General features: G+C 71.0%; 53 protein-coding genes and 4 pseudogenes (2 of these 57 running past the window's edge). 39 read left to right on the top strand and 18 right to left on the bottom strand.

Features of this window, described 5'->3' with window-relative positions; genetic code table 11:
• Together ACWCPF_RS20995 and ACWCPF_RS20990 are read left to right on the top strand one after the other, a co-directional pair.
• Positions 1–176: the 3' portion of a hypothetical protein gene (locus ACWCPF_RS20995; protein WP_451046552.1), read on the top strand. 154 nt of this gene lie to the left of the window's left edge; only the last 176 of its 330 coding nucleotides appear in the window; its start codon lies off the left edge, out of view; its stop codon occupies positions 174–176.
• A gap of 92 nt (positions 177–268) precedes the next feature.
• Positions 269–1,375, top strand: a complete 1,107-nt coding sequence (locus tag ACWCPF_RS20990; RefSeq protein ID WP_451046551.1) for an amidohydrolase family protein — start codon at positions 269–271, stop codon at positions 1,373–1,375.
• A gap of 101 nt (positions 1,376–1,476) precedes the next feature.
• Here ACWCPF_RS20990 and ACWCPF_RS20985 read toward each other — a convergent pair whose 3' ends face one another.
• The 4 genes from ACWCPF_RS20985 to ACWCPF_RS20970 all read right to left on the bottom strand — a co-directional run bounded on the left by ACWCPF_RS20985 (position 1,477) and on the right by ACWCPF_RS20970 (position 5,120).
• Positions 1,477–2,487, bottom strand: coding sequence for a COX15/CtaA family protein (locus tag ACWCPF_RS20985; protein ID WP_451046550.1), 1,011 nt, complete (start codon positions 2,485–2,487; stop codon positions 1,477–1,479).
• A 54-nt stretch (positions 2,488–2,541) separates the two neighbouring features.
• Positions 2,542–3,258: an ABC transporter permease gene (locus tag ACWCPF_RS20980; RefSeq protein WP_451046577.1), complete on the bottom strand. Its 717-nt coding sequence runs from the start codon at positions 3,256–3,258 to the stop codon at positions 2,542–2,544.
• Positions 3,259–3,308: 50 nt separating this feature from the next.
• Positions 3,309–4,232, bottom strand: a complete 924-nt coding sequence (locus ACWCPF_RS20975) for an ABC transporter ATP-binding protein (protein WP_451046549.1) — start codon at positions 4,230–4,232, stop codon at positions 3,309–3,311.
• Positions 4,233–4,319: 87 nt separating this feature from the next.
• Positions 4,320–5,120, bottom strand: coding sequence for an aminoglycoside N(3)-acetyltransferase (locus ACWCPF_RS20970; protein WP_451046548.1), 801 nt, complete (start codon positions 5,118–5,120; stop codon positions 4,320–4,322).
• Positions 5,121–5,304: 184 nt separating this feature from the next.
• On the opposite strand from ACWCPF_RS20970, the gene ACWCPF_RS20965 reads away from it, so the two are divergent.
• From ACWCPF_RS20965 to ACWCPF_RS20930, 8 genes are read left to right on the top strand one after another with little or no spacing between them, the layout of a single operon-like run.
• The gene (locus ACWCPF_RS20965) at positions 5,305–6,048 is read left to right on the top strand and encodes a helix-turn-helix transcriptional regulator (RefSeq protein WP_451046547.1); all 744 of its coding nucleotides are present in this window, start codon (positions 5,305–5,307) and stop codon (positions 6,046–6,048) included.
• Positions 6,045–7,469, top strand: coding sequence for a Fe-S cluster assembly protein SufB (sufB, locus tag ACWCPF_RS20960; protein ID WP_351918920.1), 1,425 nt, complete (start codon positions 6,045–6,047; stop codon positions 7,467–7,469). The genes ACWCPF_RS20965 and sufB overlap by 4 nt, the downstream gene beginning before the upstream one ends.
• 56 nt (positions 7,470–7,525) lie before the next feature.
• A complete protein-coding gene (gene sufD, locus ACWCPF_RS20955) occupies positions 7,526–8,710 on the top strand; it encodes a Fe-S cluster assembly protein SufD (protein WP_451046546.1) in 1,185 nt (394 codons plus the stop codon).
• Positions 8,710–9,042 carry a non-heme iron oxygenase ferredoxin subunit gene (locus ACWCPF_RS20950; protein WP_451046545.1) on the top strand — a complete coding sequence of 111 codons (333 nt, stop codon included), beginning with the start codon at positions 8,710–8,712 and terminating at the stop codon, positions 9,040–9,042. Before sufD ends, ACWCPF_RS20950 begins: the two co-directional genes overlap by 1 nt.
• 7 nt (positions 9,043–9,049) lie before the next feature.
• A complete protein-coding gene (gene sufC / locus ACWCPF_RS20945) occupies positions 9,050–9,814 on the top strand; it encodes a Fe-S cluster assembly ATPase SufC (protein WP_451046544.1) in 765 nt (254 codons plus the stop codon).
• Positions 9,811–11,067, top strand: a complete 1,257-nt coding sequence (locus tag ACWCPF_RS20940; RefSeq protein ID WP_351918926.1) for a cysteine desulfurase — start codon at positions 9,811–9,813, stop codon at positions 11,065–11,067. Before sufC ends, ACWCPF_RS20940 begins: the two co-directional genes overlap by 4 nt.
• A gap of 18 nt (positions 11,068–11,085) precedes the next feature.
• Positions 11,086–11,553 (top strand): Fe-S cluster assembly sulfur transfer protein SufU, encoded by a 468-nt coding sequence (gene sufU, locus ACWCPF_RS20935; RefSeq protein WP_451046543.1) that lies wholly within the window; start codon positions 11,086–11,088, stop codon positions 11,551–11,553.
• A complete protein-coding gene (locus ACWCPF_RS20930) occupies positions 11,550–11,882 on the top strand; it encodes a metal-sulfur cluster assembly factor (protein ID WP_451046542.1) in 333 nt (110 codons plus the stop codon). The genes sufU and ACWCPF_RS20930 overlap by 4 nt, the downstream gene beginning before the upstream one ends.
• Before the next feature lie 86 nt (positions 11,883–11,968).
• On the opposite strand, the gene ACWCPF_RS20925 is transcribed toward ACWCPF_RS20930, so the two are convergent.
• Complete coding sequence (locus ACWCPF_RS20925; protein ID WP_451046541.1) at positions 11,969–12,706, bottom strand: AbfB domain-containing protein; 738 nt, start codon at positions 12,704–12,706, stop codon at positions 11,969–11,971.
• A gap of 375 nt (positions 12,707–13,081) precedes the next feature.
• Here ACWCPF_RS20925 and ACWCPF_RS20920 point away from each other — a divergent pair, with 375 nt between their 5' ends.
• From ACWCPF_RS20920 to dapD, 3 genes are all read left to right on the top strand, one after another.
• A complete protein-coding gene (locus ACWCPF_RS20920) occupies positions 13,082–13,402 on the top strand; it encodes a DMT family transporter (RefSeq protein ID WP_451046540.1) in 321 nt (106 codons plus the stop codon).
• Positions 13,402–13,938: a TetR/AcrR family transcriptional regulator gene (locus ACWCPF_RS20915; RefSeq protein ID WP_451046539.1), complete on the top strand. Its 537-nt coding sequence runs from the start codon at positions 13,402–13,404 to the stop codon at positions 13,936–13,938. Before ACWCPF_RS20920 ends, ACWCPF_RS20915 begins: the two co-directional genes overlap by 1 nt.
• A gap of 124 nt (positions 13,939–14,062) precedes the next feature.
• Positions 14,063–15,052 carry a 2,3,4,5-tetrahydropyridine-2,6-dicarboxylate N-succinyltransferase gene (gene dapD, locus ACWCPF_RS20910; RefSeq protein ID WP_451046538.1) on the top strand — a complete coding sequence of 330 codons (990 nt, stop codon included), beginning with the start codon at positions 14,063–14,065 and terminating at the stop codon, positions 15,050–15,052.
• 76 nt (positions 15,053–15,128) lie between these two features.
• Here dapD and ACWCPF_RS20905 read toward each other — a convergent pair whose 3' ends face one another.
• The gene (locus tag ACWCPF_RS20905; RefSeq protein WP_451046537.1) at positions 15,129–15,632 is read right to left on the bottom strand and encodes a hypothetical protein; all 504 of its coding nucleotides are present in this window, start codon (positions 15,630–15,632) and stop codon (positions 15,129–15,131) included.
• Between the two features lie 152 nt (positions 15,633–15,784).
• Here ACWCPF_RS20905 and ACWCPF_RS20900 point away from each other — a divergent pair, with 152 nt between their 5' ends.
• On the top strand, positions 15,785–16,342 hold the full coding sequence (locus tag ACWCPF_RS20900) for a SigE family RNA polymerase sigma factor (protein ID WP_451046536.1): 558 nt from the start codon (positions 15,785–15,787) through the stop codon (positions 16,340–16,342).
• Entirely contained in the window at positions 16,339–17,556 is a 1,218-nt protein-coding gene (locus tag ACWCPF_RS20895) for a WD40 repeat domain-containing protein (protein ID WP_451046535.1), read from the top strand. The genes ACWCPF_RS20900 and ACWCPF_RS20895 overlap by 4 nt, the downstream gene beginning before the upstream one ends.
• A 53-nt stretch (positions 17,557–17,609) precedes the next feature.
• Here ACWCPF_RS20895 and dapA read toward each other — a convergent pair whose 3' ends face one another.
• Complete coding sequence (gene dapA / locus ACWCPF_RS20890) at positions 17,610–18,500, bottom strand: 4-hydroxy-tetrahydrodipicolinate synthase (RefSeq protein ID WP_451046534.1); 891 nt, start codon at positions 18,498–18,500, stop codon at positions 17,610–17,612.
• A 143-nt stretch (positions 18,501–18,643) separates the two neighbouring features.
• Here dapA and ACWCPF_RS20885 point away from each other — a divergent pair, with 143 nt between their 5' ends.
• Positions 18,644–19,240: an ArsR/SmtB family transcription factor gene (locus ACWCPF_RS20885; protein ID WP_451046533.1), complete on the top strand. Its 597-nt coding sequence runs from the start codon at positions 18,644–18,646 to the stop codon at positions 19,238–19,240.
• A 12-nt stretch (positions 19,241–19,252) separates the two neighbouring features.
• A complete protein-coding gene (locus tag ACWCPF_RS20880) occupies positions 19,253–19,987 on the top strand; it encodes an SRPBCC family protein (RefSeq protein ID WP_451046532.1) in 735 nt (244 codons plus the stop codon).
• 34 nt (positions 19,988–20,021) lie between these two features.
• Here ACWCPF_RS20880 and ACWCPF_RS20875 read toward each other — a convergent pair whose 3' ends face one another.
• On the bottom strand, positions 20,022–21,848 hold the full coding sequence (locus ACWCPF_RS20875; protein ID WP_451046531.1) for an endonuclease/exonuclease/phosphatase family protein: 1,827 nt from the start codon (positions 21,846–21,848) through the stop codon (positions 20,022–20,024).
• A gap of 386 nt (positions 21,849–22,234) precedes the next feature.
• Here ACWCPF_RS20875 and ACWCPF_RS20870 point away from each other — a divergent pair, with 386 nt between their 5' ends.
• The 3 genes from ACWCPF_RS20870 to ACWCPF_RS20860 all read left to right on the top strand — a co-directional run bounded on the left by ACWCPF_RS20870 (position 22,235) and on the right by ACWCPF_RS20860 (position 27,377).
• Positions 22,235–23,671 (top strand): hypothetical protein, encoded by a 1,437-nt coding sequence (locus ACWCPF_RS20870; RefSeq protein WP_451046530.1) that lies wholly within the window; start codon positions 22,235–22,237, stop codon positions 23,669–23,671.
• A 151-nt stretch (positions 23,672–23,822) separates the two neighbouring features.
• Positions 23,823–25,283, top strand: a complete 1,461-nt coding sequence (locus ACWCPF_RS20865) for an alkaline phosphatase PhoX (protein ID WP_451046529.1) — start codon at positions 23,823–23,825, stop codon at positions 25,281–25,283.
• A gap of 510 nt (positions 25,284–25,793) precedes the next feature.
• On the top strand, positions 25,794–27,377 hold the full coding sequence (locus ACWCPF_RS20860) for a TROVE domain-containing protein (RefSeq protein WP_451046528.1): 1,584 nt from the start codon (positions 25,794–25,796) through the stop codon (positions 27,375–27,377).
• 15 nt (positions 27,378–27,392) lie between these two features.
• Here the strand turns inward: ACWCPF_RS20860 and ACWCPF_RS20855 are convergent, their stop codons facing one another.
• Both ACWCPF_RS20855 and ACWCPF_RS20850 read right to left on the bottom strand, forming a co-directional pair.
• Positions 27,393–27,764 (bottom strand): YybH family protein, encoded by a 372-nt coding sequence (locus ACWCPF_RS20855; RefSeq protein ID WP_451046527.1) that lies wholly within the window; start codon positions 27,762–27,764, stop codon positions 27,393–27,395.
• 61 nt (positions 27,765–27,825) lie between these two features.
• A pseudogene (locus ACWCPF_RS20850) lies at positions 27,826–28,238 on the bottom strand (SDR family NAD(P)-dependent oxidoreductase); the annotation flags it as partial.
• Between the two features lie 95 nt (positions 28,239–28,333).
• Here ACWCPF_RS20850 and ACWCPF_RS20845 point away from each other — a divergent pair.
• The 6 genes and pseudogenes from ACWCPF_RS20845 to ACWCPF_RS20820 all read left to right on the top strand — a co-directional run bounded on the left by ACWCPF_RS20845 (position 28,334) and on the right by ACWCPF_RS20820 (position 33,414).
• Positions 28,334–29,044, top strand: a complete 711-nt coding sequence (locus ACWCPF_RS20845; RefSeq protein WP_451046526.1) for a GntR family transcriptional regulator — start codon at positions 28,334–28,336, stop codon at positions 29,042–29,044.
• 15 nt (positions 29,045–29,059) lie between these two features.
• Positions 29,060–30,085, top strand: a complete 1,026-nt coding sequence (locus tag ACWCPF_RS20840) for a 1-aminocyclopropane-1-carboxylate deaminase (protein ID WP_451046525.1) — start codon at positions 29,060–29,062, stop codon at positions 30,083–30,085.
• A 253-nt stretch (positions 30,086–30,338) separates the two neighbouring features.
• A pseudogene (locus ACWCPF_RS20835) lies at positions 30,339–30,758 on the top strand (LacI family DNA-binding transcriptional regulator); the annotation flags it as partial.
• A 178-nt stretch (positions 30,759–30,936) separates the two neighbouring features.
• A pseudogene (locus ACWCPF_RS20830) lies at positions 30,937–32,179 on the top strand (RNA-guided endonuclease InsQ/TnpB family protein).
• A gap of 95 nt (positions 32,180–32,274) precedes the next feature.
• Positions 32,275–32,694: pseudogene (locus ACWCPF_RS20825) on the top strand (carbohydrate ABC transporter permease); the annotation flags it as partial.
• Between the two features lie 132 nt (positions 32,695–32,826).
• Positions 32,827–33,414 carry a TetR/AcrR family transcriptional regulator gene (locus tag ACWCPF_RS20820; protein ID WP_451046524.1) on the top strand — a complete coding sequence of 196 codons (588 nt, stop codon included), beginning with the start codon at positions 32,827–32,829 and terminating at the stop codon, positions 33,412–33,414.
• Positions 33,415–33,533: 119 nt separating this feature from the next.
• Here ACWCPF_RS20820 and ACWCPF_RS20815 read toward each other — a convergent pair whose 3' ends face one another.
• The 7 genes from ACWCPF_RS20815 to ACWCPF_RS20785 form a co-directional block, all read right to left on the bottom strand.
• Positions 33,534–34,745, bottom strand: coding sequence for a TerD family protein (locus tag ACWCPF_RS20815; protein ID WP_451046576.1), 1,212 nt, complete (start codon positions 34,743–34,745; stop codon positions 33,534–33,536).
• Positions 34,746–34,828: 83 nt separating this feature from the next.
• Positions 34,829–35,818 carry a zinc-dependent alcohol dehydrogenase family protein gene (locus ACWCPF_RS20810; RefSeq protein ID WP_451046523.1) on the bottom strand — a complete coding sequence of 330 codons (990 nt, stop codon included), beginning with the start codon at positions 35,816–35,818 and terminating at the stop codon, positions 34,829–34,831.
• A complete protein-coding gene (locus tag ACWCPF_RS20805; protein WP_451046522.1) occupies positions 35,815–36,639 on the bottom strand; it encodes a carbohydrate ABC transporter permease in 825 nt (274 codons plus the stop codon). Before ACWCPF_RS20805 ends, ACWCPF_RS20810 begins: the two co-directional genes overlap by 4 nt.
• Positions 36,636–37,574 (bottom strand): carbohydrate ABC transporter permease, encoded by a 939-nt coding sequence (locus ACWCPF_RS20800; RefSeq protein ID WP_451046521.1) that lies wholly within the window; start codon positions 37,572–37,574, stop codon positions 36,636–36,638. Before ACWCPF_RS20800 ends, ACWCPF_RS20805 begins: the two co-directional genes overlap by 4 nt.
• Entirely contained in the window at positions 37,571–38,941 is a 1,371-nt protein-coding gene (locus ACWCPF_RS20795; protein WP_451046520.1) for an ABC transporter substrate-binding protein, read from the bottom strand. The genes ACWCPF_RS20800 and ACWCPF_RS20795 overlap by 4 nt, the downstream gene beginning before the upstream one ends.
• A gap of 79 nt (positions 38,942–39,020) precedes the next feature.
• A complete protein-coding gene (locus tag ACWCPF_RS20790; RefSeq protein WP_451046519.1) occupies positions 39,021–39,788 on the bottom strand; it encodes a DeoR/GlpR family DNA-binding transcription regulator in 768 nt (255 codons plus the stop codon).
• Between the two features lie 287 nt (positions 39,789–40,075).
• A complete protein-coding gene (locus ACWCPF_RS20785; protein ID WP_451046518.1) occupies positions 40,076–40,885 on the bottom strand; it encodes an NAD-dependent epimerase/dehydratase family protein in 810 nt (269 codons plus the stop codon).
• A 237-nt stretch (positions 40,886–41,122) separates the two neighbouring features.
• Between ACWCPF_RS20785 and ACWCPF_RS20780 the strand changes: the two genes are divergently transcribed.
• A complete protein-coding gene (locus ACWCPF_RS20780) occupies positions 41,123–42,082 on the top strand; it encodes a 5-dehydro-4-deoxyglucarate dehydratase (protein WP_451046517.1) in 960 nt (319 codons plus the stop codon).
• A complete protein-coding gene (locus ACWCPF_RS20775; RefSeq protein ID WP_451046516.1) occupies positions 42,083–43,246 on the top strand; it encodes a hypothetical protein in 1,164 nt (387 codons plus the stop codon).
• Between the two features lie 336 nt (positions 43,247–43,582).
• Here ACWCPF_RS20775 and ACWCPF_RS20770 read toward each other — a convergent pair whose 3' ends face one another.
• Positions 43,583–44,806, bottom strand: a complete 1,224-nt coding sequence (locus ACWCPF_RS20770; RefSeq protein ID WP_451046515.1) for an MFS transporter — start codon at positions 44,804–44,806, stop codon at positions 43,583–43,585.
• Positions 44,807–44,925: 119 nt separating this feature from the next.
• Between ACWCPF_RS20770 and ACWCPF_RS20765 the strand changes: the two genes are divergently transcribed.
• The 11 genes from ACWCPF_RS20765 to ACWCPF_RS20715 form a co-directional block, all read left to right on the top strand.
• Positions 44,926–45,573 carry a TIGR03086 family metal-binding protein gene (locus ACWCPF_RS20765; protein WP_451046514.1) on the top strand — a complete coding sequence of 216 codons (648 nt, stop codon included), beginning with the start codon at positions 44,926–44,928 and terminating at the stop codon, positions 45,571–45,573.
• A 41-nt stretch (positions 45,574–45,614) separates the two neighbouring features.
• Positions 45,615–46,376 carry an MBL fold metallo-hydrolase gene (locus ACWCPF_RS20760; protein ID WP_451046513.1) on the top strand — a complete coding sequence of 254 codons (762 nt, stop codon included), beginning with the start codon at positions 45,615–45,617 and terminating at the stop codon, positions 46,374–46,376.
• A gap of 132 nt (positions 46,377–46,508) precedes the next feature.
• Complete coding sequence (locus ACWCPF_RS20755) at positions 46,509–47,183, top strand: GntR family transcriptional regulator (protein ID WP_451046512.1); 675 nt, start codon at positions 46,509–46,511, stop codon at positions 47,181–47,183.
• On the top strand, positions 47,180–48,091 hold the full coding sequence (locus ACWCPF_RS20750; protein WP_451046511.1) for a dihydrodipicolinate synthase family protein: 912 nt from the start codon (positions 47,180–47,182) through the stop codon (positions 48,089–48,091). Before ACWCPF_RS20755 ends, ACWCPF_RS20750 begins: the two co-directional genes overlap by 4 nt.
• Positions 48,088–49,857 (top strand): L-arabinonate dehydratase, encoded by a 1,770-nt coding sequence (araD, locus tag ACWCPF_RS20745; protein ID WP_451046575.1) that lies wholly within the window; start codon positions 48,088–48,090, stop codon positions 49,855–49,857. The genes ACWCPF_RS20750 and araD overlap by 4 nt, the downstream gene beginning before the upstream one ends.
• A gap of 128 nt (positions 49,858–49,985) precedes the next feature.
• Positions 49,986–50,921 carry a carbohydrate ABC transporter permease gene (locus tag ACWCPF_RS20740; RefSeq protein WP_451046510.1) on the top strand — a complete coding sequence of 312 codons (936 nt, stop codon included), beginning with the start codon at positions 49,986–49,988 and terminating at the stop codon, positions 50,919–50,921.
• Positions 50,918–51,817 carry a carbohydrate ABC transporter permease gene (locus ACWCPF_RS20735; RefSeq protein WP_451046509.1) on the top strand — a complete coding sequence of 300 codons (900 nt, stop codon included), beginning with the start codon at positions 50,918–50,920 and terminating at the stop codon, positions 51,815–51,817. Before ACWCPF_RS20740 ends, ACWCPF_RS20735 begins: the two co-directional genes overlap by 4 nt.
• 44 nt (positions 51,818–51,861) lie before the next feature.
• A complete protein-coding gene (locus tag ACWCPF_RS20730) occupies positions 51,862–53,154 on the top strand; it encodes a pectate lyase family protein (RefSeq protein ID WP_451046508.1) in 1,293 nt (430 codons plus the stop codon).
• Entirely contained in the window at positions 53,151–54,305 is a 1,155-nt protein-coding gene (locus tag ACWCPF_RS20725) for a Gfo/Idh/MocA family protein (protein ID WP_451046507.1), read from the top strand. The genes ACWCPF_RS20730 and ACWCPF_RS20725 overlap by 4 nt, the downstream gene beginning before the upstream one ends.
• On the top strand, positions 54,305–55,159 hold the full coding sequence (locus ACWCPF_RS20720) for a DUF6807 domain-containing protein (protein WP_451046506.1): 855 nt from the start codon (positions 54,305–54,307) through the stop codon (positions 55,157–55,159). The genes ACWCPF_RS20725 and ACWCPF_RS20720 overlap by 1 nt, the downstream gene beginning before the upstream one ends.
• Before the next feature lie 53 nt (positions 55,160–55,212).
• A protein-coding gene (locus ACWCPF_RS20715; protein ID WP_451046574.1) for a family 43 glycosylhydrolase crosses the window boundary here: on the top strand, positions 55,213–55,341 show its 5' portion. The gene runs 1,374 nt beyond the window's last position; 129 of the gene's 1,503 nt are visible here — the first part of the coding sequence; the start codon lies at positions 55,213–55,215; the stop codon falls past the right edge of the window.

The following is a 55,341-nucleotide window of genomic DNA, read 5'->3' as shown; positions in this document are numbered from 1 at the left end:
GCGGCTGGGGCGACCTGGTGGCCCCCTCGGTCGCGGTCGCCGAGAAGGCCGTCGAGAAGGCCGGGATCACGGTCCACGAGTCCTTCGACGGCGAGTTCGCGGCGAAGGTGACCACGGGCCGCTACGAGTGGACCCGGATGGCGGGCATCCAGGTCGGCGGACCGAAGAACCGCTGAGCAGCAACAAACGGCCGCGCAGCAACACCTGACACCCCGGTCACCCGTTAGGCCCCGTGGAAACGACGTGGTCCATCTCCCGGGGAGTCCGGATGATCGAAACGCCGTCCTTGGTGGACCAGTACTGCCACGGCGTCCTGAGAACGGAGCTGGGTCTCGGCACGTTCGAGACCCAGCTGGCCCGCACCGAGGGCCCGCCCGCCCCGGGCACGACGCTCTTCGACACCCAGACGGGGTTCGCGGTACGCCGTTGGTGTCCGCCGCTGCTCGGCCTGGAACCGCACGCGTCGCCCGCCCGCTATCTCGCCCGGCGTCGTGAACTCGGCGTACTGGAATCGGGCCGCCGGCTGCTGCGCGGCAGCGGCATCACGATGTACCTGGTCGACACCGGCCTGCCCGGCGACCTCACCGGACCGGACGAGCTGGCCTCGGCGGGCGCCGCCGAGGCGCGCGAGATCGTGCGGCTGGAACTCCTCGCCGAACAGGTCGCCGACACCTCCGGCACCGTCGAGTCCTTCCTCGCCAACCTCGCCGAGGCGGTCCACGCGGCCGCCGCGAACGCCGTGGCCTTCACCTCCGTCGCGGGAGTCCGGCACGGCCTCGCCCTCGCGCCCGAGCCGCCCGGCCCCGGGGAGGTGCGCGGCGCGGCGGGCCGCTGGCTGGCCGCCCGCCGGGTCGGCGGCGAGCTGAGCGACCCGGTGCTGCTGCGGCACCTGCTGTGGAGCGCCGTCGCCTCGGGCCTGCCGCTGCAACTGCACGCGGGACTCGGGGCGCCGGGGGCGCGCATCGACCGCACCGACCCCGTGCTGCTCACCGACTTCGTCCGCGCCACGGCCGGCCTCGGCACCGACCTCGTCCTGCTGCACGGCTACCCGTACCACCGGCACGCCGCGCATCTCGCCGGGGTCTTCCCGCATGTGTACGCCGACTCCGGCGCGGCCCTCGTACGGACCGGCGCCCGCGCCGCGACGATCCTCGCGGAGATCCTGGAACTCGCCCCCTTCGGCAAGATCCTATTCTCCAGCGGGGCCCAGGGGCTGCCCGAGCTGCACGTGGTTGCCGCGCGGCTGTTCCGGGAGGCGCTGGCCCGGGTGCTGGGCGGCTGGGTCGCGGAGGGCGCGTGGTCACTGACGGACGCCCAACGGGTCGCGACCCTGATCGCAGCGGGCAACGCCCGCAGGGTCTACGGCCTGGCCTAGGCAGGTCGGCAGCGCCCCGAAGGGGCGCGAGGAACTGCGCGACCAGCCCCGACGGCGCCGCGGCGAAACGACGGCACATCGCGGCACTCCCAGCGGAGCGCCTACGTGTGGGTGCCCACCGTGGCCTCGGTCGCCGGCCCCGGGAGGTCGATCGTCGGCAGGGGCCGTTCGCGCAGGGCCAGCAGGACGCGCAGGACCGCGATCCACACCAGGCAGGAGCCGAACATGTGTGCGCCGACCAGGACCTCCGGGAGGTCCGTGAAGTACTGGACGTAACCGACGGCGCCCTGCGCGAGCAGGACCAGGAACAGCTCGCGGGTGCGGTCCAGGGGGCCCTTGGGGGCGTCGACCGCCTTCAGGACGAACCACAGCGCGAAGGTCAGCGTCACCACGATCCAGGCCAGCACGGCGTGCAGCTTGGCCACCGTCTCCCAGTCCAGCGGCATCCGCTCGACCTCGCTGGAGTCCCCGGCGTGCGGACCGGAGCCGGTCACCACCGTGCCGACGGCGATCAGCAGCGCCGAGGCGACGACCAGGAACCACACCAGCTGCCGCACGGACGCGCCGACCAACGGCTTGGGCGCCGTGTCGCCCTCCCGGGTGCGCTGCCACATCAGCGTGGCGACGGCGGTGAGCGCCGAGGCGAGCAGGAAGTGCGCCGCGACCGTGTACGGGTTGAGGCCGACGAGCACCACGATCCCGCCGAGGACCGCGTTGCTCATCACCAGCCAGAACTGCGCCCACCCCAGCCGGGTCAGGCTCCGGCGGTACGGCTTCTCCGAGCGCGCGGCGATGATCGCCCAGCCGACGGCGGCGCACAGCACGTACGTCAGCATCCGGTTGCCGAACTCGATGGCGCCGTGGACGCCCATCGCGCTGGTCGCGGTGAGCGAGTCGTCGGTGCACTTCGGCCAGGTCGGGCAGCCCAGGCCGGAGCCCGTCAGCCGGACCGCGCCGCCGGTGACCACGATGACCACCGACATCACGAGCGCGAAGAGGGCCGCTCGCTGAACCGTCCGGGGGGTGGGGGTCCAGCGTGCGGCGATGAAGGCGAGGGGGTTGCGCACGGCGGCTACGGCGTCGGCACGGGTCACTGTTGGCACGCGCCCCATCGTAGGCGTCCGCTTGTGCACGCTTTCACGAGGGTCCCCCGTGTCTGCTCCCGGCTACTCCCAGCGGAAGAACCTCCCGGCCGCCGCGAGGGCGACGACCGCCCAGCCGGCCAGGATCCCCAGATCGCCCCAGGGCAGGCCCGCGCCGTGCTGGAGGACGTCCCGCAGGCCGTCGGAGAGGGCGGTGATCGGGAGCAGACCGAGCGCGTCCTGCGCGGCGGGCGGGAACTTGTCGAGCGGGACGATCACCCCGCCGCCCACGAGGAGCAGCAGGAAGACCAGGTTGGCCGCGGCCAGCGTCGCCTCGGCCTTCAGCGTGCCCGCCATCAGCAGACCGAGGCCGGAGAAGGCGGCCGTGCCCAGGACGAGCAGGAGCAGCACGGCCATCGGGTTGCCGTGCGGGTCCCAGCCCAGCGCGAAGGCGATCGCGGTCAGCAGGATCACCTGGAGGATCTCCGTGACCAGCACCGACAGCGTCTTCGCCGTCATCAGGCCCCAGCGGGGCAGCGGCGACACGGCGAGCCGCTTGAGCACCCCGTAGCGGCGTTCGAAGCCGGTCGCGATGGCCTGCCCGGTGAACGCCGTCGACATCACGGCGAGCGCGAGGATGCCGGGGGCGAGGAAGTCCACCGCCTCGCCCGCACCGGTGTCGACGATGTCCACGCCGGCGAACAGGGCCAGCAGCAGCGCCGGGATCACGACGGTGAGCAGCAGCTGCTCGCCGTTGCGCAGGAGCATCTTCGTCTCCAGCGCCGCCTGCGCCGCGATCATGCGGGGGAGGGGGGCCGCACCGGGCCGGGGGGTGTAGGTGCCGGTGGCGGTCACGAGCGCAGCTCCTTGCCGGTCAGTTCGAGGAAGACGTCCTCCAGGGTGTGCCGTTCCACCGAGAGGCGGTCGGGCATCACGCCGTGCTGCGCGCACCACGACGTCACCGTCGCCAGCAGCTGCGGGTCGATCTTGCCGTGGACCCGGTAGGAGCCCGGGGTCAGCTCGGCGGCCTTGGAGTCCGCGGGCAGGGCCTTGAGCAGCGAGGCGACGTCGAGGCCGGGGCGGCCGGTGAAGCGCAGGGTGTTCTCGGCGCCGCCGCGGCACAGCTCCTCGGGGGAGCCCTGGGCTATGACCCGGCCCGCGTCGATGATCGCGACGTCGTCGGCGAGCTGTTCGGCCTCGTCCATGTGGTGGGTGGTGAGGATGACCGAGACGCCGTCCGTGCGCAGGTCCCGGACCAGCTCCCAGGTGGCGCGGCGGGCCTGCGGGTCGAGGCCGGCCGTCGGCTCGTCCAGGAACACCAGCTCCGGGCGGCCGACGACCGCCATGGCCAGCGCTAGGCGCTGCTGCTGGCCGCCGGAAAGACGGCGGTAGGCGGTGCGGCCGCAGGAGCCGAGGCCGAGACGCTCGATCAGCGCGTCCACGTCCAGCGGGCAGGCGTGCAGCTTCGCCACGTGCCGGAGCATCTCGTCGGCCCGCGCGCCCGAGTACACGCCCCCCGACTGGAGCATCACCCCGATGCGGGGGCGCAGGTCAAAGGCCTGCCGCACCGGGTCGAGGCCGAGGACGGACACCGTGCCGGAGTCCGGCTTGCGGTACCCCTCGCAGGTCTCGATCGTGGTCGTCTTGCCGGCGCCGTTGGGTCCGAGGACGGCGGTGACGCCCGGCCCGGCCGTCAGGTCGAGGCCGTTCACCGCGGTCTTCGTCCCGTACCGCTTCACCAGGGCCCGGACCTGGACGACAGGCTCACTTCGCATGGCTCAAGAGTCTAGGTTCGCGGACGGGGGCTCGGACCAGGGGGTACGAGAAGTGGCCACGGCGCGACGGCGGCTGCGCGGGCGTGTTCAGAACTCGTCCTCGCGGGACCGGTGCAGGGGCAGCCACCGCTGGGCGTAGGCCACGGAGTCCGCGACCGGGAACAGCCGTACGTCGGCCGCGCCGGCCTTTCCCCGGACGACGGCGCGGTCGCGTTCGAAGTCGTGGCCGAGTTCGTCGAAGCGGTCGGAGTCGATCGACACCTCGCTCACCGCCTCCCAGCCGCCGTCGGCTCCCGGCCGGCCCACCGTGACCACGGGGGCCGGGATCCGGTACTCGGCCAGGTGGAAGCTGGTGCAGGCGTCGTAGCCGGCGCCCAGGAGCAGTACGCGCGCCCCGAGCTTCTCCAGCCGGGCCAGCGGGCTGTGCTCGCCGAGCCGGCAGTCGGGGGAGTGCCCCTCCACTATCTCCGCGGCCCGCGCGCCGAGCGCCGCGAACGACGTCTGCGGGTGGCCGCTGCGCAGCGCGCCGGGCCAGGTGCGGACCGTCTCCGGGATCACGCCGACGCCGCGGGAGGGGGTGATGCGGGGGTCGTAGGCGGGCATGCTCGCCCGGATCCGCTCCCACCACTCCTCGGGGACCGGCGGATTGCTCCACAGCGCCGGGTCGGACAGGTCGCCGGACTGGGTGGGGACCACGAGTGTGCCGTTCGGACCAACCGTTTCGAGGAGTGCTCGCACGACCGCGACGGCGCCTCCGCAGACCCAGCCGAGTGAGCTGAGCGAGGAGTGCACGAGCAGGATCTCGCCGGGTTCGACACCCAGGGCGCGGAGCTCCGCCGTCAGGGTGTCCTGGGTGACAAGTGGGCCGGTGGGAGGTGGTGTGGGCATGGTCCGGCAGTGTCCTCGCGGAGGGCTTCGGGGGCCAGTGATTTAATCGGCCGTCGGTGCCCCGTCCGATCGATCAAAGATCGTTTGCGCAGGTCAGATTAGGTATGCCTAAGTGACGCAAGGCACCGCCCGGCGGTCCGGGCGCGGCTTGCCTGCCTCTGAGGAATTACGCAACAATGGCGTTGTGAAAAACGTCGGCGAGGCTCGGGAGACCCGCACGGGGACCCCCCAGGAGGAGCTCGCGACCGGAGAGCGCTCGACGCGCAACCGGGTCGCGCGGTCCATCCTGGACCACGGCCCGTCGACCGTGACCGAGCTGGCCGGACGACTGGGCCTCACCCCGGCCGCCGTCCGCCGCCATCTCGACGCGCTGGTGGCCGACGACGTCGTCGCGGCCCGCGAGCAGAAGGTGTACGGAGCGCGGACCCGAGGCCGCCCCGCCAAGGTCTTCGCGCTCACCGACTGTGGCCGCGACGCCTTCGACCAGTCCTACGACCAGCTCGCCGCCGACGCCCTGCGCTGGATCCAGGAGCGCCTGGGCGGAGAGGAGGCGGTCGTCGCCTTCGCCCGCGCACGGATCGCCGAACAGGCCGCCGAGTACCGCAAGGCGATCGAGGCAGCCGCCCCCGAGGAGCGCACCGAAGCCCTGGCCAAGGCCCTGAGCGCGGACGGGTACGCTGCTACGGCGCGCAGCGCACCGGTCGGCGAGCAGCTGTGCCAGCACCACTGCCCCGTCGCCCATGTCGCGGAAAAGTTCCCGCAGCTCTGTGAGGCGGAGACCGAGATCTTCTCCCAGCTGCTCGGCACCCACGTCCAGCGGCTGGCGACCATCGCCCACGGCGACGGCGTCTGCACGACGTTCATCCCCAAAGTTTCCACCGCCACCCACCAAGCATCTGCAAGTACCGCCGGGAGGAACCCCGCATGACGCTCCCCATCGAGGAGACTGCCCACCCCGAGCTCGAGGGTCTGGGCAACTACGAATATGGCTGGGCCGACTCCGACGTGGCCGGTGCCTCTGCCAAGCGCGGCATCAACGAGGATGTCGTCAAGGACATCTCTTCGAAGAAGTCCGAGCCCGAGTGGATGACGAAGCTGCGCCTCAAGGGCCTGCGGCTCTTCGAGAAGAAGCCCATGCCCAACTGGGGCTCCGACCTCTCCGGCATCGACTTCGACAACATCAAGTACTTCGTGCGCTCCACGGAGAAGCAGGCGGAGTCCTGGGAGGACCTGCCCGAGGACATCAAGAACACGTACGACAAGCTCGGCATCCCGGAGGCGGAGAAGCAGCGCCTCGTCGCGGGCGTCGCGGCCCAGTACGAGTCCGAGGTCGTCTACCACCAGATCCGTGAGGACCTGGAGGAGCAGGGCGTCATCTTCCTGGACACCGACACCGCGCTGAAGGAGCACCCGGAGCTCTTCAAGGAGTACTTCGGCACCGTCATCCCGGTCGGCGACAACAAGTTCGCGTCGCTGAACACCGCGGTGTGGTCGGGCGGCTCCTTCATCTACGTGCCGAAGGGCGTGCACGTCGAGATCCCGCTCCAGGCCTACTTCCGTATCAACACGGAGAACATGGGCCAGTTCGAGCGGACCCTGATCATCGTCGACGAGGGCGCGTACGTGCACTACGTCGAGGGTTGTACGGCCCCGATCTACAAGTCCGACTCGCTGCACAGCGCGGTCGTCGAGATCATCGTCAAGAAGAACGCCCGCTGCCGTTACACGACCATCCAGAACTGGTCGAACAACGTCTACAACCTGGTCACCAAGCGCGCCGTGGCGTACGAGGGCGCGACCATGGAGTGGATCGACGGCAACATCGGCTCCAAGGTGACGATGAAGTACCCGGCCGTCTACCTGATGGGCGAGCACGCCAAGGGCGAGACCCTCTCCATCGCCTTCGCGGGCGAGGGCCAGCACCAGGACGCCGGCTCCAAGATGGTCCACATGGCGCCGAACACGTCGTCGAACATCGTCTCGAAGTCCGTGGCGCGCGGTGGCGGTCGTACGTCCTACCGCGGTCTCGTCGAGATCGGCGAGGGCGCCCACGGCTCCAAGTCGAACGTGCTGTGCGACGCGCTGCTCGTCGACACCATCTCCCGCTCCGACACCTACCCCTACGTGGACGTCCGTGAGGACGACGTGTCCATGGGCCACGAGGCGACCGTCTCCAAGGTCTCCGAGGACCAGCTCTTCTACCTGATGAGCCGTGGTCTGAGCGAGTTCGAGGCGATGGCGATGATCGTGCGCGGCTTCGTCGAGCCCATCGCCAAGGAGCTGCCGATGGAGTACGCCCTCGAGCTCAACCGGCTGATCGAGCTGCAGATGGAAGGCGCGGTCGGCTGACCCCGCCCATCGGCCAGCACACTTCTTGACTTCAGAAAGCGAGCACTACGACAGCCATGGCTGAGGCTCAGAACTCCACGGTGGGGTCCTCCACCACCGCCGGATCGATCGCGGTGGCCGCCGAGTCGACCGTCGCCACGCGCATGAGCGCGCCCCCCTCCTTCGACGTGGCGGACTTCCCGGTCCCGCACGGCCGTGAGGAGGAGTGGCGGTTCACCCCGCTGGAGCGGCTGCGCGGACTGCACGACGGCACCGCCGTCGCGGCCGGCGAGGGCGTCAAGGTCGCCGTCGATGCCCCCGAGGGCGTCGTCGTCGAGCTCGTGGACCGTACCGACCCGCGCCTCGGCAAGGCCGGCGCCCCGGTGGACCGCGTCGCCGCCCAGGCGTACTCCGCGTTCGAGAAGGCCGGGGTGATCACCGTCCCCAAGGAGACCGTGCTCACCGAGCCGATCCGCATCGCCGTGCACGGCGAGGGCGGGGTCTCCTACGGCCACCAGGTCATCGAGCTGGGCGCTTTCGCCGAGGCCGTCGTCGTCATCGACCACACCGGTGACGCCGTGCTCGCCGCCAACGTCGACTTCCTGCTGGGCGACGGCGCCAAGCTGACCGTCGTCTCGGTCCAGGACTGGGACGACAAGGCCGTGCACGTGGCCCAGCACAACGCGCTGATCGGCCGCGACGCCACCTTCAAGTCGTTCGTGGTCACCTTCGGCGGCGACGTCGTCCGCCTGCACCCGCGCGTCGCCTACGCCGGCACCGGTGGCGAGGCCGAGCTCTTCGGCCTGTACTTCACCGACGCCGGTCAGCACCAGGAGCACCGCCTCCTGGTCGACCACAACACCCCGCACTGCAAGTCCAACGTCATGTACAAGGGCGCGCTCCAGGGCGAGGGCGCCCACGCGGTGTGGATCGGCGACGTGCTCATCGAGGCCAAGGCCGAGGGCACCGACACCTACGAGATGAACCGCAACCTGGTGCTGACCGACGGCGCCCGCGTCGACTCCGTGCCGAACCTGGAGATCGAGACCGGCGAGATCGTCGGCGCCGGGCACGCGAGCGCCACCGGCCGCTTCGACGACGAGCAGCTCTTCTACCTGATGGCCCGCGGCATCCCGGCCGACGACGCCCGTCGCCTGGTGGTCCGCGGCTTCTTCGCCGAGCTGGTCCAGCAGATCGGCGTCGACGACATCGAGGAGCGCCTGCTCGCCAAGATCGAGACCGAGCTGGAGGCCACCGTCTGATGGCCGACGACCGTGCTCGATTCCTTCGGGCCTGTGGACTGAGCGAACTGACGGAGGACACCCCCAAACGGGTGGAACTCGACGGCACGCCGGTCTCCGTCGTCCGTACCGAGGGTGAGGTGTTCGCCATTCACGACATCTGCTCCCACGCGAACGTCTCGCTCTCCGAGGGCGAGGTCGAGGACTGCCAGATCGAGTGCTGGCTGCACGGCTCCAGCTTCGACCTGCGCACCGGCAAGCCGTCCGGCCTTCCCGCGACGCGCCCCGTACCCGTTTACCCCGTAAAGATCGAAGGGGACGACGTGCTCGTCTCCCTCACCCAGGAGTCCTGAGGCACCCATGGCAACGCTTGAAATCCGAGACCTGCACGTCACCGTCGAGGCCGACAACGCCACGAAGGAGATCCTCAAGGGTGTCGACCTGACCGTGAAGCAGGGCGAGACGCACGCCATCATGGGCCCCAACGGCTCCGGCAAGTCGACCCTCGCCTACTCGCTCGCGGGTCACCCGAAGTACACGATCACCGGCGGCACCGTGCTGCTCGACGGCGAGGACGTCCTGGAGATGTCCGTCGACGAGCGCGCCCGCGCGGGCCTGTTCCTGGCGATGCAGTACCCGGTCGAGGTTCCCGGTGTCTCCGTGTCGAACTTCCTGCGCACCTCCGCCACCGCCATCCGCGGCGAGGCCCCCAAGCTCCGCCTGTGGGTGAAGGAGGTCAAGGAGGCCATGCAGCGCCTCAACATGGACCCCGCCTTCGCCGAGCGCAACGTCAACGAGGGCTTCTCCGGCGGTGAGAAGAAGCGCCACGAGATCCTCCAGCTGGAGCTGCTCCGGCCGAAGGTCGCGATCCTCGACGAGACGGACTCCGGTCTGGACGTCGACGCCCTTCGCATCGTCTCCGAGGGCGTCAACCGCGTCCGCGAGACCGGCGAGGTCGGCACCCTGCTGATCACGCACTACACGCGCATCCTGCGCTACATCAAGCCCGATTACGTCCACGTCTTCTCCGGCGGCCGCATCGTCGAGTCCGGCGGCGCCGAGCTCGCGGACAAGCTGGAGAACGAGGGCTACGAGGCTTACACGAAGGGTGGCGCATCCGAGTGACACAGCTGCCGGGCCTCCTCGACACAGAGGCGATCCGCAAGGACTTCCCCATCCTGGACCGCCAGGTCCACGACGGCGCGAAGCTCGTGTACCTGGACAACGCGGCGACCTCGCAGAAGCCGCGCCAGGTGCTGGACGCCCTGAACGAGTACTACGAGCGCTACAACGCCAACGTCCACCGCGGTGTGCATGTGCTCGCCGAGGAGGCCACGGCACTGTACGAGGGCGCGCGGGACAAGGTCGCCGCGTTCATCAACGCGCCCAGCCGCGACGAGGTGATCTTCACCAAGAACGCCTCCGAATCGCTCAACCTCGTGGCGAACATGCTCGGCTGGGCCGACGAGCCCTACCGGGTCGACCACGAGACCGAGATCGTCATCACGGAGATGGAGCACCACTCCAACATCGTCCCGTGGCAGCTGCTGTCGCAGCGCACGGGCGCGAAGCTGAAGTGGTTCGGCCTCACCGACGACGGCCGGCTCGACCTGTCGAACATCGACGAGATCATCACCGAGAAGACGAAGATCGTCTCCTTCGTGCTGGTGTCGAACATCCTCGGCACCGTGAACCCGGTCGAGGCGATAGTCCGCCGTGCGCAGGAGGTCGGCGCGCTGGTCTGCATCGACGCCTCGCAGGCCGCCCCGCACATGCCGATGGACGTGCAGGCCCTGCAGGCCGACTTCGTGGCCTTCACCGGCCACAAGATGTGCGGCCCGACCGGCATCGGCGTCCTCTGGGGCCGTCAGGAGCTGCTGGAGGACCTGCCGCCGTTCCTCGGCGGCGGCGAGATGATCGAGACCGTGTCGATGCACTCCTCGACGTACGCTCCCGCTCCCCACAAGTTCGAGGCGGGCACCCCGCCGATCGCGCAGGCGGTCGGACTGGGCGCGGCCATCGACTATCTGTCCGCGATCGGCATGGACAAGATCCTCGCGCACGAGCACGCGCTCACCGAGTACGCGGTGAAGCGGCTGGCCGAGGTCCCCGACCTGCGGATCATCGGCCCGACGACGGCCGAGGACCGGGGCGCGGCGATCTCCTTCACGCTCGGTGACATCCACCCGCACGATGTGGGCCAGGTGCTGGACGAGCAGGGCATCGCGGTCCGGGTGGGCCACCACTGCGCCCGGCCCGTATGCCTGCGCTACGGAATTCCCGCGACCACGCGAGCGTCGTTCTATCTGTACTCCACACCGGCCGAGATCGATGCTCTGGTCGACGGTCTGGAGCACGTACGGAACTTCTTCGGCTGAAGGGCGTGAGCTGAGACCGTGAAGCTGGACTCGATGTACCAGGAAGTCATCCTGGACCACTACAAGCACCCGCACGGGCGTGGTCTGCGTGATGGCGACGCCGAGGTGCACCATGTGAACCCGACCTGCGGCGACGAGATCACGCTGCGTGTGAAGTACGACGGCACGAAGATCGAAGACGTCAGTTACGAGGGGCAGGGCTGCTCGATCAGCCAGGCGAGCGCGTCCGTCCTGAACGACCTGCTCGTCGGCAAGGAGCTGGCCGAGGCGCAGAAGATCCAGGAGACCTTCCTGGAGCTGATGCAGTCCAAGGGCAGGATCGAGCCCGACGACGCGATGGAGGAGGTGCTGGAGGACGCGGTCGCGTTCGCCGGCGTCTCCAAGTACCCGGCCCGGGTCAAGTGCGCCCTCCTCAGCTGGATGGCATGGAAGGACGCGACGGCCCAGGCCCTGGGCGGAGCCGACGCCGAAAGGAACACGGCATGAGCGAGACCGTTGAGATGAAGCCGGCCTCGGAGGACGAACTCCGCGAGGCGCTGTACGACGTCGTCGACCCCGAACTGGGCATCGACGTCGTCAACCTCGGGCTGATCTACGGCATCCACATCGACGACGCGAACATCGCGACGATCGACATGACTCTGACCTCGGCGGCCTGTCCGCTGACCGACGTCATCGAGGACCAGGCGAAGTCCGCCACGGACGGCCTGGTCAACGAGCTGCGCATCAACTGGGTCTGGATGCCGCCGTGGGGCCCGGACAAGATCACGGACGACGGCCGCGAGCAGCTTCGCGCGCTCGGGTTCAACGTCTGAGCACCTGACACGCGGAGGGGCCCCCGGCGTAGGTACGCCGGGGGCCCCTCCACGTGCGGGTTCTCCGCGTGCGGGTCCGAGTCGGCTCAGCCGAGGGCGGCCACCACGCGGAACGAGAAGTCCGAACGGCCGCTCGTGTTGTAGCCGTACGGGTCCAGACGCAGCGCGAAGTTCTGGTGGCGCAGGAAGCGTCCGGGGTAGTTCACCGACTCCAGCATCACGGCGTCCGAGTACGAGGACGACGGCACGGAGCAGAAGGTGGCGTCCTTCTTGAACAGCGTGGAGCCGTCGTTGCGTTCGGCGCGCAGGACGAAGTTGCGGTGCCGCAGGTAGTCGCCGTCGGATGTCCTGAACGAGTAGCAGGAGCTGTCGGTCAGACCCGCGACGACGGTGAACGTGGAGTCCGCGCGGGATTCCGAGCCACGCGGCTCGTCGAGCTTCACCACGCCGTTGCTGACATGCCAGTAACGGTCGGGGTAGTTGACCGAGCGGACCGAGCGCCGGATGGAGGTCGGCGGCTTGGGGTCGGCCGGCTTATTCGTCGGTGACGCGGAGGGCGGGGTCGAGGCGCCCGGCGTCGAACTGCCCTGCGGGGTGGGCGAGGACGAGGCCGAGGACGAGGCCGAGGCCGATGTCTTCGGCGACGGGGACGCGGACGTGCTGCTCTGCGCCGATGTCGACGTCGACATCGGCGACGCGCTCGAGGTGGGCGTGGCGAAGGAGATCAGACCGCCCGCCGTCTCGTCGTCCGACAGGGTCTGTCCCTCCCGTGCAGCCGCCTTCTCTTCGTCGACAGGCTTGTCGTTCAAGGCGATTGCGGTCACGCACGCCACGATGGTGGCCACGGCGAGACCGCCGGCCAACCAGAGGCGTCGTGTTCCGGGGGCCCGGGAACTGTCCGGGGCCCAGCCGTTCTCCCAAGGCTGCTCCTGGGACGGCCGGGACTTGTCTATTGGCATGCGCTGTTCCTCCAGCGGCACTTCTTGCGGCTGCCGCGGCTGCGATGGCCCGGTGTGTGAACGGTGAAACAGTAGTGGAATCTGTGGCTCGCATTCATCCGTTTGAGGGAGCGCTTTCCATAACGCTTTCGAATCTGCGGCCAGTTGGGGCAAGGGTCGTATCGGGTTGTGTGCCGATGTGTACGGCGATGTCTCCAACGATGCGTACGCCCGTACGCATCGTTGTGTACACTCGTACGCATGGGATATCTGACACTCGCCGGCGCCATAGCCGCCGAGGTGGCCGCGACGACCGCCATGAAGTACAGCGAGGGCTTCAGCCGGCTCTGGCCCTCGCTGCTGACGGCCGTCGGCTATGTCGTCTCCTTCCTTCTGCTCGCCCAGACGCTGAAGAGCGTCGGGATCGGCACCGCGTACGCCATCTGGGCAGGGGTCGGCACCGCGGCCATCGCCGTCCTGGGGCTGACCCTGTTCGGCGAGTCCCTCACGCTCACCAAGGTCGCGGGGGTCCTGCTGATCATCGGCGGAGTGGTGGTACTGAACCTCGGGGGCGCGCACTGATGGCCCGCCGCTACGACCCCGAGCGGCGGCAGCGGATCATCGACGCGGCGATCCGCGTCGTCGGCGAGAAGGGCCTGAGCGGGCTCAGCCATCGCTCGGTCGCCGCCGAGGCCGACGTCCCGCTCGGCTCCACCACCTACCACTTCGCCACCCTCGACGAACTGATGATCGCCGCCCTGCGCCAGGCCAACGAGGGCTTCGCCAAGGTGGTCGCGGCGCGCGGCGGGCTGACGGACACCCGCGTCGACCTGCCCACCGAACTCGCCGGACTGCTCGGCGAATGGCTGGCCGGCGACCGCACCGGCGTCGAGCTGGAGTACGAGCTCTACCTGGCCGCCCTGCGCCGCCCCGCGCTGCGCCCCGTCGCCGCCGAATGGGCCGACGACCTCATCGCGCTCCTCGTCCGCCGCACGGACCCGGTCACCGCCCGCGCGCTGCTCGCGCTGATGGACGGCATCTGCCTCGAGGTGCTGCTGACGGACGTGCCCTACGACGAGGGGTACGCGCGAGCGGTGTTGGCGCGGCTCGTTCCGTAGGGACGCGGCTCGTTCCGTAGGGACGCTGGGGAACTCACGAGGTGGGAGGGGTGGTCCGGCCCGGTTGCTGAGACACCGCTGTGCGGGTTGGCCTCTGCGGCCCCCGGCCGGTTAGGTTGCCCTCATGACCGATATGACTGCTCCTCGCACCACCGGCGCCGTGGCCGCCGGCCTCGCCACGATCGCCGCCGACGGCACGGTTCTCGACACCTGGTTCCCCGCGCCCGCGCTCGTCGCCGAGCCCGGCCCGTCCGGCACCGAGCGGCTGTCCGCGGACAAAGCGGTGGAGCTGCTCGGCGAGGGCGCGGCGAAGGCGACCGGTGCGGACGCCCGCCGGGGCGTCGAGGTCGTCGCGGTCCGCACGGTCATCGCCTCCCTCGACGACAAGCCGCTCGACGCGCACGACGTCTACCTGCGGCTGCACCTGCTCTCCCACCGGCTAGTGAAGCCGCACGGGCAGAGCCTGGACGGCATGTTCGGCCACCTCGCCAACGTGGCCTGGACCTCGCTCGGCCCGGTCGCCGTCGACGACATCGAGAAGGTCCGGCTGAACGCCCGCGCCGAGGGCCTGCACCTCCAGGTCACCTCCATCGACAAGTTCCCCCGGATGACGGACTACGTTGCCCCCAAGGGGGTCCGGATCGCCGACGCCGACCGGGTCCGGCTCGGCGCGCACCTCGCCGAGGGCACCACGGTCATGCACGAGGGCTTCGTCAACTTCAACGCCGGCACGCTCGGCACGTCGATGGTCGAGGGCCGGATCTCCGCGGGCGTCATCGTCGGCGACGGCTCGGACATCGGCGGCGGCGCCTCCACGATGGGCACGCTGTCCGGCGGCGGCAACGTGATCATCTCCATCGGCGAGCGCTGCCTCATCGGCGCCGAGGCGGGCGTCGGCATCGCGCTCGGCGACGAGTGCGTCGTCGAGGCCGGCCTCTACGTCACCGCGGGCACCCGGGTCACCATGCCCGACGGCCAGATCGTCAAGGCCCGCGAGCTGTCGGGCGCATCCAACATCCTCTTCCGCCGCAACTCGGTCACCGGCGCGGTCGAGGCCCGCCCGAACAACGCGGTGTGGGGCGGCCTGAACGAGATCCTGCACAGCCACAACTGATCGACCCCCGTATGCCGAAGCGCCCTCTCGCCCGCCGGCGGAAGGGCGCTTCGGCATGCCGCCCCCGGGGGCCGGTTCAGGTGGGCAGGCCCGTCGCGAACTCCGTCAGGGCGGTGAAGTCCTCGTCGCGGAGGCCGAGTCGGGGGTTCACGTGGTGCAGGAGGGCAGGTGCCGGGTGGTGGGCGGTGACGTAGGCCGTGTCGGCGGGGGACTGTTCGTCGTCCACCCAGGCGAAGGGGCGGCCCGCCGCGTGGGCGACGATCGTCTGCGTCTTCCAGTGGACGCCGTCGGGCCGGTGGGCGAACAGCACCTTGCCGAAGTCGACGTACGGCAGCTCGGGCAGGCCGATCACCGGGGCGATCCAGCGGTTGGCCTCGGCCATCCAGGTCGTGGCCCAGCACAGGTCGTAGGGGAGGCCGAGGAGAGCCGCGCCGTGCCCGGGGTTCAGCCACACCCGCAGCGGCCGCGCCCGGCCCACGGACGCCCTGATCGTCGTATAGCCAGCGGGCCGCTTGGTGGGCTTGGCGGCGTACGGGTTCAGGGGGCCGTCGACGTCGAGATAGAGCAGGGGCCGACTCATACGGCCACCGTACGGAAGCCGGGCCGTCGGCCGCCGGAAATTTTTCGGTCGCCGCCGCGCAGCGCAGGCATAGCGGGAGCGGGGCGCGCGCGTCACAAGGGACACAGGGGCCGGACAGCGGGTCCGCTCCCGGGGGAAGAGTGAAGGTGACGATGGATGCCGAAGCCCTGGAGAGCTTCCGAGATTTCGTGGAGAGCAGGTCGTCGGCGCTGCTGAGAACCGCCGTCCTGCTCAGCGGCGGCGACCGGCACGCCGGCGAGGACCTGCTCCAGAACGCCCTGGCCAAGGCGGCCGGCCGCTGGCACCGCATCGACGAACCCGAGGCCTATGTACGCCAGGTCCTCTACCGGCAGCAGATCAGCCGCTGGCGTCTGAAGTGGCCCCGGCGCGAGGTCAGCGTCGCCGAGCCGCCGGACGGCGGAGCCGGCCCGGACGCCTCCTCGGCCGCCGAACTGCGCGTGGTGATGCGTTCGGCCCTGTCCCGGCTGACCGCGCGCCAGCGCACCGTGCTCGTCCTGCGCTACTTCGAGGATCTGCCGGAGGCCGAGGTGGCCGCGATCCTCGGCTGCTCCGTGGGCACCGTGCGGTCCACGACCCACCGCTCACTCGCCCGGCTGCGCTCCCTCGCGCCGGAACTGGCCGCTCTCGGCCCCGCGGCGGCCGAGCAGGCGCCGTCCCCCGATTTCTCGCCCGTGGAGGTGCGCCCGTGAACGTCGACGAACTCGTCCGCGACTCCCTGCGCGAGCAGGCCGACGAACAGCAGCCCGCCGGGCTCGGCCTCGCCGACCGGGTGCTCGGCCTGCGCCGGCGCCGCCGCAACCGGCGGTTCGCGACCGTGGCGGCCGCGGCCGTCGCCGTGGTGGTCGTCGCCGTGGCGGTGCCCACGATGGAGAGCGCCGCAGGCCCGACCGCCGTCAGCCCCGCCGACGTCCCGGAACCCACCGGGATCAGCGCCCACCCGGACCAGTCGCCGCCGCGCGATCTGATCGCCGCCGGGCGGACGGCGCTGGCCGCCTACTTCTCGACGACCCTCGTCCCGCAGACGGCGGAGCGGTCGGTCACCACGCGCACCTACTGGCTGCTGAACCCGACGACGCAGAAGTACGAGAAGACCACCAAGTGGTCGTGGGTGGCCGTCGCCCCCGGCCTGCGGACCGCCGCCGTGCTGGAGCAGAACCTGCCCGTCAGCCGGATCGGCCTGCTCGACCTGGCCAGCGGCGAGGTCAAGCGGTGGATCGACGTCGACCACGCCGTGGGCGGGCTGGCCTTCTCGCACGACGGCAGCGAGCTGGTGGCGACGACCTACGGCGAGAACCCGGACCGGCGGCTCAAGGCCCCCGTCAAGGGCAGCGTGGACGCCTACCTCGAGGAGTCGACCCGCACCGGCTTCTACCTCGTCGACGTCGCCTCCGGACGGCGCTCCTGGAGCGAGGTGCGGCTGCCCGACCCCAGCGACCCCGGAAGCTACGTCAACACCCGTCAGGACTTCGCCTTCAGCCGCGACGACCGCCTCGTCTGGTCCGGTTCGACCCAGGATCCCGGCTACCGGTACTACGACCGGAAGGGCGGCGAGGTCGCCCCGCCGGCCGCGGAGAAGTACGTGCAGTGGTACGTCGGCGCGGGCCTCTCGCCCGACGGCAAGCGACTCGCGGGTGACTTCGCGGGCGAGAAGTACCAGACGTCCTCCTGGATCCTGGACCCGAGGACCGGCAAGAAGCTCACCGAGACGCGCGGCCAGCAACTGCTCGCGTGGGCCGACGACTCCTCGCTCATCGCCTGGGACATCGGCGCGGACGGCGACGAGTATCACCAGCGGCTGGTGCTGGTCACCCCCGGCAGCGACAAGGTCGTCCCGCTCAGCGACTTCCGGTCGACCGAGGACCACACCCCCGGACGCTGGACGCCGGTCTTTGCGGACCGCTGACTGGCCCTCGCCCGGGACCCGGCCGACCCAGCCGTGAACGACGGCCGGGCCGGTCAGGCCACGAGACGTTCGTAGGCCGCGCGCAGCCCGTCGACCGTGTCCCGGTCGGCGGGCCGCAGCGGCGCGCGGACCGGGCCGGACGGCAGACCGAGGTCGTTCAGCAGCCCCTTGACGGTGACCGTGCCGGGCAGCCCCGAGGACATCACCAGCTCCACCAGCTCGGTGGCGCGTTGCTGGAGCCGGGCGGCCTCGGCGGTGTCTCCCGCGTCGAACGCGTCCAGGACGGCGCGGAGTCGAGCCGGAGCGATGTTCGCGACGGTGCTGACGTAGCCCGCCCCGCCCACCGCGTAGAGCGCGAGGTTGTGCTCGTCGCAGTCCGCGTAATAGGCCAGCCCGGTGCGGGCGAGCACCTTCTGGGCGCCGAGGAAGTCGTAGGAGCAGTCCTTGACCGCGACGATCCGCGGGTGCTCGGCGAGCCGGAGCACGGTCTCCGGCTCGATCCGGGTGCCGGTGCGGCCGGGGATGTCGTACAGCATCACCGGCAGCCCGGAGGCGTCCGCGACCTCCCGGAAGTGCGCCTCCAGGGCGTCCTGCGGGGGTCGGCTGTAGTACGGGCTGACCACGAGGACGCCGTCCGCGCCCGCCTTCTCGGCGGCCGCGGCGAGTTCGAGGGTGTGGCGGGTGTCGGCCGTGCCCACCCCGGTCACGATCGACGCCCGGTCGCCCACCGACTCCCTTACCGCCGCCACCAGTTCCGCCTTCTCGGCGTCCGAGGTGGTCGGCGACTCGCCCGTGGTCCCGGAGAGCACCAGTCCGTCGCAGCCGGCGGACACCAGCCGGTCGGCGAGCCGCTGCGCTCCGTCGAGGTCGAGCGCGCCGGAGCGGGTGAAGGGCGTGACCATCGCGCAGAGCGTGCGGCCGAAGGGGCTGTCCGTCGTCGTCATGGGAGTAGTCTCGACCGCCACCACAGTGAAGCTCTACTTAATTTTTCTACGGAGTATTGATAAGAGATCCTGTAGATTCTGTCCTCTCTGCCGAAAACTCCAGTGTCCTGGACAAAAAAAGTTTTCGGTGAGACGGTGGACGCATGCTGGACGTCACCGTGATCGAGGACCCCGAGGCCGCAGCCGTCTCCCTGGACCCCATACGGGCCAGGCTGCTCGCCGAGCTGGCGGCCGGGCCCGCGTCGGCCGCGATGCTGGCCGGCCAGGTCGGGCTGCCGCGGCAGAAGGTGAACTACCACCTCAAGGCGCTGGAGCGGCACGGCCTGGTCGAGCTCGCCGGCGAGCGCCGCAAGGGCAATGTCACCGAGCGGCTGATGCGGGCGACGGCCGCCTCGTACGTGATCTCGCCGCTGGCCCTCGCCGCGGTGCAGCCGGACCCGGACCGCTTCCGCGACCAGCTCTCCGCGCGCTGGCTGCTCGCGCTCGGCGCCCGCCTGGTGCGCGACGTCGGCTCGCTGATCACCGGCGCGGCCAAGGCCGACAAGCGGCTCGCGACCTATGCGCTCGACGGCGAGGTGCGCTTCGCCTCGGCAGCCGAACGGGCCGCCTTCGTCCAGGAGTTGACGGCGGGCGTCGCCGCGCTCGTGCGCAAGTACGACGCTCCGGACGCCGAGGGCGGCCGGCCCCACCGGATCGTCGTGGCCGTCCATCCCACCCTCAGGGCAACAGAGTTGGAATAGTCAGGAGTCACCATGTCCAAGGAATTCGAGATCGTCCGTGAGTTTGAGGTCGACGCCACGCCCGAGGAGGTGTGGGAGGCGATCACGAACGGCACCGGCGGCTATCTGTGGCCGATGGAGGCCCCCGAGCCCAAGGTGGGCGGCACGGCGGCCTTCGGCTCGACCGTCACCGCCTGGGACCCGCCGCACCACCTCACCGTCCGCAGCGAGGACGTCGGCTTCTCGGTGCAGAGCGTCAACCAGCTCGAACACGTCGTCGAGCCACGGGACGGCGGCCGCCGCGCCTGGGTGCGGTACGTGCACAGCGGGATCTTCGTCGACGACTGGGACAACCAGTACGACGGCGCGAGCAGGCACACCGACTTCTATCTGCACACCCTGCGCGAGTACCTCGTCCACTTCGCGCCCCGCCCGGTGACCTTCGCCCAGCTCGACGGCCCCGCGGGGTCCACCGCGCCCGACGCCTTCGCCGCCGTCGGACCGGCGCTCGGGATCGCGGACGACGCCCGGGTGGGCGACCGGGTGCGGGTGCGCGGGCCGGAAGGCTTCGACGCCGTGCTCGACTACCGCAACGCGTACTTCATCGGGCTGCGCACCGACACCGCGCTGATCCGCGTCTTCGGGCGCAACCACTGGGGCGCGCCGGTCGGCGTCAGCGTCCACGACTTCGCGCCGGACGCCGACGCCGAGGCGAACGAGGCCGCATGGCAGGGCTGGCTGAACACTGTGTTCAGCCGGCCCAGTTGAGCGCCTCGGCCGCAGCTTCAGCCGTAGCCGGGGCTCACGGCTCGAAGCGCAGGATCTGCGGGTCGTGGTCGCTGATCTGGTCGTGGAACTCCGAGTTGATGTGCACGCTGTCGTACGCGAAGTCGCAGCCGCGCCGGATCGACGGGCTCACCAGGATCTGGTCCAGGACCTGCTGGTTGCCCTGGTAGTCGTAGGTGTAACGCTCGCTCTTCGGCAGCGACTTGATCGCCGACCACAGCGCGCCGTCGCTCTCCAGGAGCTGGGCGGTGCCGGAGAACTCGAAGTCGTTGATGTCGCCGAGGGCTATGACGTCGGCGTTCTTCTGCACGGCGAGGATGTCCTTGACGAACGCGTTGACCAACGTCGCCTGCTGGTGGCGCTGGGTCTCCGAGCTGCGCGCGACCGGCTGGTACTGCGCGTGCAGCGCCTGGTCGCCGCCCTTGGAGTTGAAGTGGTTGGCGATCACGAAGACCGTGCGGCCCCGGAAGACGAACTCGCCCGCCAGCGGCTTGCGGCTGTTCGCCCAGGCCGTGTTCGCCGGGTCGATCCGCCCGGGGGAGGCGGTGAGCCGCGCCTTGCCGTGCACCTCGGCGACGCCGGCGGCGGTGGTCGCGTCGCCGCCCGCGCGGTCGGTGAAGGAGACCCGCTGCGGGTTGAACAGGAACACCTGGCGGATGTTCCCGCCCGGCTCGCCGCCGTCGGCGTTGTTCGTCGGGTCGATCGAGCGCCAGTCGTACCTCGGGCCGCCCGCGGCCACGATCGCGTCGATCAGCCTGCCGACCGTGACGCCGGCGGCGACCGTGCCGTCGTTCGTCGCGCCGTTGTCGTCCTGGATCTCCTCCAGGGACACGATGTCGGGCGACTTCAGGTTGTTCACGATCGCGGAGGCGTGCTCCTCGAACGTGGCGTCGGACGGGTCCAGGTTCTCGACGTTGTACGTCGCGACCGCCAGCTCGCCCTTCTTCTGCTTCTGCGTCGTCTCCCGCTCCAGACCGCCGCTCTTCAGCGCCCCGATCGTGTGGGCGACGAGCGTGTAGCCGCCGAACTGGTTGTAGTCGAGCGGGCCCGCGGTGACGCCGGTGAGGGTGTCGCCGACGTTCGCGACGGGGAAGTCCGCCGTCGCGCCGAGCGACTGGATCTGCAGCCGGCCGGTGTTCTGCGAGGTGTAGGAGCCGTACAGCGTGCCACCGCGGCGGGTGGTGTTCTCGCGCGGCTTCACCGTGACCCACAGCTCGGTGAACGGGTCGGTCGCGGTGACCACACGGGCGTCGGCGACCTGGACGTTCATGCCCTCCAGGGACTCGTAGTAGTCCAGGGCGTACTTCTTCGGCGCCAGGGTGAGGCCGTTGACCGAGTTGCCCGCGGCGGCGTCTCCGGCCGGGGTGTACGCGGCCGGCACCGACTTCGCGTTCACGACGGTCGCGGCCGGGACCGCGTTGCCGCTGGAGAGGACCGTCACCGTCGGCCTGGTGAGCTCGGTGATCGACTGGTTGCCGGTCGCGGCGCCGCCCGGCACGAACTCCGCGACCGTGCCGGTGACCGTGACGGAGTCGCCGACGGCGACCTTCGGGGCGGAGCCGGTGAAGACGAAGACGCCCTCACTGGTGGCCGGGTCGGCGTCCGGGGCCGGATCCTGGATCCAGAACCCCTTGGACGAGCCGTAGGTGCGCACGCCGGTGACGATTCCGGCCACACCCGTGACCGCCTGGCCGGCGTAGGGGGAGGTTCGGGTCGTGCCCTGGATGTCGTGAACGGCCACCGTGTCCGCGTGCGCGGGCGCGGTGAGGGCGACGGTGGAGGCCGCGGAACAGACGGCGGCGACGGTGAGCGCGGCGAGACGCGCGGACTTGTTGCTCGGCAACGGAATCCCTCCGGGGACGTACGTGAGCGCCGGGACGAGGGTGGAACCAGGTGGAACGAGGGCAGAACCGGGTGGAACGAGGGCGGAACCAGGTGGAACGAGGGTCGTGCGGGGACGGCGGAGCCGCGACCGGTGGGCGGGGTGCGACGCGCGTAGAAAATACCGCGAGCAGAAAATACGGTGAACAGCTGTCCAGTGGATTTCTACGCGCGTCAATCTCGTGCCTGGTCAGTCCAGTTGTCAAGGTTTCAGCCATGTACGCAGCCCGACGGGTAGATGAACCGGGCGGCATGGGTCCATATCCGTCTAGGCTGAGTGGCCCAGTGCCCCAGCGGGCCCAGTGCCCAGCGGGCCGGAGGCACCACGCGCCCTAGGAGAACCAGCCGATGTCAGACAGCTCCCCCCTGCCGCCGGTGCGGCTGCACCCCGAAGCGGAGCTGGCGCGCGACGCGCTGTCCACGCCGTTGCTCTCCCGAGCCGCCCTGCTCGCCCGCTGGGCCGGCCCCGACACCCGGGTCGACGCGGGCGGCGGCCTCGTCGAGGAACAGCTCACGGCCGCCGCGGAGGCGCTCGCGCTGACCGGCGAGGACGCCGCCGGCCACGCGAGCGAGGCCTGGCGGGTCGCCGTGGACGCGGGCCTGGTGGAGGTCGTCGACGAGGAGGCCGGCACCGTCACGGCCGGCGAGGAGCTGGCGCTGCTGACCGGCGGCACCCCGCACGACGTCCTCGCCGTCTGGCTCGGCGCCCTGGAGACCGTGCTCGCCGACGCGGCCGTCCCCGACCTGGACGAACTGATCGACGCGATGGACGAGGGCGGCCAGGTCGACTTCTCCCGGCTCGACTGGAACCCCGAGGCCGAGGCCGAGTTCCTCGACGGCGTGCTCGGCAACCTCTACCTGCTGACCGCCAACGAGGACGGCCCCGGCGACGGCCCCGTCCCGCTCCCCGCGCTCGCCGCCTCCATGATCATCCCCGGTGACATGGACGAGCCCACCAACGACGTCCTGGAACAGGTCTCGGACGCGATGATGCGCCTCGACGACCAGTTCCGGCTCCTGGAGCCCATCGGCCTCGTCGCCTACCAGCCCGTCGACGAGGCCCTGATGGCCGACCCCGACGACGGGGCCGCGGAGCCCGCCGCCCCGGTCGACGAGACCGACGTCTCCCGCTACGGCATGGTCCGGCTCACCCCGCTCGGCCTCTACGGGCTGCGGGCCCGGCTGCTGGAGGCCGGCTTCGACGCCCCGGCCGTCGGCGACCTCGCCGACAAGGGCGCCGACGCCCTCCTCGACGGCAGCGCCGGGTACGGCCCGCGCGCCGCGCTCGCCGAGACCGAGCACTGGCTCGCCCACCGCGAACCCCTCGCCGCCGCCCGGGACCTGCTGGCCGCCGCCCGCGGCTCCGACCCCGGCGCACCGCTGCGCCGGCTGCGCTGCCAGCAGGCCCTCTCGCTGGTCGGCGCCCAGGCCGAACCCGCCGTGCGCGAGGTCCTCGACGACGCCGAACTCGGCGGCCTCGCGCGCGTGTGGCTGAGCGAGCTCGGCGCAGCGGACGTACCCGCCCCCTCCGAGGACCTGGTCTTCTGGCTCACCATCGACACCCTCGCCGCCCAGCTCGCCGCCGAGGGCAACTCCGAGGAGCTCCAGGCCCTCGTCGAGGGGCTCGCCCAGCAGCACAGCGGCTTCTTCGCGGCGGCCTGGCGCGTCGACCACCCGGCGACCCCGGACGTCCTGGAGGCCATGGGCCGGCTGCACCCCGACAAGCGCATCGCGAAGGAGGCCCGCAAGGCGGCGTTCAAGGCACGGTCGCAGCAGGGCGGCTGACGGCTTCCCGCGGCGCCCCCGGGGCGGATTCATGGAAGCGGGTCTGTTGAAGTCGCCCTCCGTTCAACTCCCGTTCAGATATGGGCGGGACGGTGTCGCCGGACCGAGGTCCGCCGTCCTCCACGGCACTTCCACCGTCTCAGGAGACACCATGTCGCTCACCCGCAGGGACTTCGCCAGAACCTCCGCGATCACCGGGGCCGGGGTCGCGCTGGCGGGCAGCGTCGGCGCCCTCGCCACCGCGCCGAACGCCCTCGCGGCCACGGACGCCGAAGACGCCCAGGACGCGTCGCAGACAACGGGGACCGGGCACCACGGGGTCGGCTACGGACCGCTGCTCCCCGACCCCGACGGCATCCTCGCGCTGCCCGCCGGGTTCACGTACCGCGTCATCACCTACAGCGGGAAGACCACGCTGGAGTCCGGCGAGAGCACCCCGTCCAACCACGACGGCACCGCCGCCTTCTGCGGTCCGCGCGGGGCGACCCTGCTCGTCAACAACCACGAGCTGAAAGGCCCGCGCGCCGACTGGGAACATCCCGTCCCGCTCACCGAGGGCCTCGTCTACGACCCGGCGGCCTCCGGCGGCTGCACGGTCGTCGAGGTGCGCCCCGGCAACCGGGTCGCCGAGTGGGTCGGCATCGCCGGCACCTCCACCAACTGCGCGGGCGGCAGCACCCCTTGGGACACCTGGCTCACCTGCGAGGAGACCGAGGACAAGGCCGGCCAGAACGGCATGACCAAGGACCACGGCTATGTCTTCGAGGTCGACCCCGAGGACCGCCGCGCCAACCGGAACCCCAAGCCGATCAAGGCGCTGGGCCGTTACGCCCACGAGGCCGTCGTCATCGACCCCAAGCGCGGCCACGCCTTCCTCACCGAGGACGCCTCCGGCCCCAACGGCCTGCTCTACCGCTGGACCCCGCCGGCCGGCTTCCACCACGGCCGCGGCAAGCTGCGCACCCTCGCCGACGACGCCGGCGTCCTCCAGGCCTTCAAGTGCTTCGACTCCGGCGGCAAGTTCGTCGACGACCTCTCCCGCGCCACGAAGATCGGCACGGTGTACGGGGTCGACTGGATCGACGTCCCCGACCGCGACGCCAAGTCGGTGCCCGTGCGCAAGCAGTTCGCCGACGGTCAGGTCACCCGCGCCCGCAAGCTGGAGGGCATGTGGTGGGGCGACGGCGGCACGTACATCGTCTCCTCGTACGCCCGGACGGAGAGCCCCGGGCAGGCGCACGACGGCGCCGTCTGGTTCTACGACCCGGGGCGCCGCACGCTGACCCTGAAGGTGCTGCTCGGCGTGAACCCCGACCCGTCCGTCGACGGCGCCTTCGACGGCCCCGACAACATCACCGTCTCCCCCTACGGCGGCCTCGTCATCGCCGAGGACGGCGAGGGCGTCCAGCACCTCTTCGGCGCCACCGACAGCGGCCGCACCTACCCCATCGCCCGCAACGAACTGAACATGGGCACCGAGGACGAGCCCGAGTACAGCGAGTTCACCGGCGTGACCTTCTCCCCCGACGGCCACACCCTGTTCGCCAACATCCAGGACCCGGGAATCATGCTGGCGATCACGGGGCCGTGGAAGCGGCAGAAGCGCGGCTGAACTTAATTCGCTCGCCCGTCCCGCGGCACGCCTCCTACAGTGGTGCACGTCCAGGTGCGAAGGCAGGACCTACTTCCACTGATAATGGGGCGGCCGCGGGTTCGAGTCCCGCCACCGGTACAACGCACCGGTGTAGCTCAGGGGTTAGAGCACCTAATGTCGGTTCCGCCGACCTGAACTCTGGACACCACAACTTCATGCACCTCCCGGTGCGCAGGCTGCGGCTACTTCTCTTTCAAAGAATCCAGGCCGCCGCCGAATTGATCTCGGGAGGCGCAGCACATGGTGGGTGCCCGGTGCGCAGGCGGCGGATACTTCGGGAACTGGTGGGGTGAGAATCCCCGTGCGGGTTCGAATCCCGTCATCGCAACAAGCGGTGTGGCGGAAACGGAAGACGCGCCAGTTATAAGCAACCGCAGTCGACTTCGATCTCGGGCACCCTCCATTTGCTGCGCCTCCCTCCGAAACGCGACCGAAAGGTCGTCCCGACGAATTCGGGGGGAATTCACCGTGGCCCGCTTCAACATCCGTGCGCGCAAGACGCAGCCCACCTCGCCCGTGACCACCACCGGCCGGGTGCTCCGCACCCACCAGGGCGGCCGCGGCCACGAGCGGGACGCGCGCTCCGAGCTCTTCCTGCTCGCCGTCTCCAACCTGGTCTCCCAGAAGACGTTCCACGAGTCCGGCGCCGACCGCGACGACCGGTTCGCGAAGCTCGTGCGCGAGCTCGCCGTCAGCGACCCGACCTGGACGGCCGGCCTGCTCGGCTGGCTGCGCGGTGCGGGCAACCTCCGTACGGCTGCGGTCGTCGGCGCCGCCGAGTACGTCAAGGCGCGCCTCGACGCGGGCGCGACCGACGGTCCGTCGAACCGGCAGGTCGTGGACTCCGTGCTGCAGCGGCCCGACGAGCCCGGCGAACTGCTCGCCTACTGGACGAGCGTGTACGGCCGCAACATCCCCAAGCCCGTCAAGCGGGGCGTCGCCGACGCCGTCCGTCGGCTGTACGGCGGCAAGTCGCTGCTGAAGTACGACACGGCGTCCAAGGGCTACCGCTTCGGCGACATCCTCAACCTCGTGCACGCGGCGCCTGACCCGGACAAGCCGTGGCAGGGCGAGCTGTTCCAGTACGCCCTGGACCGCCGGCACAACCCGGACACCGCCGTGCCGCCCGCCTCGGACCGGGTCCTGACCGCGCACCGCGAGCTGATGGCGCTGCCCGTCGCGGACCGGCGTGCGGTGGTCACCTCGCCGGCCGGGGCCGAGCGGCTCGCGGCGGCCGGGATGACCTGGGAGGCGCTGGCGGGCTGGCTGCAGGGTCCGATGGACAAGGAGGCCTGGGAGGCGGTGATTCCGTCGATGGGGGCGATGGCGCTGGTCCGCAACCTGCGCAACTTCGACCAGGCCGGGGTCTCCGACGAGGTCGCGGCACGGGTCGCGGCGAAGATCAGCGACCCGGCGGAGGTCGCGCGCTCGCGCCAGTTCCCGTTCCGGTACCTCGCCGCCTACCGGCACGCGCCCTCGCTGCGCTGGGCGTACCCGCTGGAGCGGGCGCTCGGCCACTCGCTGGCCAACGTGCCCGCGCTGCCCGGCCGCACGCTGGTGCTCGTCGACCGCTCGGGCTCGATGTTCTACTCGCGGCTGTCGGAGCGCTCGGAGCTCAACCGGGCCGACGCGGCGGCGATCTTCGGCACGGCGCTCGCGCTGCGCGCGGCGGACGCGGACCTCGTCGAGTTCGGCACCAACAGCCGACGCCTGGGCTTCGACGAGGGCGAGTCGGTGCTGAAGATCCTGGAGCGCTTCGGCGACCTGGGCGGCACCGACACCACCTCGGCGATCCGCGCGCACTACCGGGGCCAGGACCGGGTGCTGATCGTCACCGACGAGCAGTACACGCACAACCGCCACGGCGACCCGACCGGGCAGATCCCGGCGCACATCCCGGTGTACACCTGGAACCTGGCCGGGTACCGAGCGGGCCACGGCCCGTCCGGAAAGGCCGACCGCCACACCTTCGGCGGCCTCTCGGACGCGGCTTTCCGGATGGTGCCCCTGCTCGAAGCCGCCCGGAACGCCGACTGGCCGTGGGCGGCCTGACGGTCAGCCTGACGGTCAGTCGAGGCGTGAGACCTGGTAGTGGCTGATGTACCAGTCCGCCGCCTCCCGCTTCAGCAGGACCGCGAGGTGGACGGAGAGCGTGGGCCGGTCGGCGAAGGCGAAGTCCACGCTCTGGTAGCCGAGGACGAGGTCGTCGGCGAGGCGTCTCGTCTCGACGATCCGGTAGTCGGCCGTCATGCCGAGCGGCTGGGAGGCGTAGTACGCGGCGACTCCCGGCCGCCCCACGCTGTAGGGGTGCAGGCCCTGGAAGATCGCGTCCTCGGTGAAGAGGGCGGCGGTCCGCTCGGGCTCGTGCCGGTCGACGGCCGTCTTCCACCGGTCGAGGACACCGCGGAGGATCGTCTCGTCGTCTGCTGTGCTGATCATGGGGCTCTCTCGGTGGGTGGGATCGGGCGTTCGGTCGTTGGGTTCGGTCGTTCGGCTCGGGTCAGTGGCCGGCGCTCACGCCTCCGTCCACGTGGAGGATCTCGCCGGTGACGAACGGGGCGTTCTCCAGGTAGACGACCGCGTCGATGATGTCGCTCTGCTCGCCCATCCGGCCGACGGGGTGCAGCGCGGCCAGGAAGTCGTGCGTCTCCTCGGCGTGCATCGGCGTCTTGATGGTGCCCGGCGACACGGCGTTGGCGCGGATGCCACGAGCGGCGTACTCGATGGCGAGGGACTTGGTCGCGGACTGCAGACCGCCCTTCGTCAGCGAGGCCGGCACGAGGGCACCCGGGAGTCGGGGCTGTCGACGAGGCTGGTGGTGATGTTGACGATGTGCCCGCCGCCCTGCTCCAGCATCCGCTCGACGGCCAGTTGGGTGATGCGGAAGAACCCGCCGAGGTTCACGCCGGTCACCGGGTGTACGACCGGTCGTCTACCTGTGACCGGCCACCGGCCACCGGCTACCGGGCTCTTGCCGTTCCGTGGGCTGATATCTAACATTTCAGTTCATGGAAGCCGTACCCCGCACCCTCCTCAGGGACCGCGCCTACGCAGCGATCCGGGACGCCATCGTGGCCGGGGACATCGCCCCCGGCGCCGTCGTCCGCGACGCCGATCTCGCGGAGCGGCTCGGGCTGTCCCGGGCGCCCGTGCGGGAGGCGTTCGCGCGGCTGGTCGACGAGGGGCTGCTGGAGAGCAAGCCGCAGAGCTACACGCGGGTCACCCCGGTCGTCGCGTCCGACGTACGGGACGCGGCGGCCGTCGTCGGCGCGATGCACGAACTGGTCACCCGGGTCGCGGTGCCCCGGCTGTTCGCGGCGGACGTCGAAGGGATGCGCGCGGCCAACGAGCGCTTCACGGCCGCCGTCGGCGCCGGTGACGTCGATGCCGCCCTGCGGGCCGACGACCAACTCCACGACATCCTCGTCCGGGCCGCCGGCAACCGCGCGGCCGCCGCCACCGTCGCCCGCTACACCCCGCTCATCCGGCGGCTGGAGCGCCGGCGCTTCGGCGAGGGCGGCACCTGCCGTTCGGCCGGGCTGCACGGACGTCTGATCGAGGCCTGCGCCGACGGTGACGTGGACGAGGCGGTCCGGGTCACGGCGGAGATCTGGCGGACCCTCGCCGACCTGGCCGACCACGTCGACCTGGCCACTCCGGCAGGCCTGGCCACTCCGGCAGGCCTGGAACACCCGGAAGACGCGGCCGATTCCGACTGAGCCACAGGAGGCTCCATGTCCCCCAAGTCCCTCTCCTCGTACGAGCGTTACCCCCTCCTCTTCGGCCCCTCGCCGGTCCACCCGCTGGAACGCCTCACCGCCCACCTCGGCGGAGCCGCCCTCTGGGCCAAGCGGGAGGACTGCAACTCCGGGATCGCGTACGGCGGGAACAAGACCCGCAAACTGGAGTACCTCGTCGCCGACGCCCTCGCGCAGGGGTGCGACACGCTCGTGTCGATCGGCGGGGTGCAGTCCAACCACACCCGTCAGGTCGCGGCCGTCGCCGCCCGGGCCGGGCTGAAGTGCGTGCTGGTACAGGAGAGTTGGGTGGACTGGCCCGACTCCGTGTACGACAAGGTCGGCAACATCCTGATCAGCCGGCTCGCCGGAGCCGACGTACGACTCGTCCGGGCCGGGTTCGGGATCGGCTTCAAGGAGAGCTGGGAGCAGGCGCTCAGGGATGTCGAGGAGGCGGGCGGAAAGCCCTACGCCATCCCGGCCGGCGCCTCCGACCATCCGCTCGGCGGGCTCGGCTTCGCCGGCTGGGCGTACGAAGTCGCCGCACAGGAACGCGAGTCGGGCGTGTTCTTCGACACCGTGATCGTGTGCTCGGTGACCGGCTCGACGCAGGCCGGGATGGTCGCCGGGTTCGCCGCGTTGGAGGAGGCGGGCGGCCGGGCCCGCCGGGTGATCGGCATCGACGCCTCGGCCAAGCCCGCCGAGACCCGCGAGCAGATCGCCCGCATCGCCCACCGCACCGGTCGACTGATCGGCGTGCGCAGGGAGTTGACCGTCGAGGACGTCGAGCTGGACGAGCGCTGGCACGCGGGCGTCTACGGCGTCCCGGACGAGACCACCCTGGACGCGATGCGGCTCGCGGCCCGCACCGAGGGAATGGTCACCGACCCGGTGTACGAGGGGAAGTCGATGGCCGGGATGATCGACCTGGTCGCCGGCGGCGAGATCGCCGCGGACTCCACCGTGCTCTACGCCCACCTCGGCGGCCAGCCCGCACTCAACGCCTACAGCGCCCTGTTCTAACCCGCGGTGCCCGCGGTGCCCGCGGTGCCCGCGGTGCCCGCGGTGCCCGCGGTGCCCGCGGTGGCCCGAGGCAGCCGCGGCACCTGCGGCGGCCCACGGCACCCACGGCACCCGAGGCGACGCGCGCCGACCCGAGGCGCCCGCGTCGACCCGCCGCGACTGCGTGCTCTGCTCACTCCGTCCGTCGGCCCCGTGAGGACCCCGGCCGGGCGGTGGGGGAGCATTCACGTGACGGCCGGATACGGTGCACAGCGTGTGGGCCGACGATCAGCCGAGGGAACCGCGTGTCGACGAGTCCGGCGGTCCCAGCCGCCGGGCCACGATCCATGACGTCGCACAGTTGGCCGGGGTGTCGCGCCAGACGGTCTCCCGGGCCGTGAACGACAAGGGCGAGATCGATCCGGCCACCAAGGAACGCGTGCTGGAGGCGGCGCGGCTGCTGAACTACCGGCCGAGCCGGTTCGCCCGGGGGCTGGTCCGCAAGGGCGCGGTGACGACCGGGCTGGTGATCCCGAACCTGATGAACCCGTTCTTCCCCGAGGTGGCCGCCGGGGTGCTGGAGGCCGCCGAGCAGCGCGGCTGGCAGGTCGTGGTGTGGGACTCCCGCATCGACTACGCCCGGGAGCGTGAGGCGCTCGACGTGCTGTCCCACCAGGCGGACGCGGTCGTGGGCTGCCGGGATTCATTCGCAATGCTCCGGCCTTCAGGCCGGGGGTGTAGCGAATCCTGGGATTGCGACGCGGAGCGTCGCGGTGGCGTTCCGGCGGAGCCGGGCCCTGCTCCGTGACGGTGACGGGCCGCTCGCATGTTCCCGGTGACGACGTGGGTTCGACGTGCCTAATGTGATCGTCATGCAGCTCAGGTACAGCTTCCGCGTGTACCCGAACACCGCTCAGCAGACCGCGTTGGCGAGGGCGTTCGGGTGCGCCCGTGTCGTGTTCAACGACGCGGTCCGCGCCCGTGAAGACGCCCGTACGGCCGGGCAGCCGTTCCCGACGGCCGGTCAGCTGTCCACGCGCCTGATCACCGAGGCCAAACGGACAGCCGAGCGTGCCTGGCTGGGCGAGGTCTCCGCGGTGGTGCTCCAGCAGTCTCTGCGGGACGCCGAAACCGCGTACCGCAACTTCTTCGCCTCCCTCAAAGGCACCCGGAAAGGCCCGAAATTGGGCCCGCCCCGCTTCAAATCGCGCAAGGATGCCCGGCAGTCGATCCGGTTCACCGCCAACGCCCGCTGGAACATGACCGGCAGCGGCCGTCTGAACCTGCCGAAGATCGGCGCGCTGAAGGTGAAGTGGTCCCGCACGCTGCCCACCACCCCCAGTTCCGTCACCGTCGTCAAGGACGCGGCCGGCCGGTACTTCGCCTCCTTCGTCATCGACACTGACCCCGCCGTCGACCAGGCACGCATGCCCGACTCCGACCGTACGATCGGCATCGATCTCGGCCTGACCCTCCCCCAGAGGGGGTGCCCCCATTGCGGTCCTCTCCAACGGCGAGAAGATCCACTCCCCGCGCTTCCTCCGGCGCTCGGAGAAGAAGCTGAAGAAGGCCCAAAAGGAGCTGTCCCGCAAGCAGAAGGGATCGAAGAACCGCGCCAAGGCCCGCCTCAAAGTCGCCTGCGCCCACGCCCAGGTCACCGACGCACGCCGCGAGTTCCACCACCAACTCTCCACAAAGCTGATCTCCGAGAACCAAGGGATCGCCGTGGAGAACCTGGCGGTGAAGGCTCTGGCCCGCACCAGGCTGGCCAAGTCCGTCCACGACGCCGGATGGGCACAGTTCCTCGGCATGCTCACGTACAAAGCGCAACGGTACGGCCGCACCCTGGTCACCATCGGCCGGTTCGAGCCGACCTCCCAGACCTGCTCCACCTGCGGTGTCAAGGACGGGCCCAAACCCCTGAACGTCCGGGAATGGACCTGCAGCGCCTGCGGTACCGTCCACGACCGGGACACCAACGCCGCGATCAACGTCAAACAGGCCGCCGGACTGGCGGTGTCGGCCTGCGGAGCGCCGGTAAGACCAGGAGCGATCCCGGCACAGCGCGAAGAAACAGGAAGCCACGGATTCCCGACCGGAAACCGTGCCGCGTAGCGGCACAGCAACCAGTCGAGAAGGCCAGAATCCTCGCCCTTCAGGGCGAGGAGCATGTCAATTCAAGAACGAGGACGAGGTCCTCGCCGCCGGCTTCGCTGAAAGCGCTGATCATCCCCGGCGCGGCCAACGCCTTCGGCATCTTCTGGATGCGCCAGTACGCGCAGAACTCGCTGCCCGACGAACTGCTGGACGCCGGACGGATCGACGGCGCCGGGTTCTTCCGGCTGTACTGGCAGATCGCGCTGCCGCTGTTCCGGCCGGCCCTGGCGTTCCTCGGCATCTTCACGTTCATCGGCATCTGGAACGACTACATCTGGCCGCTGGTCGTCATGATCGACCCGGAGAAGGTCACCCTCCAGGTCGCCCTGGCCAACCTCAACGTCCTCTACAACACCGACTACTCCCTGGTGATGGCCGGGGCGTTGATGAGTGTGATCCCGCTGATCATCGTGTTCCTGATCGGCGCGCGCCACTTCCTGCGGGACCTCGCGGCGGGGGCGACGAAGATGTGAACCCCGGCGCGCCGGACGGGCGGCCCGGGCCGGCGCCCGTCTGGTGCCGCCGCGCGATGTGGTGGACCATGCGGACAGCGCGACAGGACCCGGTCGCCCGAGAGAGTCCCCGGTTCGCAAGGAGTCAGCTGGATGACGCGAGGAAGACCCATGCGCGCGGACGCTCGCCGCAACTACGAGCGCTTGCTGCAGGTGGCGGCGGAGGCCTTCGCCGAGCATGGGGAGGGCGCGTCCCTCGACGACATCGCCAAGCGGGCGGGTGTCGGCTCCGGCACGCTGTACCGGCATTTCCCGACGCGGCAGGCGCTGCTGGAGGCGGCCTACCTCGACCGCGTCGAGGCGCTCGCCGCCCGGGCCGACGAACTCGGCGCGGAGCTCCCGCCGGGTGAGGCGCTGGTGGCGTGGCTCAACGAGCTGTGCGTCGGCACGATCCAGGTCCGCGGCATGAAGTCCCTGCTGGGCTCGGCCGTCACGGACGGCAGCGCGGCCGCGGTCACCGCCTGCGGCACCAACATGAACGAGGCGGCGGCCCGGCTGGTCGGCGCGGCCCAGCGCGAGGGGACCCTACGGCCGGACGTCGAACCGATCGACGTCCTGCGCCTCGCCCACGGCGTGGCGACAGCCTCGGAACTGGCGAACGGCGACACCGGCGCCATCCACCGCTACGTATCCCTACTGACAGAGGGCCTCCTGCCCCAGGACCTACGCCCCGCCCGCTGACGACGAGACCCCACCCGCTTCGGCGGCGGCCGCCCCGATGACGGTGTCGGTCGCGGTTCGCGGCGAGGGGGGTGGGGGCGCCCCCGTAGGGGCGGGCGCCCGTCGGGCTGGGGGGGCGGTTACAGGGCCTGGGCTCCTGGCTTCACCATGTTGCGGACCGTGCGGGCCTTGACGAAGTCGCCCATGGCCGTCATTTCCCACTCGCCGGAGAACTGCCTGATCATCTTGGCCATCAGCACGCCCGTCTGCGGTTCGGCGCCGGTGAGGTCGAAGCGGACGAGTTCCTCGCCGGTCGCGGCGTCCAGCAGTCGGCAGTAGGCCTTGGCGACCTCGGTGAACTTCTGGCCGGAGAACGAGTTCACCGTGAAGACCAGACCGCTCACCTCCTGCGGGAGGCGGCCGAGGTCGACGACGATCACCTCGTCGTCGCCCCCGCCCTCGCCGGTGAGGTTGTCGCCGGAGTGCTTGATCGCGCCGTTGACGATGGAGAGCTTGCCGAAGTAGCAGCTGTCGATGTGGTTGCGCTGGGGCCCGTAGGCGATCACCGAGGCGTCCAGGTCGATGTCCTTGCCGCGGAACGCGGGCTCCCAGCCGAGGCCCATCTTGACCTGCGAGAGCAGCGGGCGGCCGCCCTTGACGAGGGACACGGTCTGGTTCTTCTGCAGGCTGACCCGGCCCTTGTCCAGGTTGATCTTCCCAGTGGCCGGGGGAGCGGCCGGGGGAGCGGGCGGCGGCGGAGGCGTGGCGGTGCGCGGGTCCATGCGCGGGGCCGGCGGAGTGACCGGCGGCTGCACGGGCGGCGGCGGGGCGACCGGCTGGGTCTGGACGGCCGGCGCCGGCTCCTCCACCGTCACGCCGAAGTCGGTCGCGATGCCGGCCAGGCCGTTGGCGTACCCCTGGCCGACCGCACGGGCCTTCCACGCGCCGTTGCGGAGGTAGATCTCCACGACGACCAGCGCCGTCTCGTTGCCGAGCTGCGGGGGCGTGAACGTGGCCAGGACGCTGTTGTCGTCCGCGCCGCGGATCGTCGCCGTCGGCTCGACGCCCTGGAACGTCTGCCCCGCCGCGTCCGGGCTCGCGGTGACGACGATCTTCTCGATGCCCGGGGGGAGGGCGGTGGTGTCGACCGTGATCGCGTCGGGCGCTGTGCCGCCGCCCGAGCGGTAGGTGACGCCCGGGCCGGCGGGCTGGTTGTAGAAGATGAAGTCGTCGTCGGAGCGCACCTTGCCGTCGCCGGTGAGCAGCAGGCCCGAAACGTCGAGCCGCACCGGTGCGGCGACGTCCACCGTCACGCGGGCGACCGGGAGAGGGATGTTCGAGCCGGGGGTCATAGCTGTCATGCCTCGTGAACGATCGGGCCCACTTTGCCGTTCCCTTACCCGGCGGCCAATCGGGTCCCCCCGGACCCGGGACGCTACGGAACCACGACGATCTTCCTGCCCACCCCGGACGCGAACTGTTCCAGCGCCTGCGGGTACCGCTCCAGGGGCACCCGGTCGCTGATGAAGACACCGGGATCCAGCACCCCGTTCGCGAACAGCTCGGCCGCCCGTTCGAAACTGTGCAGGACCGCCATCGAGCCCGTGATGGTGATCTCCTGGTTGTAGATGCGGTACGGGTCGATCGTCACGCGCGTCGCGTAGTCCGCGACCCCGAACTGCAGAAACGTCCCGGCCTTGGCCACCCGCTCCAGCCCGTCCTGGATCGCCGCCGCGTTCCCCGTCGCGTCCACCACTACGTCCCAGCCCTGCGGACGCTCCAGCTCCTCCGGGTTCGCCGCCGCCCCGGAGACGCCCAGCCGCCGTGCCGTCTCCAGGCGCGCCGGGTTCACGTCCACGACGTCCACGCTCGCCGCGCCCGTGCGTTTCGCCAGCTCCAGCATCATCAGCCCCATCGTCCCGGAGCCGTAGATCAGCACATGCGCGCCGAGGCGCGCGCGGAGCACGTCGTAGCCGCGCACCGCGCAGGAGAGGGGTTCCACCAGGGCCGCGTCCTGGGTGCGGACGTGTTCGGGGAGCCGTACGCAGTTCGCCACCGGGGCCACCGCGTACTGCGCCGCGCCGCCCGCCGTCGTCACGCCGATCGCCGCCCAGCGCGCGCAGAGGTTGTTGTGGCCCGTACGGCAGTAGCGGCACTCGTGGCAGTAGAGGGACGGGTCGACCGCGACCCGGTCGCCCATCGACAGCTCCGTGACCTGGGCGCCGACCCCGACCACCGCGCCCGCGAACTCGTGCCCCGGCACGAGGGGCAGTTTCGGCGCGAACTCGCCCTGGAGGATGTGCAGATCGGTGCCGCACAGCCCGCAGGCGGCGACCTCCACGACCACCTCGCGCGGCCCGGGCGTCGGGTCGGGGACCTCGGTGACGACGGCGCGGCCCACGGACTCGATGACGGCGGCCTTCATTTCACGGCTCCCAGGGACAGGCCCTGGACCAGTTTGTCCTGGGCGGCGAACCCCGCGGCGAGCACCGGCAGGGAGACGACGAGCGAGGCGGCGCACACCTTCGCCAGGAACAGGCCCTGGCTGGTGATGAAGCCGGTCAGGAAGACGGGGGCGGTCTCCGCGACCACACCGGTGAGCACGCGCGCGAAGAGCAGCTCGTTCCAGCTGAAGATGAAGCAGATCAGGGCCGTCGCCGCGATGCCGGGCAGGGCGATCGGGGCGACCACGCGCGCGAGGATCGTCGGCAGCCGGGCCCCGTCCACCCGGGCCGCCTCGATCACCGCCACCGGGACCTCGGCCAGGAACGACTGCATCATCCACACCGCGATCGGCAGGTTCATGGAGGTGTACAGGACGACCAGGAGCCAGATGTTGTCCAGCAGGTCCGCGTTCTTGGCGAAAAGGTAGATCGGCAGCAGGCCCGCCACCACCGGCAGCATCTTGGTCGACAGGAAGAAGAACAGGACGTCCGTCCACTTCTTCACCGGGCGGATCGACAGCGCGTAGGCCGCCGGGAGGGCGAGCAGCAGGACCAGGGCGGTCGACCCGACCGACGCCACCGTCGAGTTGATCAGCGCGGGCCAGGGCGTCGCGCCACCGCCGGTGCCGAAGAACTCGCGGTAGCCGTCGAGGGTGAGCGACGCGGTGAAGGACGGCGGGTTGGTCGCCGCGTCCTGCTCGGAGTGGAAGGAGGTCAGGGCCATCCAGGCGATGGGCAGGAAGAACACGATCCCGGCTGCCCAGGCCAGCAGCGCGAGTCCGCCTCGGCGTACGACGTTCATGCGCGGGACACCTCCTCGCGGAACAGGGACGAGACGACCCGCAGGGCGAAGGTCGCGATGACGATCGAGCCGATGACCACCAGGACGCCCGCGGCCGAGGCGAGGCCGTTCTCATGGGCCTGGTAGAAGCTCTGGTAGACGGTGTAGGGCAGGTTCGCGGTGCCCAGGCCGCCGGAGGTGAGCGTGAAGACCGCGTCGAAGTTCTGGACGATGTAGATCGACCCGAGCAGCGCGCCCAGCTCCAGATACCGGCGCAGGTGCGGGAGCGTCAGATAGCGGAAGATCTGCCAGTCGCTCGCGCCGTCCACCCGCGCGGCCTCCAGCTGCTGCTGGTCGCGGCTCTGCAGGCCGGCGAGCAGGATCAGCATCATGAACGGCGTCCACTGCCAGACGAGGGACGCCTCCACCGCGAGCAGCGGGGTGTTCGAGATCCAGTCCGGCTGGGGGCCGCCCACGTAGTGCAACAACCCGTTGAGCAGGCCGTATTCGGGGTTGTACAGGACGTGCTTCCAGAGCAGGGCCGCGGCCACCGGGACCACCAGGAACGGGGCGATGAGCAGCGTGCGGACCACGCCACGGCCCCGGAACCTGCGGTCCAGGAGCAGCGCCAGCGCCAGGCCCAGCACCAGGCTGACCAGCACCACGGTCGCCGTCAGCAGGACGGTCGTCCACACCGAATGGCGCAGGTCGGCGTCGGTGAGGACCTGGTGGTAGTTGTCCAGGCCGGTGAAGCGGCGGGCGTCGGGGTAGAGGGCGTTCCAGTCGAAGAAGGAGATCACCAGCGTGGCCACGAACGGGAGTTGGGTGACCACGATCATGAAGATCAGGGCGGGCAGCAGCGGGGCGCGGGTCGCCCAGGCGCGCAGCCGTGCCTCCCGCGCGCGGGTCGTGGGTACGGGGGGTGCGGCCGCGGGGGCCGTCGTCGTCGCGGTCATCGTCCCTCGTACTCCTCGGAGATCCGCTCGGCGAGCGCCTGCGATTTCTTCAGGGCCGATTCGACGGACTGGCGTCCGGCGATGGCCGCGCTGATCTCCTGGGAGACCTTGGTGCCGAGGTCGGTGAACTCGGGGATGCCGACGAACTGGATGCCCGGCGCGGGCCGCGGCTGCACTCCCGGGTCGTTGGGCCGCGCGGCCTCGATGGCCTGCTTCGTCATCTCCTGGAAGGCGCCGGCCTCCGCGCGGTAGGCCGCGTTCTCGTACGTCGACGCCCGTTTGCCGGCCGGGACGTTCGCCCAGCCGATCTCCTCGCCGACCAGCTCCTCGTACTGCCTGCTCGACGCCCAGGAGACGAACTTCCAGGCCTTGTCGGGGTTGCGGGAGGACTTCTGGATGCCCCAGGCCCAGGTGTAGAGCCAGCCGGCCGCGTCGGTGCGTTCCACGGGGGCGGGCGCGTACCCCATCTTCCCCTTGACCGGGGACTTCGCGGCCTCCAGGGAACCGGCCGCGGAGGTGGCGTCGTACCACATGGCGACCTTGCCCTGGGTCATGTTGTTCAGGCACTCGGCGAAGCCGGACTGGGCGGCCCCGGACTCGCCGTGGTCGCGGACGAGGCCGACGTAGAACTTCACCGCCTTCTCCCACTCGGGGGAGTTCAGCCGCGCCTTCCAGTCCTTGTCGAACCAGGTGCCGCCGAAGGTGTTCACGACGGTCGTCAGGGGCGCCATCACCTCGCCCCAGCCGGGCAGTCCGCGCAGACAGATGCCCTTCATGCCGGGCTCGGCGCCGTCCGTCTGCGCCGCGAGGTCGGCCACCTGCTCCCAGGTGGGGTGCGCGGGCATGGTCAGGCCCTTCGCCGCGAACACGTCCTTGCGGTACATCAGGAAGGACGACTCGCCGTAGAAGGGCTGGCCGTAGAGCTCGCCGTCGTCCGCGGTGAGCGACTCGCGCATCGGCTCGAGGACGTCCTTCTCGTCGTACGCCGGGTCCTTCGCGACGTACGCGTCCATGGACCGCAGCCAGCCGTTGCGGGCGTAGATCGGGATCTCGTAGTTCGACAGGGTCGCCACGTCGTACTGGCCCGCCTGGTTGGCGAAGTCCTGGCTGATCTTGTCGCGGACGTCGTTCTCCGGCAGGACGGTGAAGCTCACCTTGATGCCGGTCTCCTTGGTGAAGTGTGCGGCGGTGAGCTTCTGCAACTCGGTCATCTGGGGGTTGTTGACCATGAGGACGTTGAGGGAGTCGCCGCCGGAACCCGCCCCGCCGGCCCCGGCCCAGCAGCCGGAGAGCAACGGTGCGAGCAGCGTCCCTGCGGCGGCCATGGCGAGCGTGGCTCGCGGCCTCCGTCGGCTCTGGGTGCGCATGGATCGCTCCTGGGCATAGTGGGATGTATCGGCCGCCCCGAGGCATGGCGGTGCCCTCGGGGATGGGTGGTTCGGGGGTTCAGACCCGGAGGACCTGAGGCCCCAGCAGCGAGTACCGGTGCGCCTCGGCCGTCGGGAGCAGCGTGCTGGTCACGATCGCCTCCAGTGCGCCCACCTCGGCGAACCGGCAGAAGCTGACCGCCCCGAACTTGGTGTGCACGCCCACGAAGACCGTGCGCCGGGCCGCCCGCACGGCCTGCGCCTTGACCTCGCCGACCGCGGGGTCCGGGGTGGTCAGACCGTGCTCGCGGGAGATGCCGTTGGCGCCGATGTAGGCGAGGTCGACGACGAAGCCGGCCAGCATCTTCGTCGTCCAGTGGTCGACGGTGGCCAGGGTGCCCGAGCGCACCCGGCCGCCGAGCAGCAGTACGGACATGTTGTCGGTCTCGGCGAGCGCGCCCGCGACCGGCAGGGACGCGGTGACCACGGTCAGCGGCCGGTCCGCGGGCAGTGCCTCGGCGATGAGCTGCGGGGTGAAGCCCTCGTCGACGAAGACCGTCTCGGCGTCCCCGAGCAGTCCGGCCGCCGCGGCGGCGATGCGGCGCTTCTCGGGCACGTGGCTGGTGGCGCGGAAGGCGAGCGTCGTCTCGAAGCCGGCGCTCTCCACGGGATAGGCCCCGCCGTGCGTACGGCGGACGAGGCCGTGGTCCTCCAGGGCGCGGAGGTCTCGGCGCACGGTTTCCTTGGCCACGCCGAGCTGGGTGGCGAGGGTGTTGACGTCGACGGCGCCGGTCGCGCGGGCGGTGCGGACGATGTGTCGCCGGCGGTCCTCCGCGGTGCCGGTCATTTCGTCACCCGCTTTCCTGATGTCGTTGCCCGTTCGGGCCGTATGCAGGAAGTTCTACAGCGGGTGCGGGGCGGTGACCAGGTCTGTTGCAGGGGTGATAGTGACCGCGTGTACCCGTTCGGGCGGATCGGGCCTACGGGCTCGGCAGGTGCTGTCGTGCGGCGGCTGCGGGTGCGTTGTGGCTGGTCGCGCAGTTCCCCGCGCCCCTTGGGCGGCGCTGCGCGCCACCTTCAGGGGGCGCCGGGAACGCCCGAAGGCGGCGCCGTGCCGCCCGTTCGGCGCCCGTCTCAGTACGGCCAGATCGGCGGGTCGCTGACGAAGTGGCCGCCCAGGTAGGCGTGGGCGATGTTCTGCGGGTCCAGCTCGCCCTGTTCGGCGATCAGCTTCTCGGCGTACGGCTCGGAGTCGTCCTGCGGCTCGTAGCCGAGCGCCCGCGCGGTGCCGAGGTCCCACCACAGCCGGGTGTTGGCGGAGGAGCCGTAGACGACGGTGTGGCCGACGTTCTCGGCGGTCAGGGCCGCGTGGAAGAGGCGGGCGCCGTCCGCCGGGCTCATCCACACCGACAGCATGCGCACGCTGGTCGGCTCGGCGAAGCAGGAGCCGATGCGCACCGAGACCGTCTCCAGGCCGTGCTTGTCCCAGTAGAGCTGGGCGAGGTCCTCGCCGAAGGACTTGGACAGGCCGTAGAAGGTGTCCGGGCGGCGCGGCGCGTCGATCGTGATCAGCGGGTCGTCGCCCCGGGGGCGGGGGGTGAAGCCGACGGCGTGGTTGGAGGAGGCGAACACGACCCGTTCGACACCCTCCTCGCGGGCGGCCTCGTACAGGTGGTAGGTGCCCTCGATGTTGGCCTTGAGGATCTTCTCGAACGGGGCTTCCAGGGAGATGCCCGCGAGATGGATGATCGCGTCGACGCCCCGCACGGCCTCGCGGACGGCCCCCTTGTCGGCCAGGTCCGCGACGATCGCGTCCGGCTCGCCGTCGATCGGGCGCAGGTCGAGCAGGCGCAGCTGGTAGCCGTAGGCCGGCAGCAGGTCCCGCATCAGGGTGCCGAGGCCGCCGGCGGCGCCGGTGAGCAGGACGGTGCGCGGTGCGGGCATCCTCGGGTCTCCTCTTGGATCACTTGAGCGGACGGACGCATGGACGGAACACGTGGGCGGACGCATGCATGGCTGAAGTTCACATTCATGGACACGCTAAGGAGCGGCGGCGGTGCCCGTCAAGTGTCCTACAGCCGCGCCAAAACTGCTGGTGTCTCGGGGGTTGGCCCGCTTGACCGGGCTCGATCGGGCACCTTAGCGTGAGCTTGTTCAGGAATATGGACACCGCTCAAGAATATGGACCCGGGAGAGCCTGTGACGTCAGCCCCGCTCGCCGCCCGCCTCCGCGTCCCCAGCGGACCGCTGTTCTTCCCCGTCACCGCCTACGGCCCCGACGGCTCCCTCGACCTCGACGTCTACCGCGCACACGTCCGCCGCGGGGTGGAGGCGGGCGCCGCCGCCGTCTTCGCGGCCTGCGGCACCGGGGAGTTCCACGCGCTCTCACCGGAGGAGTTCGAGGCCTGCGTACGAGCGGCCGTCGAGGAGACCGCCGGGCGGGTGCCGGTCGTCGCGGGCGCCGGCTACGGGACCGCCCTCGCCGTGCGCTACGCGAGGCTCGCGGAGCGGGCCGGGGCGGACTGTCTGCTCGTCCTGCCGCCCTACCTCGTCGTGGCCGCCCAGGTGGGCCTGCTCAAGCACTACCGCGCGGTGGCGGCCGCGACGGCGCTGCCCGCGATCGTCTACCAGCGCGACAACGCCGTCTTCACCCCCGAGACCGTCGTCGAACTCGCCCGCACCGAGGGGATCATCGGCCTCAAGGACGGCCTCGGCGACCTCGACCTCATGCAGCGGATCGTCAGCGCCGTGCGCACCGAGGTCCCCGGCGACTTCCTCTACTTCAACGGCCTGCCGACCGCCGAACAGACCCAGCTCGCCTACCGGGCCCTCGGCGTCACCCTCTACTCCTCGGCCGTGTTCTGCTTCGCCCCCGACATCGCCCTCGCCTTCCACCGGGCGCTCACCACCGGCGACGAGGCCACCGCCCGCCGGCTGCTCGACGGCTTCTACCGGCCGTTCGTCGAACTGCGCGCCCAGGGCCGCGGTTACGCCGTCTCCCTCGTCAAGGCCGGTGTCCGGCTGTGCGGCCTCGACGTCGGCGAGGTCCGCCCGCCGCTGCACGAACCGGGCGAGGATCATGTCGAACAACTCGCCCAGGTGCTGGAACGCGGCTACGCGCTGCTGGAGGAGGACAAGTAAGTGAAGGCGTCGACATTCGTCTACCCCTGGGACGTCACCGGCGATCCCGAGGCCCCGGCCCGGATCGCCGCGCTCGGAGTGGAACAGGTGACCCTCGCCTCCGCCTACCACTCCACCCGCGCCCTCACCCCGCGCCACCCGCGCCACCGCATCGTCACCGCCGAGCACGCGGCCGTGCTGTACCCGCCGGACGGCCGCTGGGAGGGCCGCGCCCTGCGCCCGTACCCGGCCGGCGACTGGGCCCCCGGCGACGCCTACGGCGAGGCCGCCGAAGCGCTCGCGGGGGCCGGCCTCGACGTGCACACCTGGGTCGTCCTCGCGCACAACTCCCGCCTGGGCGCCGACCATCCGGACACCTCGGTCGTCAACGCCTACGGCGACCGCTACCCGTGGGCCCCCTGCATCGCCCAGCCCGCCACGCGCGCGTACCTCGTCGACCTCGCCGCCGAGGCCGCCGTGCGCCCCGGCGCGGGCGGCACCGAACTGGAGTCCCTCGGCTGGTACGGCCTCCAGCATCTGCACGCCCACGACAAGACCGGCGGCGTCGGCCTCGGCGACGCCGGCCAGTACCTGATGGCGCTCTGCTTCTGCCCCGACTGCCGGTCCGGCTACGGCGAGCAGGGCCTGGACGCCGAGGCGCTCGCCGCCGCCGTCCGCGAGGCGCTGGAGCCGCTGTGGCGGGGGGCGCCGGACGACGAAGGCTGGGCAGGCGTCGAGAAGCTCCTCGGGGAGGAGACGGCGACGGCCACGCGCGCGTGGCGCGACGAAACCGCCCGCACCCTCCAGGAGACGGCCGTCGCCGCAGTCCGGGCCGCCGCGCCCGCCGGCTTCCAGGTCCTGCTGCACGCCGACCCCGTGACGTACCACGTGGGCGCCAACCCGGGCGTCGACCCCGCGCACATCCTGTCCGTCGCGGACGGCGTGGTGGTGCCCTGCGCGGGCGGGCCCGCCCTGCTGACCCCCTTCGCCGAGCAGCGCCGCGAGGGCGCGGTCATCGCCGCCAACCTCGGTGTCGTCTCCGGCATGGGCGGCAGCCCGGAGACCCTCACGGCCGACGCGACCCGAGCGAAGAACCTCGGGGCGACCCAGATCCGCCTGTACCACGCCGGCCTGGCGTCGGACGCGGACCTGACCGCAGTCCGGAAGGCACTGGCGGCCCGCTGAGCGCTTCGCTGGAGGTGCCCGTGATGTGCCGTCGTTCTGCTGCGGCGCCGTCGTGGCCGGTCGCGCAGTTCCCCGCGCCCCTTTGAGGGCGCTGCCGACTTCGCCCGACCCGCTCAGTGGCGCGCTGAGCGGGCGGTGGGAAGGCCGGGGGTGTCGGTGGTTCGGTTGCTTCAGGTCGGGCTGGCGTCGGACGCGGACCTCGCTGCCGTCCGGGAGGCGCTGAGCGCTTCGCTGGAGGTGTCCGTGATGTGCCGTCGTTTTGCTGCGGCGCTGTCGTGGCCGGTCGCGCAGTTCCCCGCGCCCCTTTGAGGGCGCTGCCGACTTCGCCCGACCCGCTCAGTGGCGCGCTGAGCGGGCGGTGGGAAGGCCCGGCGGGCTCGTGGGGCGCTGGAACAGGGGCAGGGCTGTCAGCAGGCGGGTTGCGCCCAGCAGTGCCAGCAGGGGTTGGTACGGGACGAGTTCGACGAGTCCGGCGCCGATCGCGAGGCCGAAGACGTTCGGGGCGTACAGCAGGGTGCCGGCCGTGGCGGCGACCCGGCCCAGCAGCGGGTCCGGAGTCTCCCGCTGGACGGCGGTCAGCGCGGCGATCAGCACACAGGGCAGCCCGGCCCCGATCGCGGCGGCGCACACCAGGACCACCGGTTCCGACGGGACGGCCCGCACGGCCACCGCGACGGCCGTCAGGGCGATCCCGCACGCCGCGAACCTGCGCTCTCCCAGCCACCGCAGCGCGGGCCCCGAGAGCAGCCCGATCACGACCGAACCGGCGCCCTGGACGGCGTACAGCACGCCCGCGAAGGCGGGGGCGCGGCCGAGGCCCTCGACGACGGCGTAGACCGACGCGCCGTTGACCCCAGCGAACAGCATCGTCGTACCGCCCGCCACGGCCAGCGGACGCAGCGCCGGGTGCCCCCAGAGGAAGCGGGCGCCCTCGGCCGTCCGCGCCCGCCAACTGCCCGTGACGGGCTCCGGACGGGCCGCGCGGACCCGCACGCACGCGTACAGCCCCGCCGCGCACACGAAACTCGCCGCGTCCAGCAGCGCCACGCTCGGGCCGCCGTAGGCCGCGTAGACGCCCGCGCCCGCCAGCGGGGCCACCAGCTTCATGCCCTCCACGGCCGTGGTGCGCAGCCCGTTGAAGTCGCCGAGCAGCTCCGGTGCGACCGCGCCGGCGACCAGCGCGGACTCGGCCGCGTCGGCCACCACCGAGGCCGCGCCGTACAGCACCAGCACCGTGAACAGCAGCCACAGCCGGCCGGGGGAGTCCACGGCGAGGACGGTGAGCAGCAGGGCCGCCGGGCCCAGGTTGAGCGCGACCAGCAGGGGCTTGCGCGGGGTGCGGTCGGCGAGGGCGCCCAGCAGCGGGCCGAACAGGGTGGGCAGCCACAGCGCCAGCACGGACAGCGCCGCGAGCCCGTTCGAGCCGGTGAGGTCCTTGACCCACACCCCGGACACCAGCCACAGCGCGGAGGTGCCGAACCCGGAGACCACCGACGCCGCGAGATAGAGCGCCGCGTCCCGGTCCCGCAGGACGCGCAGCACGGACCAGTTCTTCGTCATGCCTGGTCATCGTGGTTCTAAGGCCCCCGTCCGGGCATCGGGCAGGTGCCTTAGAAACGCGGCCGGGAGTGCGCGGCGCCGCACCGATGAGTTCGGGGGCCGCCGTCGGTCCACCCTGTATGACCTACTCGACGATCACCCTCGACCTCGGACCCCAGACCCGGATCGTGGCGCGCCTCGCGGAGGCGGTCCGCGACGAGCGGCTCACGGACGGGACGCCCTGCCCGGACTACGCGGTCCGCCACCTGCTCGGACATCTGACCGGCCTCGCCGTCGCCTTCCGCGACGCCGCCCGCAAGGACCTCGGCGCCACCACCGACACCCCGCCGGCGACCGCCGTGCCGGACATCGGCCCCGGCTGGCGCGAGGAACTGGCCGAGGCGCTCGACGAACTCGCCGAAGCCTGGCGCGACCCGGCGGCCTGGAGCGGCATGACCCGCGCGGGCGGCGTGGACCTGCCCGGCGAGATCGCGGCCGCCGTCGCCGTAGACGAACTGGTGATCCACGGCTGGGACCTGGCCCGCGCCACGCGGCAGGAGTACCGGCCCGACCCGGCGGCGCTGTCGGCCGCGCACGACTTCCTCGCCGCCGCGGCGGCCGAGAACGACCGCGGAGAGGGCATCTTCGGCCCCGTCGTCGAGGTGCCGGCAGACGCCCCGCTGCTCGACCGCGCGGTCGGCCTGAGCGGCCGCGACCCCGCGTGGACCCGCCGGCCGGCCCAGCCCGTGGCCGCCGCACACGGACGTAAACCGGGCGCGTCCGCGTAAACGGGGCGCGTCCGGCGGGGCCGAAACGTACGCTCCCGAGCATGCCCCTCAGCCTCACCGTCCTCGGTACCGCCTCTCCGCACCCGGGGCCCGGCCGCCCCTGCTCCGGCTATCTGCTGCGCGGCGCGGGGGCCGAGGTGTGGGTCGACGCGGGGCCGGGCTCCTTCGCCGAGTTGCAGCGGCACACGGATCCCGACCGGCTCACGGCGATCTGGATCTCCCACCTCCACGCCGACCACAGCGCCGATCTCCTCGCCGCCGCCTACGCGTTCGCCTACGGCGGGATGACCCCGCCGGCCCCGATCCCGGTCTACGCGCCGCTCGACTGCGCCCGGCGCATGGCGGGCTTCTTCGGCCGGCCGGACGTACGGTTCCTGAGCGAGTTCCTCGACTTCAGGGCCCTGTTCGACGGGCACACCGTACGGCACTGGAACCTGCGCCTCAGCTCGCGCGCGATGGCGCACGGCACCGAGGCCTACGGGCTGCGCGCCGAGTGCCAGGGCAGCGTCCTCGCCTACTCCGGCGACACCGGGCCCTGCGACGCGCTCACCGAACTCGCCTCCGGGGCCGAGCTGTTCCTGTGCGAGGCGGACATCGACCGGCATCGCGAAGGCGAACGCGAGCCGCAGGTGCATCTCACGCCGGAGGACGCCGGTGAGGCCGCCCGCAAGGCGGGGGTGCGCGAGCTGTACATCACCCACGTCGGGCCCACGCTGGACCGAAAGGAAGCGACCGCCCGCGCCGCGACGGCCTTCGGCGGACCCACCCGCACCGCACGCGAGGGCGAGACCATCCCCTTCTGACGCTTCCTTTGTCAGAAGCATTGACGAAACACAGGGCTGCTCCTACCTTCAACGCGTCGTACTTCGTACGTCATATATGAGACGCGATATGTGAGATCCGATCCCGAGATCCGTGAGATCCGAGAGGCGCGCATGACCTCTGTGCCCACGCCGATCCCGTCCCGCACGCAGTATGTGCTGGAGGAGATCAAACGCCGCATCCTGACCGGGCGGCTGACGCCCGGTCAGGCCCTGGTCGAGACCGAGCTCGCCGCGCAGTTCGGGGTCTCCAAGACCCCGGTGCGCGAGGCGCTCAAGACCCTGGCCGGCACCGGACTGGTCGTCATGAGCCAGTACAAGGGCGTCACGGTGCGCATGGTGGACGCGGACATGGCGCGCGAGGTCTACGACGTACGCCTGCTCCTCGAACCCGAGGCGCTCAGGCGGGCCGTGCGCCGAGGCGCCTCCCTGGACGCCGCGCGTTCCGCGCTGACCAGGGCCGACGAGGCCACCGACACCGCCGAGCGGTCCCTGGCCAACCGGGAGTTCCACCGCGCCCTGTATCTGCCGTGCGGCAACCCGCTGCTCGGCCGGATGCTCGACGAGGTCCGCGACCAGGCCGCCCTGGTCTCCGCCGTCGCCTGGGCCGCCTCGCCCTCCTGGGAACGGGAGGCCGGCGAGCACCGCGAGATCCTGCGGCTCGCCCTGGCCGGCGACGCGGACGGCGCCGGCCGCGCCCTGCACGCCCACATCGCGTCCTTCGTGCACCGGGCGTTCCCCGAGATCGCCCAAGAGGCACAGCTACCTGAACAGGAAGGTCAGGAATGAGCAGCGTGGCGTTCGAGACCCAGCGGGCGGCCCTGGCCGACGTCGTGGCGATCCCGGTGACCCCGTTCGCCGAGGACGGCTCCGTCGACGGCGAAGCCCACCGGGCCCTGCTGCGCCGGCTGCTCGACGGCGGCATCACCACCCTCACCCCGAACGGCAACACCGGCGAGTTCTACGCCCTCACCCCCGAGGAGCGCCGGCTCGTCACGGAACTGACCATCGATGAGGCGGGGGATCGTTCAACGATCCTCGTCGGCGTCGGCCATGACGTGCCGACCGCCGTCGCCTCCGCCCGGCACGCCCGTGACCTGGGCGCGCAGATGGTGATGGTGCACCAGCCCGTCCACCCCTACGTCTCGCAGAGCGGCTGGGTCGACTACCACCGGGAGATCGCGCGGGCCGTGCCCGAGCTGGGGGTCGTCCCGTACATCCGCAACGCGCAGCTGCTCGGCGAACGCCTCGCCGAACTCGCCGACGACTGTCCCAACGTCATCGGCGTCAAATACGCCGTCCCGGACGCCTCCCGGTTCGCCGCCTTCGCGCGCGACGCCGGCCTGGAGCGTTTCGTCTGGGTCGCCGGTCTCGCCGAGCCCTACGCCCCCTCCTATTTCTCCGCGGGCGCCACCGGCTTCACCTCGGGGCTGGTGAACGTTGCCCCGGCCGTTTCGCTGAACATGATCGAAGCGCTTCGATCAGGGGATTACCCGGCCGCGATGAAAGTGTGGGAACAGATCAGGCGCTTCGAGGAGCTGCGGGCCGCGGGCGGCTCCGCCAACAACGTCACCGTCGTCAAGGAGGCCCTTGCCTCCCTTGGTCTGTGCCGCCGCGAGGTCCGCCCGCCGAGCCGGACGCTGCCCGACGGCGAGCGGGCCGAGGTTGCCGCCATAGCAGCCGGATGGTCCATATGAAGCGCTTCGACGATCTTCCCGGCGACCCGTCCCAGCAGCCTCAGCGGCGACGTCCCGAGGACCTCAGAAGTCACCAGTGGTACGGCGCCGAGGGCCTGCGCTCCTTCAGCCACCGGGCCCGCACCCGCCAGCTCGGCTACCTGCCCGAGGAGCACCTCGGCAAGCCGGTCATCGCGATTCTCAACACCTGGTCGGACATCAACCCCTGTCATGTGCACCTCCGTGAGCGCGCCCAGGCGGTCAAACGGGGCGTGTGGCAGGCGGGCGGGTTCCCACTGGAGTTCCCGGTCTCCACACTCAGCGAGACCTTCCAGAAGCCGACCCCGATGCTCTACCGCAACCTGCTCGCGATGGAGACCGAGGAACTGCTGCGCTCCTATCCGGTCGACGGGGCCGTGCTGATGGGCGGCTGCGACAAGACCACTCCCGCGCTGCTCATGGGCGCCGCCAGCGTCGACCTGCCGACGGTCTTCGTGCCGGCCGGGCCCATGCTGCCGGGCCACTGGCGCAACGAGGTCCTCGGCTCCGGCACCGACATGTGGAAGTACTGGGACGACAAGCGGGCCGGTCTCATCGGCGACTGCGAGCTGGCCGAGCTGGAGAACGGCCTCGCCCGCTCGCCTGGCCACTGCATGACGATGGGCACGGCGTCCACGCTGACGGCCGCCGCGGAGGCGCTGGGCGTGACGGTCCCGGGCGCGTCGAGCATTCCGGCCGTGGACTCGGGGCACGATCGGATGGCCGCGCAATCCGGCATGAGGATCGTTGAACAAGTCCACAAGAACCGTGTTCTCTCGTCGATCCTCACCCACGACGCCTTCGAGGACGCCGTGACGACCGTCCTGGGCCTCGGCGGCTCCACCAACGCCGTGATCCACCTCATCGCCATGGCCGGCCGGGCCGGCGTCAAACTCACCCTCGACGACTTCGACCGCATCGCCCGGACCGTCCCCGTCCTCGCCAACGTCCGCCCCGGCGGCCGGACGTACCTCATGGAGGACTTCCACTTCGCCGGCGGCCTGCCCGGCTTCCTCTCCCGGATCCCGGACCTGCTCCACCTGGACCGCCCGACCGTCTCGTACGACACGATGCGCGAGCAGCTCGCCGGTGCCCAGGTCCACAACGACGACGTCATCCGGCACCGGGACAACCCGGTGGCGAACGAGGGCGGGGTCGCCGTCCTGCGCGGCAACCTCTGCCCGGACGGCGCCGTCATCAAGCACATCGCCGCTGAGCCGCAGCTGCTCCAGCACACCGGCCCCGCGGTCGTCTTCGACGACTACCGCACCATGCAACGCACCCTCAACGACCCGGAGTTGGGCATCACCGCCGACACCGTGCTGGTGCTGCGCGGCTCCGGTCCCAAGGGCGGCCCGGGCATGCCCGAGTACGGCATGCTGCCCATCCCCGACCACCTGCTCAAGCAGGGCGTCCGGGACATGGTCCGGATCTCCGACGCCCGGATGAGCGGCACGAGTTACGGCACCTGCGTGCTGCACATCGCCCCCGAGTCGTACGTCGGCGGGCCCCTCGCCCTGGTGCGCACCGGTGACTCCATCACCCTCGACGTCGAGGGCCGCTCGCTCCGACTCAACGTGGACGACGAGGAGTTGGCGCGCCGTCGCGCCGAGTGGACGCCGCCGCCCACCCGGTACGAGCGCGGCTACGGCGCGCTCTACAACGAACAGATCACCCAGGCCGACACCGGCTGCGACTTCGAGTTCCTGGCCCGCCCGGGCAAGGTCGCGGACCCGTACGCGGGCTGAGCAGCCAGTACCGCAGCGCACACCCCTGCACAGGAAGAAAGCGCTTCCCGAACGACGCACGACTGACGCACCACGCGCACCACACACGCACCACGCACGCACGACGTAACTGAGAACGGAGAACAGTCATGGCCCAAGCCGCAGCCGTGGCGAAACCGCCCGCGCCCGGGCGGCGGCGCCGTGCCTCCGCCACGCCGCGCAGGCTGCCGTACCTGCTGATCGCGCCGGCGGCCCTGCTGATGCTGGGCTTCATCGCCTACCCGGTCATCAGCGTCTTCTACTACAGCCTGCAGAACTACAACCCCACCAAGCCATGGCGGAACGGCTTCGCGGGCTTCGACAACTTCACCAAGATCTTCACCGACGACCCGCAGTTCTGGGACACGCTGACCTTCAGCGCCAAGTGGGTCTTCGTCGAGGTCGGGCTGCAACTGCTGTTCGGGCTGGCGCTCGCGCTGATCGTCAACCAGACCTTCGTCGGCCGCTCGCTCGGCCGCGCACTGGTCTTCTCCCCGTGGGCCGTCTCCGGCGTGCTGACCTCCGCGATCTGGGTGCTGCTCTACAACTCGCAGACGGGCATCACCCGTTACCTCGCGGACATGGGCATCGGCGAGTACGGGACCAGCTGGCTCTCGGACACCTCCACCGTCTTCCCGGCGGTGGTCGTCGCCGACCTGTGGCGCGGCGTCCCCTTCTTCGCGATCCTCATCCTCGCCGACCTCCAGTCCGTGTCCAAGGACCTGTACGAGGCCGCCGAGGTCGACGGCGCCAGCCGCGTCAAGCAGTTCTGGTACATCACCCTGCCCCACCTGAAGGACGCCATCGTCCTGTCCACGCTGCTGCGCATGGTGTGGGAGTTCAACAACGTCGACCTGCTGTACACGCTCACCGGCGGCGGCCCGGCGGGGGAGACCACCACCCTCCCGCTCTACATCGCCAACACCAGCGTCGACGCACACAACTTCGGCTACGCGTCCGCCCTCACCACGGTCGCGTTCGTGATTCTGCTCTTCTGCTCGATGGTCTATCTGCGGCTGAGCAAGTTCGGAGGAGGCGACAAGTGATCACCAAGGAGGCCACCGAGGTCAGGCCCGTCCCCGTGCACCTGCCCCAGGCCGCCGACCGACGGCCGTCCAAGAGAAAGCGCGCCTGGGACGAAGCTCCGCGCTGGCAGATCTACCTCCCTCTGACGATCTATCTGGTCTTCACCCTCGTCCCCTTCTACTGGATCCTCCTCTTCGCGCTCCGCCCGGCCGGCTCGACCTCGCTCGTGCCCTGGCCCATGACCTTCGACCACTTCGAGAAGGTCTGGAACGAGCGTGACTTCGGGATCTACTTCCAGAACAGCGTGATCACCGCGGTGGCGACCCTGCTGCTCACCACCGGCGTCGCCCTGGCCGGCGGCTACGCCCTGGCCCGCTTCGACTTCAAGATCAAGCGCGGCTTCATGCTCGCCCTGCTGTGCACCCAGTTCGTGCCCGGCGCGCTGCTTCTCGTGCCGCTCTTCCAGATCTTCGCCGAGCTGAAGATGATCAACTCGCTGGCGAGCGTCATCATCGCGGAAACCGTTTTCCAGCTTCCGCTGTCGATGATCCTGATCAGCGGCTTCATCCGGAACGTGCCGTACTCCCTGGAGGAGGCCGCCTGGGTCGACGGCTGCAACCGGCTCACCGCCTTCCGGATCGTCGTCCTCCCGCTGTTGCGGCCCGGGTTGATCGCGGTCGGCTCCTTCGCCTTCGTGCACGCCTGGAACCACTTCCTGTTCGCCCTGATGTTCCTGTCGGACCAGACCAAGCAGACGATTCCGGTCGGCCTCAACACCCTGATGAGCGGGGACAGCGTCGACCTGGGCGCGCTGGCCGCGGGCGGCATCATCGCCGCCGTCCCCGTGGTGATCGTCTTCGCCTTCATCCAGAAGTGGCTGATCACCGGCTTCAGCGCGGGGGCGGTGAAGGGATGAGGATCGGAATGAAAGCCGGAATGAAAGCCGGAATGAAAGGCAGAATGAGACTCCGTCAGATCGCCGTCACAGCCACGGTGTTGGGAGCCCTCTGCGTCCCCGCCCGCGCCGACGACGCCCGGGACATCAGCCGTGACACCCTGCCCGCGAACGACGGCTGGGCCGCCGCCGGCGAGGGCACCACCGGAGGCGCGGCCGCCGACGACGCCCACGTCCACACGGTCACCGACCGCGCCGGACTCGTCCGTGCTCTCGACGGCGGCAGCGACACCCCGAAGATCATCAGGATCGCCGGGACGATCGACGCCAACACCGACGACGACGGAGACCGCCTGGACTGCGCCGACTACGCCACCGACGGCTACCGCCCGAAGGCCTACCTCGCCGCCTACGACCCCCGCACCTGGGGCGCCGCCAAGCCGAGCGGCCCGCAGGAGGAGGCCCGGCAGGCGTCGGCCGCGAAACAGGCCGAGCGGATCGTGCTGCCCGTCGGCTCCAACACCACCATCGTGGGCCTCGGCCGCGGCGCCGTCCTCAAGGGCGCGAGCCTCCAGGTCAAGAACGCCGACAACGTCATCCTGCGCAACCTCGACCTGCGCGACGCCTACGACTGCTTCCCCGTCTGGCAGCCCAACACCGGCGGCCTCGGCGACTGGAAGACGGCGTACGACAACATCTGGCTGAGCGGCGCGACCCACGTCTGGGTCGACCACATCACCGCGAGCGACCAGGGCCACCCGGACGAGGACGAGCCCACCTACTTCGCCCGCAACTACCTCCGCCACGACGGCCTGCTCGACATCACCAACGGCTCCGACCTGGTCACCGTCTCCTGGAGCCGGTTCGCCGGCCACGACAAGGCGATGCTCATCGGCAGCGGCGACACCGCCACCGGCGACCGCGGAAAACTCCGGGTAACCGTGCATCACAACCAGTTCGAGTCCGTCGTCCAGCGCGCGCCGCGCGTCCGCTTCGGGCAGGTGCACCTGTACGACAACCGGTATGTGGTCCCCGAAGGCGCTGCGTACCGCTACTCGCTCGGGGTGTCGACCGAGTCCGCGATCTACGCCGAGAACAACGCCTTCCACACCCCGGGACATGTGGAGGTCGCCGACCTGGTCAAGAGCTGGAACGGCACCGCCCTGCACCAGACGGGCACCCTTTTCAACGGCCGGCCCGTGGATCTCCTCGCCATCTACAACGCGTACAACAGCGGCAGCGAGCGGGATCTCACGGCGGACGTCGGCTGGACGCCTACCCTGCACACAAAGATCGACAGCGCCGCGGCAGCCGACCGCGAGGTGGCACGCGGCGCAGGCGCAGGGAGGATCCCATGAGCATTCCCATCGTTCTCGCGGGCGCGCGCGGCCACGGCCGCTGGCACCTGGACAACATCCGACGGCTCCAGGACAAGGGCATCGTCCGGCTGGCGGGCATCTGCGAGCTGACCCCGCTGACCCCGGCCGAGATCCCCGAGGGCCTCGGCACTCCTGAGCAGTCCGCCGACTTCGGCACGCTCCTCGACACCACCGGCGCCCGGATCGCGGTGATCTGCACCCCGATCCCGACCCACACCGACCTGGCCCTGATCGCGGCCGGCAAGGGCGTCCACCTGCTCCTGGAGAAGCCGCCCGCCCCGTCCTACGCCGAGTTCCGCCGGATGGCCGACGGGGTCGCCGAGGCGGGCGTGGTCTGCCAGATCGGCTTCCAGTCGCTGGGCTCGCACGCCGTGCCCGCGATCCGCAAGCTGATCGACGACGGTGCGATCGGCGCGGTGGACGGCGTCGGCGGCGCCGGAGCCTGGGCCCGCGCGCAGGGCTACTACCGAAGGGCGCCCTGGGCGGGCAAGCGGCGGCTGAACGGCGTCGACGTGATCGACGGCGCGCTCACCAACCCGCTCGCGCACGCCGTCGCCACCGCCCTCGCGCTGGCCGGCGCCACCCGCGCCGAGGACGTCACCGGCATCGAGACCGAACTGGCCCACGCCAACGCCATCGCCTCCGACGACACCTCCTGCGTCCGCGTCACCACCGCCGACGGCCTGCGGATCGTCGTCGCGGCCACGCTGTGCGCCGAGGACCCCGACGACCCGTACGTCGTCGTGCACGGCGACCGCGGCCGGATCACCTACTGGTACAAGCAGGACCGCGTGCTGCTCCAGCGGGCCGACCACGGCCCCGAGGAACTGGAGTACGGCAGCACCGACCTGCTGGAGAACCTCGTCGACCACCTCACCGACGGCGCGCGGCTGCTCGTCCCGCCCACCGCCACCGAGTCGTTCATGCGAGTCGTCGAGGCGATCCGGACGGCCCCCGACCCCGTGCAACTGCCCGACGACGCCTGGCACTTGATCGCTGACGAGGACCGACGCGTCGTCCCCGGCATCGACGGGCTCGTCGCGGCCGCCGCCGACACCCTCGCCCTCTACTCCGAACTGGGCGCCCCCTGGGCGTTCACGACCGCGCACCCGAAAGAGGTGAGCCCCTGATGACCGCACCGGCACCCGACTCACCGGTCGTCCTGCGTGTCGCAGGCCGCCCGGTCGGCCGGTACGTCACCCGGCCCGAGCTGCCCGCCCGGCTCTCCCCGCGCCCCTACCTGCACCCCGTCACCACCCTGGCCGGCACGGCCGTCACCGAACTGAGCCCGGCCGACCACACCCACCACCTCGGCGTCGGTGTAGCCGTACCCGACGTCGAGGGGCACAACTTCTGGGGCGGCCGTACCTACGTCCGCGACCAGGGCCCGACCGAGCTCGACAACCACGGCGCCCAGCGCCACGGCTCCTTCCAACTCCGCGACCCCGACGGCTTCGTGGAGGAGCTGCGCTGGGTCGCCTCCGGAACCGAGCTGCTGCGCGAGCGCCGTACGGTCGCGGCCACCGAACTCACCGACACGGCCTGGGCGTTGGACTTCACCTTCTCCCTCACCAACGTCACCTCCGCACCCCTGTCCATCGGCAGCCCGGCCACCAACGGCCGCCCCGGCGCGGCCTACGGCGGCTTCTTCTGGCGCGCCCGGAAGGAGGACGCGGCCCCCGACGTCTTCACCGCCGACGCCGAGGGCGAGGCCTCGATCCACGGGACCCGCGCCGACTGGCTCGCCCTGGCGGGCGCCGGCTGGACGCTCGTCTTCGCGGGCGCCACCGACGCCACCCGCCGCGACCCCTGGTTCGTCCGCACCGCCGAGTACCCGGGCGTCGGCTCCTCGCTGGCCTCGGCCGAGCGGCTGCCGATCCCGCCCGGCGAGACGGCCGTCCGCCGCATCGTCACCGTCGTCGCCGACGGCCGCCCGGACCGCGGCGAAGCGGCGGCCCTGGTCAGGAAGGCGGTCACCCAGTGACGGACGAGCAGCCACTGAGGGACGAGCAGCTACTGACGGACGAGCAGTCCGGGATGTACACGAACCCGATCCTGAACGCCGACTGGTCCGACCCGGACGTCGTGCGCGTGGGCGACGACTTCTACCTCACCGCCTCCAGCTTCGGCCGCGCCCCCGGTCTGCCGCTGCTGCACTCGCGCGAC

Source organism: Streptomyces sp. NPDC001858 (assembly GCF_053594615.1).
This window is presented reverse-complemented; position numbering and strand designations above follow the sequence as displayed.

Excerpts from the sequence above, each read along its gene's own strand:
- ACWCPF_RS20990 (WP_451046551.1), top strand. The coding sequence starts at position 269 with ATGATCGAAACGCCGTCCTTGGTGGACCAGTACTGCCACGGCGTCCTG.
- ACWCPF_RS20985 (WP_451046550.1), bottom strand. The coding sequence starts at position 2,487 with ATGGGGCGCGTGCCAACAGTGACCCGTGCCGACGCCGTAGCCGCCGTG.
- ACWCPF_RS20980 (WP_451046577.1), bottom strand. The coding sequence starts at position 3,258 with ATGATCGCGGCGCAGGCGGCGCTGGAGACGAAGATGCTCCTGCGCAAC.
- ACWCPF_RS20975 (WP_451046549.1), bottom strand. The coding sequence starts at position 4,232 with ATGCGAAGTGAGCCTGTCGTCCAGGTCCGGGCCCTGGTGAAGCGGTAC.
- ACWCPF_RS20970 (WP_451046548.1), bottom strand. The coding sequence starts at position 5,120 with ATGCCCACACCACCTCCCACCGGCCCACTTGTCACCCAGGACACCCTG.
- sufB (WP_351918920.1), top strand. The coding sequence starts at position 6,045 with ATGACGCTCCCCATCGAGGAGACTGCCCACCCCGAGCTCGAGGGTCTG.
- sufD (WP_451046546.1), top strand. The coding sequence starts at position 7,526 with ATGGCTGAGGCTCAGAACTCCACGGTGGGGTCCTCCACCACCGCCGGA.
- ACWCPF_RS20950 (WP_451046545.1), top strand. The coding sequence starts at position 8,710 with ATGGCCGACGACCGTGCTCGATTCCTTCGGGCCTGTGGACTGAGCGAA.
- sufC (WP_451046544.1), top strand. The coding sequence starts at position 9,050 with ATGGCAACGCTTGAAATCCGAGACCTGCACGTCACCGTCGAGGCCGAC.
- ACWCPF_RS20930 (WP_451046542.1), top strand. The coding sequence starts at position 11,550 with ATGAGCGAGACCGTTGAGATGAAGCCGGCCTCGGAGGACGAACTCCGC.
- ACWCPF_RS20920 (WP_451046540.1), top strand. The coding sequence starts at position 13,082 with ATGGGATATCTGACACTCGCCGGCGCCATAGCCGCCGAGGTGGCCGCG.
- ACWCPF_RS20915 (WP_451046539.1), top strand. The coding sequence starts at position 13,402 with ATGGCCCGCCGCTACGACCCCGAGCGGCGGCAGCGGATCATCGACGCG.
- dapD (WP_451046538.1), top strand. The coding sequence starts at position 14,063 with ATGACCGATATGACTGCTCCTCGCACCACCGGCGCCGTGGCCGCCGGC.
- ACWCPF_RS20905 (WP_451046537.1), bottom strand. The coding sequence starts at position 15,632 with ATGAGTCGGCCCCTGCTCTATCTCGACGTCGACGGCCCCCTGAACCCG.
- ACWCPF_RS20900 (WP_451046536.1), top strand. The coding sequence starts at position 15,785 with ATGGATGCCGAAGCCCTGGAGAGCTTCCGAGATTTCGTGGAGAGCAGG.
- dapA (WP_451046534.1), bottom strand. The coding sequence starts at position 18,500 with ATGACGACGACGGACAGCCCCTTCGGCCGCACGCTCTGCGCGATGGTC.
- ACWCPF_RS20885 (WP_451046533.1), top strand. The coding sequence starts at position 18,644 with ATGCTGGACGTCACCGTGATCGAGGACCCCGAGGCCGCAGCCGTCTCC.
- ACWCPF_RS20880 (WP_451046532.1), top strand. The coding sequence starts at position 19,253 with ATGTCCAAGGAATTCGAGATCGTCCGTGAGTTTGAGGTCGACGCCACG.
- ACWCPF_RS20870 (WP_451046530.1), top strand. The coding sequence starts at position 22,235 with ATGTCAGACAGCTCCCCCCTGCCGCCGGTGCGGCTGCACCCCGAAGCG.
- ACWCPF_RS20865 (WP_451046529.1), top strand. The coding sequence starts at position 23,823 with ATGTCGCTCACCCGCAGGGACTTCGCCAGAACCTCCGCGATCACCGGG.
- ACWCPF_RS20855 (WP_451046527.1), bottom strand. The coding sequence starts at position 27,764 with ATGATCAGCACAGCAGACGACGAGACGATCCTCCGCGGTGTCCTCGAC.
- ACWCPF_RS20845 (WP_451046526.1), top strand. The coding sequence starts at position 28,334 with ATGGAAGCCGTACCCCGCACCCTCCTCAGGGACCGCGCCTACGCAGCG.
- ACWCPF_RS20840 (WP_451046525.1), top strand. The coding sequence starts at position 29,060 with ATGTCCCCCAAGTCCCTCTCCTCGTACGAGCGTTACCCCCTCCTCTTC.
- ACWCPF_RS20820 (WP_451046524.1), top strand. The coding sequence starts at position 32,827 with ATGACGCGAGGAAGACCCATGCGCGCGGACGCTCGCCGCAACTACGAG.
- ACWCPF_RS20815 (WP_451046576.1), bottom strand. The coding sequence starts at position 34,745 with ATGACCCCCGGCTCGAACATCCCTCTCCCGGTCGCCCGCGTGACGGTG.
- ACWCPF_RS20810 (WP_451046523.1), bottom strand. The coding sequence starts at position 35,818 with ATGAAGGCCGCCGTCATCGAGTCCGTGGGCCGCGCCGTCGTCACCGAG.
- ACWCPF_RS20805 (WP_451046522.1), bottom strand. The coding sequence starts at position 36,639 with ATGAACGTCGTACGCCGAGGCGGACTCGCGCTGCTGGCCTGGGCAGCC.
- ACWCPF_RS20800 (WP_451046521.1), bottom strand. The coding sequence starts at position 37,574 with ATGACCGCGACGACGACGGCCCCCGCGGCCGCACCCCCCGTACCCACG.
- ACWCPF_RS20795 (WP_451046520.1), bottom strand. The coding sequence starts at position 38,941 with ATGCGCACCCAGAGCCGACGGAGGCCGCGAGCCACGCTCGCCATGGCC.
- ACWCPF_RS20790 (WP_451046519.1), bottom strand. The coding sequence starts at position 39,788 with ATGACCGGCACCGCGGAGGACCGCCGGCGACACATCGTCCGCACCGCC.
- ACWCPF_RS20785 (WP_451046518.1), bottom strand. The coding sequence starts at position 40,885 with ATGCCCGCACCGCGCACCGTCCTGCTCACCGGCGCCGCCGGCGGCCTC.
- ACWCPF_RS20780 (WP_451046517.1), top strand. The coding sequence starts at position 41,123 with ATGGACCCGGGAGAGCCTGTGACGTCAGCCCCGCTCGCCGCCCGCCTC.
- ACWCPF_RS20770 (WP_451046515.1), bottom strand. The coding sequence starts at position 44,806 with ATGACGAAGAACTGGTCCGTGCTGCGCGTCCTGCGGGACCGGGACGCG.
- ACWCPF_RS20765 (WP_451046514.1), top strand. The coding sequence starts at position 44,926 with ATGACCTACTCGACGATCACCCTCGACCTCGGACCCCAGACCCGGATC.
- ACWCPF_RS20760 (WP_451046513.1), top strand. The coding sequence starts at position 45,615 with ATGCCCCTCAGCCTCACCGTCCTCGGTACCGCCTCTCCGCACCCGGGG.
- ACWCPF_RS20755 (WP_451046512.1), top strand. The coding sequence starts at position 46,509 with ATGACCTCTGTGCCCACGCCGATCCCGTCCCGCACGCAGTATGTGCTG.
- ACWCPF_RS20750 (WP_451046511.1), top strand. The coding sequence starts at position 47,180 with ATGAGCAGCGTGGCGTTCGAGACCCAGCGGGCGGCCCTGGCCGACGTC.
- araD (WP_451046575.1), top strand. The coding sequence starts at position 48,088 with ATGAAGCGCTTCGACGATCTTCCCGGCGACCCGTCCCAGCAGCCTCAG.
- ACWCPF_RS20740 (WP_451046510.1), top strand. The coding sequence starts at position 49,986 with ATGGCCCAAGCCGCAGCCGTGGCGAAACCGCCCGCGCCCGGGCGGCGG.
- ACWCPF_RS20730 (WP_451046508.1), top strand. The coding sequence starts at position 51,862 with ATGAGACTCCGTCAGATCGCCGTCACAGCCACGGTGTTGGGAGCCCTC.
- ACWCPF_RS20725 (WP_451046507.1), top strand. The coding sequence starts at position 53,151 with ATGAGCATTCCCATCGTTCTCGCGGGCGCGCGCGGCCACGGCCGCTGG.
- ACWCPF_RS20720 (WP_451046506.1), top strand. The coding sequence starts at position 54,305 with ATGACCGCACCGGCACCCGACTCACCGGTCGTCCTGCGTGTCGCAGGC.